This is a genomic window from Delftia sp. CH05 (assembly GCF_009827015.1).
Lineage (GTDB): Bacteria > Pseudomonadota > Gammaproteobacteria > Burkholderiales > Burkholderiaceae_C > Comamonas > Comamonas tsuruhatensis.
This window is the reverse complement of sequence record NZ_WUMG01000052.1, coordinates 1-42,708: the sequence shown is the minus strand read 5'-3', so window position 1 is coordinate 42,708 and position 42,708 is coordinate 1. Positions and strand designations below refer to the sequence as shown.

General features: G+C 66.1%; 42 protein-coding genes and 3 tRNA genes. 24 read left to right on the top strand and 21 right to left on the bottom strand.

Going from position 1 to position 42,708, the window contains the following annotated elements:
* Window positions 1-177 precede the first annotated feature (177 nt).
* The 4 genes from GRX31_RS26360 to GRX31_RS26345 all read left to right on the top strand — a co-directional run bounded on the left by GRX31_RS26360 (window position 178) and on the right by GRX31_RS26345 (window position 1,008).
* Window positions 178-597: a YbaN family protein gene (locus GRX31_RS26360; protein ID WP_016451371.1), complete on the top strand. Its 420-nt coding sequence runs from the start codon at window positions 178-180 to the stop codon at window positions 595-597.
* Window positions 598-683: 86 nt separating this feature from the next.
* Window positions 684-759 (top strand) — tRNA-Asn (locus GRX31_RS26355).
* Between the two features lie 52 nt (window positions 760-811).
* Window positions 812-887 (top strand) — tRNA-Asn (locus GRX31_RS26350).
* 45 nt (window positions 888-932) lie between these two features.
* A tRNA-Asn gene (locus tag GRX31_RS26345) sits at window positions 933-1,008 on the top strand.
* A gap of 44 nt (window positions 1,009-1,052) precedes the next feature.
* Here GRX31_RS26345 and GRX31_RS26340 read toward each other — a convergent pair.
* On the bottom strand, window positions 1,053-1,379 hold the full coding sequence (locus GRX31_RS26340; protein WP_016447407.1) for a hypothetical protein: 327 nt from the start codon (window positions 1,377-1,379) through the stop codon (window positions 1,053-1,055).
* A 237-nt stretch (window positions 1,380-1,616) separates the two neighbouring features.
* On the opposite strand from GRX31_RS26340, the gene aat reads away from it, so the two are divergent.
* The 3 genes from aat (at window position 1,617) to GRX31_RS26325 (ending at window position 4,100) form a co-directional block, all read left to right on the top strand.
* On the top strand, window positions 1,617-2,402 hold the full coding sequence (aat, locus tag GRX31_RS26335; RefSeq protein WP_160855585.1) for a leucyl/phenylalanyl-tRNA--protein transferase: 786 nt from the start codon (window positions 1,617-1,619) through the stop codon (window positions 2,400-2,402).
* Window positions 2,399-3,148 carry an arginyltransferase gene (locus GRX31_RS26330; protein WP_016451368.1) on the top strand — a complete coding sequence of 250 codons (750 nt, stop codon included), beginning with the start codon at window positions 2,399-2,401 and terminating at the stop codon, window positions 3,146-3,148. Before aat ends, GRX31_RS26330 begins: the two co-directional genes overlap by 4 nt.
* Before the next feature lie 127 nt (window positions 3,149-3,275).
* On the top strand, window positions 3,276-4,100 hold the full coding sequence (locus tag GRX31_RS26325; RefSeq protein ID WP_016447410.1) for an IclR family transcriptional regulator: 825 nt from the start codon (window positions 3,276-3,278) through the stop codon (window positions 4,098-4,100).
* Between the two features lie 89 nt (window positions 4,101-4,189).
* Here GRX31_RS26325 and GRX31_RS26320 read toward each other — a convergent pair whose 3' ends face one another.
* From GRX31_RS26320 to GRX31_RS26290, 7 genes are all read right to left on the bottom strand, one after another.
* On the bottom strand, window positions 4,190-5,287 hold the full coding sequence (locus tag GRX31_RS26320; RefSeq protein ID WP_016447411.1) for a serine hydrolase: 1,098 nt from the start codon (window positions 5,285-5,287) through the stop codon (window positions 4,190-4,192).
* 119 nt (window positions 5,288-5,406) lie between these two features.
* On the bottom strand, window positions 5,407-6,945 hold the full coding sequence (locus tag GRX31_RS26315) for a 2-isopropylmalate synthase (RefSeq protein WP_016447412.1): 1,539 nt from the start codon (window positions 6,943-6,945) through the stop codon (window positions 5,407-5,409).
* A gap of 98 nt (window positions 6,946-7,043) precedes the next feature.
* A complete protein-coding gene (leuA, locus tag GRX31_RS26310; protein ID WP_043790092.1) occupies window positions 7,044-8,729 on the bottom strand; it encodes a 2-isopropylmalate synthase in 1,686 nt (561 codons plus the stop codon).
* A gap of 226 nt (window positions 8,730-8,955) precedes the next feature.
* Window positions 8,956-9,789 (bottom strand): CDP-diacylglycerol--serine O-phosphatidyltransferase, encoded by an 834-nt coding sequence (gene pssA, locus GRX31_RS26305; RefSeq protein ID WP_012206663.1) that lies wholly within the window; start codon window positions 9,787-9,789, stop codon window positions 8,956-8,958.
* Between the two features lie 210 nt (window positions 9,790-9,999).
* Window positions 10,000-11,016: a ketol-acid reductoisomerase gene (gene ilvC / locus GRX31_RS26300; RefSeq protein ID WP_034365514.1), complete on the bottom strand. Its 1,017-nt coding sequence runs from the start codon at window positions 11,014-11,016 to the stop codon at window positions 10,000-10,002.
* Between the two features lie 71 nt (window positions 11,017-11,087).
* On the bottom strand, window positions 11,088-11,579 hold the full coding sequence (gene ilvN / locus GRX31_RS26295) for an acetolactate synthase small subunit (protein ID WP_012206665.1): 492 nt from the start codon (window positions 11,577-11,579) through the stop codon (window positions 11,088-11,090).
* Between the two features lie 154 nt (window positions 11,580-11,733).
* Entirely contained in the window at window positions 11,734-13,515 is a 1,782-nt protein-coding gene (locus GRX31_RS26290) for an acetolactate synthase 3 catalytic subunit (RefSeq protein ID WP_016447415.1), read from the bottom strand.
* Between the two features lie 277 nt (window positions 13,516-13,792).
* Between GRX31_RS26290 and GRX31_RS26285 the strand changes: the two genes are divergently transcribed.
* From GRX31_RS26285 to GRX31_RS26260, 6 genes are read left to right on the top strand one after another with little or no spacing between them, the layout of a single operon-like run.
* Entirely contained in the window at window positions 13,793-14,365 is a 573-nt protein-coding gene (locus GRX31_RS26285; protein WP_016447416.1) for an RNA polymerase sigma factor, read from the top strand.
* The gene (locus tag GRX31_RS26280; RefSeq protein WP_160855583.1) at window positions 14,362-14,820 is read left to right on the top strand and encodes a DUF3619 family protein; all 459 of its coding nucleotides are present in this window, start codon (window positions 14,362-14,364) and stop codon (window positions 14,818-14,820) included. Before GRX31_RS26285 ends, GRX31_RS26280 begins: the two co-directional genes overlap by 4 nt.
* A gap of 20 nt (window positions 14,821-14,840) precedes the next feature.
* The gene (locus GRX31_RS26275) at window positions 14,841-15,692 is read left to right on the top strand and encodes a DUF3106 domain-containing protein (protein WP_016451365.1); all 852 of its coding nucleotides are present in this window, start codon (window positions 14,841-14,843) and stop codon (window positions 15,690-15,692) included.
* Between the two features lie 22 nt (window positions 15,693-15,714).
* Entirely contained in the window at window positions 15,715-16,257 is a 543-nt protein-coding gene (locus tag GRX31_RS26270) for an RDD family protein (protein ID WP_016447419.1), read from the top strand.
* Window positions 16,258-16,295: 38 nt separating this feature from the next.
* Entirely contained in the window at window positions 16,296-16,709 is a 414-nt protein-coding gene (locus tag GRX31_RS26265; protein ID WP_016447420.1) for a diacylglycerol kinase, read from the top strand.
* A complete protein-coding gene (locus tag GRX31_RS26260) occupies window positions 16,706-17,299 on the top strand; it encodes a TIGR00730 family Rossman fold protein (RefSeq protein ID WP_016451364.1) in 594 nt (197 codons plus the stop codon). Before GRX31_RS26265 ends, GRX31_RS26260 begins: the two co-directional genes overlap by 4 nt.
* 88 nt (window positions 17,300-17,387) lie before the next feature.
* Here GRX31_RS26260 and GRX31_RS26255 read toward each other — a convergent pair whose 3' ends face one another.
* Window positions 17,388-17,726: a P-II family nitrogen regulator gene (locus GRX31_RS26255; protein ID WP_012206673.1), complete on the bottom strand. Its 339-nt coding sequence runs from the start codon at window positions 17,724-17,726 to the stop codon at window positions 17,388-17,390.
* Window positions 17,727-17,797: 71 nt separating this feature from the next.
* Entirely contained in the window at window positions 17,798-19,447 is a 1,650-nt protein-coding gene (locus tag GRX31_RS26250; RefSeq protein WP_074921395.1) for an NAD+ synthase, read from the bottom strand.
* 86 nt (window positions 19,448-19,533) lie between these two features.
* On the opposite strand from GRX31_RS26250, the gene GRX31_RS26245 reads away from it, so the two are divergent.
* Window positions 19,534-20,751 carry a GNAT family N-acetyltransferase gene (locus GRX31_RS26245; protein WP_016447423.1) on the top strand — a complete coding sequence of 406 codons (1,218 nt, stop codon included), beginning with the start codon at window positions 19,534-19,536 and terminating at the stop codon, window positions 20,749-20,751.
* 3 nt (window positions 20,752-20,754) lie between these two features.
* Here the strand turns inward: GRX31_RS26245 and GRX31_RS26240 are convergent, their stop codons facing one another.
* From GRX31_RS26240 to GRX31_RS26225, 4 genes are all read right to left on the bottom strand, one after another.
* A complete protein-coding gene (locus tag GRX31_RS26240) occupies window positions 20,755-22,581 on the bottom strand; it encodes a methyl-accepting chemotaxis protein (RefSeq protein WP_160855581.1) in 1,827 nt (608 codons plus the stop codon).
* A 500-nt stretch (window positions 22,582-23,081) separates the two neighbouring features.
* The gene (locus tag GRX31_RS26235) at window positions 23,082-24,851 is read right to left on the bottom strand and encodes a methyl-accepting chemotaxis protein (protein WP_160855579.1); all 1,770 of its coding nucleotides are present in this window, start codon (window positions 24,849-24,851) and stop codon (window positions 23,082-23,084) included.
* Between the two features lie 180 nt (window positions 24,852-25,031).
* The gene (gene ppa, locus GRX31_RS26230) at window positions 25,032-25,559 is read right to left on the bottom strand and encodes an inorganic diphosphatase (protein WP_013801496.1); all 528 of its coding nucleotides are present in this window, start codon (window positions 25,557-25,559) and stop codon (window positions 25,032-25,034) included.
* Between the two features lie 147 nt (window positions 25,560-25,706).
* Window positions 25,707-26,249: an Mpo1 family 2-hydroxy fatty acid dioxygenase gene (locus GRX31_RS26225; protein WP_016447426.1), complete on the bottom strand. Its 543-nt coding sequence runs from the start codon at window positions 26,247-26,249 to the stop codon at window positions 25,707-25,709.
* Between the two features lie 62 nt (window positions 26,250-26,311).
* Here GRX31_RS26225 and GRX31_RS26220 point away from each other — a divergent pair, with 62 nt between their 5' ends.
* From GRX31_RS26220 to GRX31_RS26180, 9 genes are all read left to right on the top strand, one after another.
* Window positions 26,312-27,151 (top strand): Crp/Fnr family transcriptional regulator, encoded by an 840-nt coding sequence (locus GRX31_RS26220; protein WP_160855577.1) that lies wholly within the window; start codon window positions 26,312-26,314, stop codon window positions 27,149-27,151.
* Window positions 27,152-27,212: 61 nt separating this feature from the next.
* Window positions 27,213-28,646: an aldehyde dehydrogenase family protein gene (locus GRX31_RS26215; RefSeq protein ID WP_016447428.1), complete on the top strand. Its 1,434-nt coding sequence runs from the start codon at window positions 27,213-27,215 to the stop codon at window positions 28,644-28,646.
* A 73-nt stretch (window positions 28,647-28,719) separates the two neighbouring features.
* A complete protein-coding gene (locus GRX31_RS26210) occupies window positions 28,720-29,319 on the top strand; it encodes a DUF2889 domain-containing protein (protein ID WP_017407387.1) in 600 nt (199 codons plus the stop codon).
* Window positions 29,320-29,343: 24 nt separating this feature from the next.
* Entirely contained in the window at window positions 29,344-30,129 is a 786-nt protein-coding gene (locus GRX31_RS26205) for an SDR family oxidoreductase (protein ID WP_016447430.1), read from the top strand.
* Window positions 30,130-30,194: 65 nt separating this feature from the next.
* Entirely contained in the window at window positions 30,195-31,331 is a 1,137-nt protein-coding gene (gene moaA, locus GRX31_RS26200; RefSeq protein WP_016447431.1) for a GTP 3',8-cyclase MoaA, read from the top strand.
* Window positions 31,332-31,393: 62 nt separating this feature from the next.
* Window positions 31,394-32,089, top strand: a complete 696-nt coding sequence (mobA, locus tag GRX31_RS26195) for a molybdenum cofactor guanylyltransferase MobA (RefSeq protein ID WP_016451355.1) — start codon at window positions 31,394-31,396, stop codon at window positions 32,087-32,089.
* Window positions 32,090-32,118: 29 nt separating this feature from the next.
* Window positions 32,119-33,456, top strand: a complete 1,338-nt coding sequence (gene moeA / locus GRX31_RS26190; RefSeq protein ID WP_160855575.1) for a molybdopterin molybdotransferase MoeA — start codon at window positions 32,119-32,121, stop codon at window positions 33,454-33,456.
* A gap of 14 nt (window positions 33,457-33,470) precedes the next feature.
* Entirely contained in the window at window positions 33,471-33,803 is a 333-nt protein-coding gene (locus tag GRX31_RS26185) for a thioredoxin family protein (protein WP_160855573.1), read from the top strand.
* A gap of 46 nt (window positions 33,804-33,849) precedes the next feature.
* The gene (locus GRX31_RS26180) at window positions 33,850-34,581 is read left to right on the top strand and encodes a TetR/AcrR family transcriptional regulator (protein ID WP_223275354.1); all 732 of its coding nucleotides are present in this window, start codon (window positions 33,850-33,852) and stop codon (window positions 34,579-34,581) included.
* A gap of 47 nt (window positions 34,582-34,628) precedes the next feature.
* On the opposite strand, the gene GRX31_RS26175 is transcribed toward GRX31_RS26180, so the two are convergent.
* The 7 genes from GRX31_RS26175 to GRX31_RS26145 form a co-directional block, all read right to left on the bottom strand.
* Entirely contained in the window at window positions 34,629-35,606 is a 978-nt protein-coding gene (locus tag GRX31_RS26175; RefSeq protein ID WP_202396724.1) for a Bug family tripartite tricarboxylate transporter substrate binding protein, read from the bottom strand.
* A 54-nt stretch (window positions 35,607-35,660) separates the two neighbouring features.
* Window positions 35,661-36,482, bottom strand: a complete 822-nt coding sequence (locus GRX31_RS26170; RefSeq protein ID WP_016451352.1) for a TauD/TfdA dioxygenase family protein — start codon at window positions 36,480-36,482, stop codon at window positions 35,661-35,663.
* A gap of 41 nt (window positions 36,483-36,523) precedes the next feature.
* Window positions 36,524-38,767: a xanthine dehydrogenase family protein molybdopterin-binding subunit gene (locus GRX31_RS26165; RefSeq protein ID WP_160855571.1), complete on the bottom strand. Its 2,244-nt coding sequence runs from the start codon at window positions 38,765-38,767 to the stop codon at window positions 36,524-36,526.
* Window positions 38,745-39,191, bottom strand: coding sequence for a (2Fe-2S)-binding protein (locus GRX31_RS26160; RefSeq protein ID WP_017404538.1), 447 nt, complete (start codon window positions 39,189-39,191; stop codon window positions 38,745-38,747). Before GRX31_RS26160 ends, GRX31_RS26165 begins: the two co-directional genes overlap by 23 nt.
* Window positions 39,192-39,242: 51 nt before the next feature.
* A complete protein-coding gene (locus GRX31_RS26155) occupies window positions 39,243-40,328 on the bottom strand; it encodes a porin (protein WP_034365538.1) in 1,086 nt (361 codons plus the stop codon).
* A 223-nt stretch (window positions 40,329-40,551) separates the two neighbouring features.
* Window positions 40,552-40,998 carry a ribonuclease HI gene (gene rnhA / locus GRX31_RS26150; RefSeq protein WP_016447441.1) on the bottom strand — a complete coding sequence of 149 codons (447 nt, stop codon included), beginning with the start codon at window positions 40,996-40,998 and terminating at the stop codon, window positions 40,552-40,554.
* Window positions 40,995-41,804 carry a class I SAM-dependent methyltransferase gene (locus tag GRX31_RS26145; RefSeq protein ID WP_160855587.1) on the bottom strand — a complete coding sequence of 270 codons (810 nt, stop codon included), beginning with the start codon at window positions 41,802-41,804 and terminating at the stop codon, window positions 40,995-40,997. Before GRX31_RS26145 ends, rnhA begins: the two co-directional genes overlap by 4 nt.
* Before the next feature lie 19 nt (window positions 41,805-41,823).
* Here GRX31_RS26145 and gloB point away from each other — a divergent pair, with 19 nt between their 5' ends.
* Entirely contained in the window at window positions 41,824-42,597 is a 774-nt protein-coding gene (gene gloB, locus GRX31_RS26140) for a hydroxyacylglutathione hydrolase (RefSeq protein ID WP_047326767.1), read from the top strand.
* Window positions 42,598-42,708 lie beyond the last annotated feature (111 nt).

The window sequence follows — 42,708 nt, the reverse complement described above, 5'->3', positions numbered from 1 at the left end:
CCCGATCCCCCCCTCTCGCCCCCCTTGGCCGCCATGGCTACACCGCGCTGGCACAATCGCAGCATGCCCAGCACCGCCAGAGAGTCATCCGCCGCGTCCTCAGAGGACCGTGACACAGGCGCGCAGCAAACACCCGCGGCACAGGCCAGGCAGCCGGATGCCACTGCGCAGGCAGGCATGGCGCAGGCGCAGGCCTTCAATGATGATGATCCCCCTCCCCTGCACCGCATGCCGGCCGCGCCGTTGCGCTGGGCGCTGCAGCTGTTTGCCTGCCTGAGCCTGGCGACGGGCATTGCCGGCATCTTCATTCCAGGATTGCCCACCACGGTGTTCGTGCTCATGGCCGGATGGGCCGCGGCGCGCAGCTCGCATCGCATGCACACCTGGCTGTGGCGCCATCGCCTGTTCGGGCCCATGCTGCGCAATTGGGCGCGAGGTGGCTGCGTGAGCCGGCGCGCCAAATGGAGCGCCAGCGCCATGATGAGCCTGTGCGCCGTCCTCCTGCTGTGGACACGCCCGCCCGCCTGGGTACAGGCCGTGGCGCTGACGTCCATGGGCTGCGTGCTGGTGTGGCTGTGGTTCAGGCCAGAGCCCTGAGAATGAAGGCCTGCGGCAGGCCTGCTGAAAAAAATTCCCCGAGTTTTCTGTGACGTGTTTTTTACGTCATATAATCTAGGTCTTGTTCCTCAATAGCTCAGTTGGTAGAGCGCCGGACTGTTAATCCGTAGGTCCCTGGTTCGAGCCCAGGTTGAGGAGCCAAAGAATTTCAAGACCCTGCAATCGCACAGGATCTTTGTCGACAGACACGTATTCCTCAATAGCTCAGTTGGTAGAGCGCCGGACTGTTAATCCGTAGGTCCCTGGTTCGAGCCCAGGTTGAGGAGCCAAATTTCAGCGGCCTTGCAATCGCACAGGGCCCAGCACCAACATATTCCTCAATAGCTCAGTTGGTAGAGCGCCGGACTGTTAATCCGTAGGTCCCTGGTTCGAGCCCAGGTTGAGGAGCCAGATGAAAAGCCCGCATGCCAGCGCATGCGGGCTTTTTTGTTTGCTCAGGCTGCGCGCACCATGCCGACAGTCGGCGTGCTCGGCGCTGCGGCAGGGGCGGCCGACTCCACGGTGACAGGCTTGCCGTGCTTGGCATGTGCGCGACGCGCACCGTGCGCAGCGCGCGCTTGCTCCACACCCTCTTCCCATGCACGCAGCTCTTCCTCCAGCCGCGCAGCCCGCTCCGCATACATGTCCGCAGAGGACTTGTAGTATTCGGCAGCAATGGTGTGCTCCAGCATCGCCATGCGTGCCTCCTGCAGGTAGGCCCGGGTGCGACGGATATAGCGCGGCTCGGCAAGGCTTGCGCCAAAGATTTTGCTGAAAAACATCGCTCATCCTCCTTCGATGTCTTCGCAGCGAAAGCCATGCATCCGCAAGAAGACAAGCCCAGGATAGCCAACCCGGCCTGGCGGCGCTGTCCCCCGGCGGGACAAGGCCGCGTAGGAGGTTCACTTACCCCGGCCAGGCGATGCTCTCGCATCCACGCAACCCTCTTCACCATGGTTTGTGCAAGACTGCGGCTGCAGAGAAGCACGAATCCATTATTTTTCAGTCCGCACCCGATCATGTCCCACCCCCTCCCATGGCTCATTCCCCACCAGGCCTTCCCTCCTGTGGAAACGGCATGGGGCCCCAACGACCCGATTCCGGGCCTGCTGGCCGCAGGCGGCACGCTGGATGCGGCGCACCTGCGCATCGCCTACAGCCAGGGCATTTTTCCCTGGTTCAGCGAAGGCCAGCCCACGCTATGGTGGTCGCCCGATCCACGCATGGTGCTGCAGACATCGCAGTTCCGGCTGCACCGCAGCCTGCGCAAGACATTGCAGCGCTTTCGCTCCACCGCCGGCTGCGAGATCCGCATCGACAGCGCTTTCGAGGCCGTGATGCAGCACTGCGCCCAAACGGTGCGCCGCGATCAGGATGGCACCTGGATCGTGCAGGAAATTCTCGACGCCTATACCGAACTGCACCGCCAGGGTGCAGCCCACAGCGTGGAAACCTGGATCGACGGGCGCCTGGTGGGCGGCCTGTACTGCGTGGCGCTGGGCCGCGCCGTATTCGGCGAGTCCATGTTCGCGCATGCCACAGACGCATCCAAGATCGCACTGTCGGCACTGGTGACGCTGTGCCGGCACCAAGGCGCCGCGCAAATCGATTGCCAGCAGGCCACGCAGCACCTGGCTTCGCTGGGCGCGCGCGAGATGCCCCGCTCCCAGTTCCTGCGCACCGTGGCAGAGCAAAGCCAGCTGCCGCCCATGCACTGGCAATTCGAAAACGTATACTGGAACGAGTTGCTGCCGCCGTCCGGTGACGCCGGCAGCACATCACCGGCTGCCGCCAGCACACCATGACGCACCCGAACGATCTTCCGCTGCAGGCCCTGCAGTTCTACGCCACAGCCGCCTATCCCTGCAGCTACCTGGATGGCCGGCTGGCGCGTTCGCAAGTGGCCACGCCCAGCCACCTGATCCAGAACAGCGCCTATTCGGAGCTGGTCTCCCTGGGGTTTCGCCGCAGCGGAATGTTCACCTACCGGCCGTATTGCGATGGTTGCCGGGCCTGCGTGCCCATGCGCATCCTGGTCCACGATTTCCGCCCGGACCGCAGCCAGCGCCGCGCAGCCGTGCGCCACGCCGATCTCACGGCATCGATCCAGCGCCTGCATTACTCGAACGAGCATTACCAGCTGTACCTGCGCTACCAGCAAAGCCGTCACAGCGGCGGCGGCATGGACCACGACAGCGTGGACCAGTACACGCAGTTCCTGCTGCAAAGCCGCGTCAACTCACGGCTTGTGGAGTTCCGCGCACCGGCGGCCGACGGCGCAGTCGGCAGGCTGAAGATGGTCTCCATCCTCGATGTGCTGGAAGACGGGCTGTCCGCCGTCTACACCTTCTACGAGCCCGATGACCAGGCCAGCTACGGCACGTTCAACGTGCTGTGGCAGATCGATCAGGCACGCTCCATGAGCCTGCCCTATGTCTATCTGGGCTACTGGATCGCCGACAGTCAGAAGATGAATTACAAGGCGCGCTTTCTTCCCCATGAAGTGCGCGTGGACGAGCGCTGGCAGCGCGTGGATCAGCTGCCACGCTGATATGGCGCCACCGCGCCCCTTTCAGCGACATTTCTTATGCACATGGCCGCTGTTTGCAGGCGGCACATATGCCGCCAAGCCATGCCCGCCGCTAGAATGACCGAATCCCGAAATCCCCTTGCGCCTCATGAAAAAAGACGATAACGCGGCCTCGCCCAAGCCCAGCGTCCAGGTCCTGGAACGCATGTTCACGTTGATCGACGTGTTGGCCTCGCGTGAGGAAGCGGTATCGCTCAAGGAGATCAGCGAGCGCACCGGCCTGCACCCCTCCACCACGCACCGCATTCTCAACGACCTGGCCATCGGCCGCTTCGTCGACCGCCCCGAATCCGGCAGCTACCGGCTGGGCATGCGTTTCCTGGAGCTGGGCAACCTGGTCAAGGCCCGCCTGAGCGTGCGGGAAGCAGCCCTGATTCCCATGCGCCAGCTGCACAAGCAGATCCAGCAGCCGGTCAGCCTCAGCGTGCGCCAGGGCGATGAAATCGTCTATGTGGAACGCGCCTACAGCGAGCGCTCGGGCATGCAGGTGGTGCGCGCCATCGGCGGCCATGCGCCGCTGCACCTCACATCCAATGGCAAGCTGTTTCTGGCGGCCGATGATGCGCAGCAGGTGCGCGCCTACGCCACACGCACCGGCCTTCCCGGCAAGACGCACTTCAGCATCACGCGGCTTGCCGACATGGAAAACGAGCTGGACAAGGTACGCCACCATGGCGTCGCCCGCGACAACGAGGAGTTGGAGCTGGGCGTGCGCTGCATGGCCGCCGGCATCTATGACGACCAGGGCAAGCTGGTGGCCGGCCTGTCCATCTCCGCTCCCGCCGACCGGCTGGACGAAAGCTGGTTGTCCAAGCTCCAGGCCACCGCGCAGGAGATCTCGGGCGCCCTGGGCTTCAATGCGGTCCGCCCTGCAGCCCCGCCCCCCAATCCCTACGCGCGCAGCAGCCACTGATCTGCAAGCGGCCATCCGCAAGCAGCAAGACCGGTCATCAAAAACAACAAAGGCGCCCAGGGCGCCTTTGTTGTTGCGGGGGAGGAAACTCAGCCCTTGACCTTGTGGATCATGGAATCGCCGGCCACCTGCCCCATGGATTCCACCCAGTGGCGTACGCGCTCGGCATCGCCCAGGCGGCTGAACTTTCCGGCGGAGTCCAGGAAGACCATGATGATCTTGCGGCCAGCCACCTGCGCCTGCATGACCAGGCAACGACCCGCTTCGGAGATGTAGCCGGTCTTTTGCAGGCCGATATCCCAGGTCGGGCTCAGCACCAGGCGGTTGGTGTTGTTGTACTGCAGCGTGCGGCGGCCCACGGCCACTTCATAGCCGGGCGAAGTGGTGTACTCACGCACCAGCGGATCACTGTGCGCCACATTCACGAGCACGGCCAGATCACGGGCGCTGGACTGGTTGCGGCTGGACAGCCCGGTGGGCTCCACGTAACGGGTATCGGTCATGCCCAGCAGGCGCGCCTTGGCATTCATCTGCTGGACGAAGGCATCCAGGCCACCTGGGAAGGTGCGACCCAGCGCATGGGCAGCACGGTTTTCGCTGGACATCAGGGCCAGGTGCAGCATTTCGGCACGGGTGAGCGTGGTGCCCACGGCCAGGCGCGAACTGCTGCCCTTTTCGGTATCCACATCATCCTGCGTGATGGTGATGGATTCATCCATGGGCAGATGGGCCTGGGAAATCAGCAGACCCGTCATCAGCTTGGTCAGCGAGGCGATGGGCAGCACGGCATGGTCGTTCTTGCTGAGCAGCACTTCGTGGGTGTCCTGGTCCATGACCAGGGCCACGCTGCTCTTGAGATCAAGAGGATCGGCCACTGCATGCAGCCCGGCCATCTGTCCGAACGACAGGCGTGGCTCGTAGGCAACGGCACGAATGGGGCTGGCAGCGCTGCGTGCGGCCACGCGGCTGGGCTGGCGCGCGCTCTTGGCAACGCGCTTGCCCTGGGGAGCCGCCGTGGCGCGCTCCTTCACGGCCTTCTTCTTGACAGGGGCCACGGCCACCTGTTTCTTGGCAACTTTCTTGGCCGGTGCGGCATGCGCGCCCGGGGCAGTGAGAGCACAACTCAGGGCCAGCAACGAGAGAACCTGAGCAAATCGACCGAGGCGGGCACGGCGTAGGGTGGGCATGAGAAATGCTCCAAGCAGCAAGAATTTGTGACTAGACCTTACATTAATCGAAAAAGTCGCACTGTGACAATAACTTGTGCGACTTTTCGATAATTTAAATGAAATTATAAGGCGAGTGCTTACCCCTGCGCAGCCACGACCTCTGCATTGCTGTGTAATTTGTTCAACGCGCTCAGATAGGCCTTGGCCGAGGCCACGACAATGTCCGGGTCCGCGCCCACGCCGTTGACCACGCGCCCGCTGCGCTGCAGGCGAACGGTCACTTCGCCCTGGCTCTCGGTGGAGCCGCTGATGGCGTTGACCGAGTACAGCAGCATCTCGGCACCGCTCTTCACCTCGGACTCGATGGCCTTGAACGAGGCATCGACCGGGCCATTGCCATCGGACTGGGCCTTGATCTCACGGCCATCGCGGCTGAACACCACCGACGCGTGTGGGCGCTCACCTGTTTCGCTTTGCTGGGCCAGCGAGATGAACTGGAAGGGATCGGCCTGCTGATGCGCATCCTGCTCGGTCACCAGGGCCAGGATGTCCTCGTCGAAGATTTCACTCTTGCGGTCGGCCAGTTCCTTGAAGGCCGCAAAGGCAGTGTTGATCGCGGCCTCGCTGTCGAGTTCCACGCCCAGCTCCTGCAGGCGCTGCTTGAAGGCATTGCGGCCGCTGAGCTTGCCCAGCACGATCTTGTTGGCGCTCCAGCCCACATCCTCGGCACGCATGATTTCGTAGGTGTCGCGCGCCTTGAGCACGCCATCCTGATGGATGCCCGAGGCGTGGGCGAAGGCGTTGGCGCCCACGACGGCCTTGTTGGGCTGCACCACGAAGCCCGTGGTCTGGCTGACCATGCGGCTGGCGGCCACGATGTGCTGGGCGTCGATGTTGACGTCAAGGCCGAAGTAGTCCTTGCGCGTCTTGATGGCCATCACCACCTCCTCGAGCGAGCAGTTGCCCGCGCGTTCGCCCAGGCCGTTGATGGTGCACTCGATCTGGCGCGCCCCGCCAAGCTTGACGCCGGCCAGCGAGTTGGCCACGGCCATGCCCAGGTCGTTGTGGCAATGCACGCTCCAGACGGCCTTGTCGCTGTTGGGCACGCGCTCGCGCAGGTTCTTGATGAAGGCGCCGTACAGCTCCGGAATGGCGTAGCCCACGGTGTCGGGCACGTTGATGGTGGTCGCACCTTCGGCAATCACCGTCTCGATGACGCGGCACAGAAAGTCCGGGTCGCTGCGGTAGCCGTCTTCGGGGCTGAACTCGATGTCGGCGATCAGGTTGCGCGCAAATCGCACCGACTGGCGCGCCTGCTCCAGCACCTGCTCGGGCGTCATGCGCAGCTTTTTCTCCATGTGCAGCGCACTGGTGGCGATGAAGGTGTGGATGCGCGCGCGGCTGGCGTCCTTCAGAGCCTCGGCCGCACGGGCGATGTCGCGGTCATTGGCACGGGCCAGCGAGCAGATGGTGGAGTCCTTGATGGCGCGCGCAATGGCCTGCACCGACTCGAAGTCGCCATTGGAACTCGCCGCAAAACCGGCCTCGATCACATCGACCTTCAGCCGCTCGAGCTGGCGCGCAATGCGCAGCTTTTCGTCGCGGGTCATGGAGGCACCGGGCGACTGCTCGCCGTCACGCAAGGTGGTGTCGAAAATGATCAATTGGTCGGTCATGGGAGTCTCGTCTTTCTTGTGGATGCGAATCTCCTGCCCACGGGCAGGTGATGAAAAAAGCCGGTGCGCTTGTGGCTGCACCGGCTAGGCAATGGAATTTAAGCGGCAACCGCCTCCTGCACCGTCACCTTCTCGGCAGAGGGCACGCGCTGCAAGCCCGACATGATGGCCCGGAACGAAGCGGAGACGATATTCGCATCAACCCCGACGCCGTAGCACACGTGCAACTCGTCCACGCGCAGTTCCACGTAGGCAATGGCCTTGGCATTGGCACCCTCGCCGATGGCATGCTCGTTGTAGTCCAGCACGCGCACGGCCCGGCCGCTGTGCTCGCTCAGCGCCTGCACGAAGGCATCGATGGGCCCCGTGCCTTGCGCCTCGACCGTGCGCTTGCCGCCGTCAACGGACAGATCGGCCGACAGGCTGACCACGCCGTCGTTCTCGCTGAGGCGGTAATGCGGGGCCTGCACGGATTGCAGGCCGTACTCGCGCTGGAACAGCGCCCACAGGTCGGCCGCGGCCAGCTCCTTGCCGCTGGCGTCCATCTCGCGCTGCACCACCTGGCTGAACTCGATCTGCAGGCGGCGCGGCAACTGGAGGCCATACTCGCTTTCAAGCAGATAGGCGATGCCGCCCTTGCCGGACTGGCTGTTGACGCGGATCACGGCCTCGTAGCTGCGGCCCAGGTCCTTGGGGTCGATGGGCAGATAGGGCATGTCCCAGATGTCGCCGTCCTTGCGATCGGCGAAGGCCTTCTTGATGGCATCCTGGTGCGAGCCCGAGAACGAGGTGTAGACCAGATCGCCCACATAGGGATGGCGCGGATGCACGGGCAGCTGGTTGCAATGCTCGACCGTGCTGCGGATGCCGTCGATATCGGAGAAATCCAGGCCAGGCGACACGCCCTGGATGTACATGTTCAACGCCACGTTGACCACATCGAGGTTGCCCGTGCGCTCGCCATTGCCGAACAGGCAGCCTTCAAGGCGGTCCGCACCGGCCATCAACGCCAGCTCGGCCGTGGCCGTGCCCGTGCCGCGGTCATTGTGCGGATGCACGGACAGCACGATGGAGTCGCGGCGCTGGATGTGGCGATGCGTCCACTCCACCATGTCGGCGAAGATGTTGGGCGTGGAGTGCTCCACGGTGGTGGGCAGGTTGATGATGCACTTGCGCTCGGGCGTGGGCTGCCATACATCGGTGACGGCATCGATGACGCGCTTGGAAAACTCCAGCTCGGTGTCCGAATACATCTCGGGCGAGTACTGGAAGGTCCACTGCGTCTGGGGATAGCCGGCAGCGATCTCGTTGAACATGCGGGCATTGGTGGTGGCCAGCTCGACGATCTCGTCCTCGCTCATGTTCAATACCACGCGGCGCATCACGGGCGCGGTGGCGTTGTAGAGGTGGACGATGGCCCGGGGCACGCCTTCGAGCGCCTCGAAGGTACGGCGGATGAGGTGCTCACGAGCCTGGGTCAGCACCTGGACGGTCACGTCATCGGGAATGCGGTTTTCCTCGATGAGCTTGCGCATGAAGTCGAACTCGACCTGGGACGCGGAAGGAAAGCCGACCTCGATTTCCTTGAAGCCGATCTTCACCAGCTGCTCGAACATGCGCATCTTGCGATCGATGTCCATGGGCTCGATCAGCGCCTGGTTGCCATCGCGCAGGTCCACGCTGCACCAGACCGGGGCCTGGGTGATCACCGCATCGGGCCAGCGGCGGTCTTGCAGGCGGACCGGAGCGAACGGACGGTACTTGGTCGAAGGGTTTTGCAACATGGCTGAAGTGCTTTCTATCGTCTAGGTAAAAACAAGACCCACCTGCTCCAGCGACCCCACAAACGCAAAACGGCCCGTCGCTGGTGCAAACGGGCCGTGAAAGTAGGAATGTACGCGCGCGCTACTGTCTCTGCCCGTGGGACATCAGTAGTAGAGCTAGCGACAGGTATTGCATGCGGGTCACTTTAGCACAGGTTCTCAGGCGCTGTGAAGATGCTGCGGCGCATCATTTGTGCAGGCCGCGCTCTTCAGGCTCATCGGTCGAGGTGCTGATGACGCTGGTGCGCTGGCCCTTGGCCTTGCGCCATGCATAGACGCCGTAGCCCGAGAAACCGTAGAGCAGGAACACGCCGAACAGCACGATGGGCGGATGGATATTGATGATGGCGATGCCCAGGGCGATCAGTACGATGGCCGCAAAGGGCACGCTCTTCTTGAAATGCACGTCCTTGAAGCTGTAGAAAGGCACGTTGGTGACCATGGTCAGGCCCGCGTACAGCGTCAGGAAGAACATGATCCAGGTGATCTGCGTCCAGCTCAGCCAGGCATCCTGGCCGCGCAGCAGGCCCGCCTCGTCCAGCAGCCAGATGAAGCCCGTGACCAGCGCCGCCGCCGCAGGCGAAGGCAGGCCCTGGAACCAGCGCTTGTCCACCGTGCCGGTATTCACGTTGAAACGCGCCAGCCGCAGGGCGGCGCAGGCGCAATAGACAAAGGCGGCAATCCAGCCCCAGCGACCAATGCCCTTAAGCGCCCACTCATAGGCGATCAAGGCGGGAGCGGCCCCGAAGGACACCATGTCCGACAGCGAGTCCATCTGTTCGCCAAAGGCGCTTTGCGTATTGGTCATGCGTGCCACGCGGCCGTCAAGACTGTCCAGCACCATGGCGCAGAACACGCCTGCGGCAGCCAGTTCAAAGCGGCCATTCATGGCCATCACGATGGCGTAGAAGCCACCGAACAGCGCAGCCAGCGTGAACAGGTTGGGCAGGATGTAGATACCCTTGCGGCGCTTGCGCACCACCACGCCTTCGATTTCGTTGGACTCATTGTGGTTTTGCATCAATCCGGCCTCCAGCACAGCGCACGCAAGCGTGAGCAGCTATTAAAACGATAGTATTCTAAGGGAGCGGACAGTGCCGCCCCGAAAGGGTCAGTGTACCTGCGCACCGCCCCCCTTCTCTGCACGAAAAAGGCCACCCGTCGGGGTGGCCTTGTCCTGCACCTTGCGTAGGCCGCATGCGCGACCCATGCAAGATGGAATGCAGCAATCTCAGTTGCGGCTCTGGTCAACCAGCTTGTTCTTGGAGATCCAGGGCATCATGGCGCGCAGCTGGCCGCCCACCTTTTCGATGGCGTGTTCGGCGTTCATGCGGCGGCGGGCCGTCATGCTCGGGTAGTTAGTGCGGCCTTCCTGGATGAACATCTTGGCGTATTCGCCGGTCTGGATGCGCTTGAGGGCAGCACGCATGGCTTCGCGCGACTTGTCGTTGATGACTTCTGTACCCGTCACGTACTCGCCGTATTCGGCGTTGTTCGAGATCGAGTAGTTCATGTTGGCGATGCCGCCTTCGTACATCAGGTCCACGATGAGCTTGAGCTCATGCAGGCACTCGAAGTAGGCCATTTCGGGAGCGTAGCCGGCTTCGGTCAGGGTCTCGAAGCCCATCTTCACCAGTTCCACCGCGCCGCCGCACAGAACGGCCTGCTCGCCGAACAGGTCGGTCTCGGTTTCTTCCTTGAAGTTGGTTTCGATGATGCCGCCCTTGCCGCCACCGTTGGCCATGGCATAGGACAGGGCCAGGTCACGGGCCTTGCCGGACTTGTCCTGGTATACGGCGATCAGCGAAGGCACGCCGCCGCCCTTGAGGTATTCGGAGCGCACGGTGTGGCCAGGGCCCTTGGGGGCGACCATGATCACGTCCAGATCGGCGCGCGGCACAACCTGGTTGTAGTGGATGTTGAAGCCGTGGGCAAAGGCCAGCGTGGCGCCTTGCTTGATGTTGGGGGCCACGTTGTTGTTGTAGACCTCGGGGATGTTCTCATCCGGCAGCAGGATCATGACCAGATCGGCGGCCTTCACGGCGTCGTCGACTTCAGCGACGGTCAGGCCAGCCTTGGCGACCTTGTCCCAGGAAGCGCCGCCCTTGCGCAGGCCGACCACGACCTTCACGCCGCTTTCGTTCAGGTTTTGAGCGTGTGCGTGGCCCTGGCTGCCGTAGCCGATGATGGCAACGGTCTTGCCCTTGATCAGGCTCAGGTCACAGTCCTTGTCGTAGAAAACTTTCATGTTGGCTCCAGGCTTCGTGTGTGTAGGGGTTGAAAGGGGAAGGGGACAGGTTTCAGGTGCGTTGCAGCGCATCAAACGCGCAGAATGCGTTCGCCGCGGCCGATGCCGCAGGAGCCGGTACGCACGGTTTCCAGAATGGCTGTGCGGTCCAGCGCCTGCAGGAAGGCGTCGTTCTTGGATTGGTCGCCGGTCAGCTCGACCGTGTAGCTCTTTTCGGTCACGTCGATGATGCGGCCGCGGAAGATGTCGGCCATGCGCTTCATCTCCTCGCGTTCCTTGCCCACGGCGCGGACCTTGACCATCATGAGCTCGCGCTCGGTATAGGAGCCTTCCGTCAGGTCCACGACCTTGACGACCTCGATCAGGCGGTTCAGGTGCTTGGTGATCTGCTCGATCACGTCTTCGGAGCCATTCGTCTGAATGGTCATGCGCGACAGCGATGCGTCTTCCGTGGGAGCCACGGTCAGCGATTCGATGTTGTAGCCGCGGGCCGAGAACAGGCCCACCACGCGCGACAAGGCTCCCGGCTCGTTTTCGAGCAGCACGGCAATGATGTGTTTCATGAAAGAAAGATTCCTCTTTTCGCTGCCCTCCCCCGGCGCCGGTAAACGTCGGGCTTGGCAGGCAATAGATTCGTCAAGGGGTTGCCGCCTTGAGGGCGGCTACTGAAGAAGATGCGGCAGGAACAGGCCCTGGCGAACCCGGCCAAGGGCTCGCTCAGAGGTCGTCAGCTCCCAGCAGCATCTCGGTGATCCCACGGCCAGCCTGCACCATGGGGAACACATTCTCGGTGGGATCGGTGCGGAAGTCCATGAACACCGTCCGATCCTTGAGCTTGCGGGCCTCGCGCAGGGCGGGCTCCACGTCCTCGGGGCGCTCGATCAGCATGCCCACGTGGCCATAGGCCTCGGCCAGCTTCACGAAGTTGGGCAGCGAGTCCATGTAGCTGCTGCTGTAGCGGCCCGAGTACTCGATCTCCTGCCACTGGCGCACCATGCCCAGGTAGCGGTTGTTCAGCGACACCACCTTGACCGGCGTGTTGTACTGCAGGCAGGTGGCCAGCTCCTGGATGTTCATCTGGATGGAGCCTTCGCCCGTGATGCAGAACACCTCGGATTCAGGCTTGGCCAGCTTGATGCCCATGGCGTAGGGCAGGCCCACACCCATGGTGCCCAAGCCGCCGGAGTTGATCCAGCGGCGCGGCTCGTCAAAGCGGTAGTACTGCGCGGCCCACATCTGGTGCTGGCCCACGTCGGACGTGATGTAGGCATCGGCGTCGCGGGTCATGTTCCACAGCGTCTCCACCACGTACTGGGGCTTGATGACCGAGCCGTCGCCACGGCTGTACTGCAGGCAGTCGCGGCTGCGCCAGCCTTCGATGGTCTCCCACCACTGGCCCAGGGCCGCAGCGTCGGGACGGGCGCTGGCCTCGCGGATCATGGAGATCAGCTCGGTCAGCACTTCCTTGACGTCGCCGACGATGGGCACGTCCACCTTCACGCGCTTGGAGATGGAGGAGGGATCGATGTCGATATGGATGATCTTGCGCTCCACCGACATGAAATGCTTGGGGTTGCCGATCACCCGGTCGTCGAAGCGCGCACCCACGGCCAGCAGCACATCGCAGTTCTGCATGGCGTTGTTGGCTTCGATGGTGCCGTGCATGCCCAGCATGCCCAGGAACTTGCGGTCGCTGGCCGGATAGGCACCCAGGCCCAGCAGCGTATGCGTGACCGGGTAGCCCAGCATGTCCACCAGGGTGCGCAGCTCGTTGCAGGCATTGCCCAGCAGCACGCCGCCACCCGTGTAGATATAGGGACGCTTGGCAGCCAGCAGCAACTGCAGCGCCTTGCGGATCTGGCCGGCATGGCCCTTGCGCACCGGGTTGTAGGAGCGCATCTCCACCTTTTCGGGGTAACCGGTGTAGAGAGCCTTCTTGAAGGACACATCCTTGGGGATGTCCACCACCACGGGGCCGGGGCGGCCGGTGCGCGCGATGTGGAAGGCCTTCTTCATGGTGTCCGCCAGCTCGCGCACATCCTTGACCAGGAAGTTGTGCTTGACGATGGGGCGGGTAATGCCGACGGTGTCGCACTCCTGGAATGCATCGGTGCCGATGTAGGCCGTCGAGGTCTGGCCGCTGATCACGACCAGGGGAATGGAATCGGTGTAGGCGGTGGCAATGCCGGTGACGGCGTTGGTCAGGCCGGGACCCGAGGTCACCAGTGCCACGCCGACTTCACCCGTGGCACGGGCAAAACCGTCTGCCGCATGCACAGCCGCCTGCTCGTGGCGCACCAGCACATGCTGAATGGTGTCTTGCTTGTAGAGGGCGTCGTAGATGTACAGGACCGCACCGCCCGGATAGCCCCAAAGCTGCTTGACGCCTTCGGCCTGCAGGGACTTGACGAGGATCTCGGAGCCCATGAGCTCCTGGGATGCATGGGACTGCGACGCCGCTGCTGCCGCGCTGGAGTACTCGGCTTTGGAAATTTCCATGATCAACCTTTGTGAATTTCTCTAACGAAAAACCTTGGGTGCCCCTTGCCTGAAGCCCTTGTGAGGCCGGTGCGGGACTTAGGACCAACAGACATGGGCGAGTGAGTAAACGCCGGACCGTGACCCGTTTGCCTTTTTGAATTGCAGCAGACATTATCGCACTGCAACAAGCCTGTGCGCCATCGTGCGAAAAAAATTGACACTGCGGTGCGATAATCGGGTCCCGCGTCCGTTCAGCCCCCCCTCAACGAGCCCCTCATCCGGGCCTGCGTTCCTTTTGGCAACCGAGCAAGAACTATCCGACTTCCTCAAAAGCGTAGAAAAGCGTGCCTTCAAGCGCAGCTTTTTCCACGTCCGGGACGAGGAGGCGGCGCTGGACATCGTGCAGGACAGCATGCTCAAGCTGGCGCAGCACTATGGCGACAAGCCCATCACCGAGCTGCCCATGCTCTTCCAGCGCATCCTGTCCAACAGCACACTGGACTGGTTTCGCAGGCAAAAGACGCAGAACGCCCTCTTCACCCGCATGAGCGATCTGGAGGCCTCGGCCGGCGACGATGCGGACTTCGACTGGCTCGAGACCTACGCCGACTCCGCACAGAACGGCGAAACCGCCCGCAGCGCCGAGGATCTGACCGAGCGGGCGCAGATTTTGCAAAGCATTGAAAAAGAGATACAGGAGCTGCCGGCGCGTCAACGCGAAGCATTCCTGATGCGTTATTGGGAAGAGATGGACGTTGCGGAGACCGCTGCCGCGATGGGGTGTTCCGAAGGAAGTGTAAAAACACATTGTTTCCGCGCCATCCAGACATTGAGCAAGGCACTGAAGGCCAAAGGAATCGAGCTATGAAGACTGCGCCCACTCTCACTCTCCACAGCGAAATGGCGGCCGACCGCATCGCACGCCGGATCACCGCGCGCCTGGGTGACGGCGAGGCGTTGCTGCCATACGACATCACCGAACGGCTGCGCGCTGGGCGCGAGCGCGCCCTGTCCGTTCGCCGGCGCGAACTGCGCGCTGCGCCCTTGCAGGTTGCCAGCGCAACCCAGGCTCAGGGTGGCACCATGACGCTGGGCTCTGGCGACGAAGGCGGCACCTGGTGGCGCGCGCTGATCTCGGCCGTGCCGGTGCTGGCCCTCATCATTGGCCTGGTGGTCGTCAACGTGCAGACCGATCAGATTGGCCTGACCGAGGTTGCCGAGGTCGATACGGCCCTGCTGACCGATGACCTGCCCCCTGCCGCCTATGCCGACCCCGGTTTCATCCAGTACCTGAAGACTTCGGCCACCAACACGGAACGCTGATACCCGCCTTGCCTGCCTGCATGCCCACTGATTCACGCGCCGCGTTCCACCGATCACCCGCCGCCATCCTGGCGGCGGTGCTGTTGATGGCGCTGGCCTGGACCGGCTGGCGCGTCGTGCAACAGGTGCGGCTGGCGCCCAGCACGGTGTCGCCGGCCACCATTGCGGCCTCCAAGACCCTGCATGGCGACGCAGCCACGCGCCAGCGCGCCACAGCCCTGGCCTCAGGCCCACGCTGGGCCGAGCTGACGCCTGCGCAAAGCAGGGTGCTCGAGCCCCTTTCCGAGCGCTGGTCCATGATGGACGCGCTGCAAAAGCGCCGCTGGATGGCATTGGCCGAAGGCTGGGACAAGCTCAGCGAAAAGGAGCAGGAAAAGCTGCGCGACCGCATGCAGACCTGGTCCAGCCTCAGCGCCCAGCAGCGCAGCCAGGCCCGCCTGAATTTCGCCCTGACCAACCGCCTTGCCACGGACAAGCGAGCCCAGTGGGAGGCCTACCAGGCGCTCAGCGACGAAGAAAAACGCCTTCTGGCTGCACGCGCCGCGCCCAAGGTCAAGGGCGCCGCCAACGCCATACAGCCCGTGGCGCCCAAGCGTCTGGCGCGGATTCCTGCGGCCTCGGTGGCACCGGCCACCATTCCGAATCCCCCCAAGATTCCACCAGCCACCATCTACAATCCGCCGCCTCCGGTTCCACCGGTCGCGCCGCCTTCGGCCGTGGAAACCCATCCCGTGCGCCCGCCTGCGCTGGTGGAGACAGCCCCGGTGGAAGTGCCTTCGGCCACACCCATGCCCTTGCCGCCCATGGAACTGCATGACGGCGCCGAGGCCACCCCACAGCCCTCGCACGGCGAAGCAGCCCCTTCGCATTGATGCAGCGCCCCGACACGCCCGCATGACGAACGCCACCTCCCCCGCCTCCACGGCAGCCGGCTCCGCCGCCGATCCACGGATGGCCCCGCGCCTGGCCCGGCGCATGGCCTGCTGGCTATATGAGGGCATGCTGCTGTTCGGCGTGGTCTTCATCGCCGGATATCTGTTTGGCACCTTGTCTCAGACGCGCAACGCCATGGACAACCGCCATGCGCTGCAGGCCTTCATGTTCGTGGTGCTGGGCATCTATTTCGTCTGGTTCTGGTCCAAGGGGCAGACATTGGCCATGAAGACCTGGCACATCCGCCTGGTGGATGCTGCAGGCCAGCCCGTCAGCCAGCTGCGCGCACTGCGGCGCTATGTGCTGAGCTGGATCTGGCTGCTGCCACCGCTGGCGGCCTACTCCACCGGCGTGCCGGCCTTGACCACCTTGGTGCTGCTGGTGCTGTGGGTGGCACTCTGGGCCCTGCTCAGTCGCCTTCATCCGCGCCGCCAGTTCTGGCATGACGCCTGGGCCGGCACACAGCTGATCCACCAGGCCCCGCCGCCCAGGAAAAAACGCTGAGCGGCAAAGGCAGCATCGCATCTCCTACACTCCCCAGCATGCCCGCCGCTTCACCCAAGTCCAACGACAGCACGCCTGTCAATCCCCAGAAAAGCCGCACGGGCCTGAACCGTGTCTGGCACGCTGCGGGTTATTCGCTGTCCGGCCTTCGTGCCGGATGGAATGAGAAAGCCTTCCGCCAGGAAGCGCTGGCCGCCATCGTGCTGATCCCTGCCGCCTTCTGGCTGGGACGCAGCTGGATCGAGGTCTCGCTGCTGGCGGGCACGGTCTTGCTGGTGCTGATCGTGGAATTGCTCAACAGCGGCATCGAGGCCGTGGTCGATCGCATAGGCCCCGAATGGCACGCCCTGTCCAAGCAAGCCAAGGACATGGGCAGCGCCGCCGTGCTGCTGGCGCTGCTGCTGTGCACGGGTGTCTGGCTGGCGGCTCTCTATCAACGGTTCATTGCATGACAAATCCCACGTTTTCCATTTGTGTGTATTGCGGCTCGCGCCCCGGCGACCAGCCCGGATTCATCGAGGCCGCCCGCGCCACCGGCCGCTGGATTGGCGAGCACGGCGGCCAGTTGGTCTACGGCGGCGGGCGCAGCGGCCTGATGGGCGAGGTGGCCGAGGCCACGCGGCAGGCCGGTGGCCGCGTCGTGGGAGTGATCCCGCAGGCGCTGGTGGACAAGGAGCTGGCCAACCATGCCTGCGACGAACTGCACATCGTCCAGACCATGCACGAGCGCAAGGCCATGATGGCCGAGCGCAGCGATGCCTTCGTCGCCCTGCCCGGCGGCATAGGCACCTTCGAGGAATTGTTCGAGGTCTGGACCTGGCGCCAGCTGCGCTACCACGACAAGCCCATCGGCCTGCTCAATGTGGACGGCTACTACGACAGCATGCTGCAGTTCCTGCAGACCTGCGTGGGCCATGGCTTCATGGGCGAGTGGCAGATGGGACTGATAGAAAGCGGCAGCGACATCCCCTCACTGCTGCAATCCCTGGTGCAGAACGCCGGCACGGGCCTGGAAACGGCCCCCTTGCGCGCCGTGATCTGAAACGGAAACGGCCACCCGTTCAGGGGTGGCCGCTGGAATCCGGATGTCGAGCCCAGGGCGCCGCGTGCGCCCTGCACTGCTGCCAGGTTCAGATGGCTCCGTCGTCGAGTTCGCCGGTACGGATGCGCACCACGCGCTCCACGGCGGTGACGAAGATCTTCCCGTCACCGATCTTGCCTGTGCGGGCCACGTTGACGATGGCATCCACGCAGCGGTCCACGTCTTCCGTGCGGACTACCACCTCGATCTTCACCTTGGGCAGGAAGTCCACCACGTACTCGGCGCCACGGTAGAGCTCGGTATGGCCCTTCTGGCGACCAAAGCCCTTGACCTCGGTGACGGTCAGGCCGTTGACGCCGCAGTCGGCCAGTGCCTCGCGGACCTCTTCCAGCTTGAACGGCTTGATGATGGCGGTGATCATTTTCATGGGGTGAACTCCTCAGTGCATGCAATACGGGGCAAGACGGCTGGCCAGGAAACCCCGCCGCCTCAGGTGCTTCAAGCGCGAAAGCGGTTGGTGATCGGGTAGCGCCAGTCCTTGCCGAAGCTGCGGCGCGTCAGCCGCGGCCCCACGGGCGCCTGGCGGCGTTTGTATTCGTTGATCTGGATGAGGCGCGTCACTCGCTCCACATCGGCGCCGGCATATCCGTCGGCCACGATGGAGGCGATGCTTTCGTTATTTTCCATGTATCGGCGCACGATGGCGTCGAGCACCTCATAAGCGGGCAGGCTGTCCTGGTCTTTCTGGTCCGGGCGCAGTTCGGCGCTGGGCGGGCGCGTGATGATGCGATCCGGAATGGGGTCCAGCCCCATGCCGAACGGATCGTTGGCATTGCGCCAGCGCGCCAGCGCAAAAACCTCGGTCTTGAGCACGTCCTTGATCACGGCAAAGCCGCCGGCCATGTCGCCATAGAGCGTGCAGTAGCCGGTGGACATCTCGCTCTTGTTGCCGGTGGTCAGCACCACGGAGCCGAACTTGTTGGACAGGCCCATCAGCAAGGTGCCGCGGATGCGGGCCTGCAGGTTCTCTTCGGTCGTGTCCTCGGCGCGGCCCGCGAAGGCCGGGGCCAGGGCGGCCTTGAAGGCCTCGAACTGGGGCGCGATGGAGATTTCGTCATAGCGCACGCCCACACGCTCGGCCATGTCGCGCGCATCGATCCAGCTGATGTCCGCCGTATAGGGCGAAGGCATCATCACCGTGTGCACCTTGTCCGCGCCCAGCGCATCGACCGCAATCGCCAGCACCAGGGCCGAGTCGATCCCGCCCGACAGGCCCAGCAGCGCGCCGGGGAAACGGTTCTTGCCCACGTAGTCGCGCACGGCCAGCACCAGGGCGGACCACAGCGCCGGCAGGTGCTCCACCGGTGGCTGCACATCGGCGGCCAGCGTCAGTTCCTGCGCGCCGGCACGCACTTCCACCAACGGCAGCGCCTCGGCAAAGGCCGCCGCGCGTGCGGCAATGCTGCCGTCGGCGTGCACGGCAAAAGAGCTGCCATCGAAGACAATTTCATCCTGGCCACCGACCAGATGTGCGTAGACCAGGGGCAGGCCGGTCTCACGCGCACGTGCAGCCAGCGTGGCTTCACGTTCGGCCTGCTTGCCCTCATGAAAGGGCGAAGCATTGATCACGGCCAGCAATTGCGCACCCGCCGCGGCAGCCGCGCTTGCCGGCCCGGGATGCCAGGCGTCCTCGCAGATCAGCAAGCCCACGCGAACTGCCTGGACCTCGACCACGCAAGGCGACTGGCCGGCCACAAAGTAGCGCTGCTCGTCGAACACGCCGTAGTTGGGCAGGCATTGCTTGGCGTAGCTGCATTCCACGCGCCCGTCGCGCAGCACGCTGGCTGCATTGCGCAACGCGCCACCAGCGCCGGGGTCGCGCCAGGGATGGCCCAGCACCAGCGCCAGGCCCGGCCATTGCGCGGTCTCCAGCGCCAGCTGCTGCACGGCCTGATCGCAGGCGTCCAGAAAGGCGGGACGCAGATAGAGATCTTCGGCCGCATAGCCGCACAGGGCAAGCTCGGGAGTCAGCAGCAAGCGCGCTCCCGTGGCATAAGCTTCACGGGCTGCGGCAATGATTTTCTGGACATTGCCGGGCAGATCGCCCACGACAAAGTTGAGCTGGGCAGTGCAGATGGAGAGCGTCATGGAATGCAATGGAGCCAACAGGGCCGACAAGGCCACCCCACAGCGCAAGGCGGCAGCGCGCGTCACACGGGCCTGCAAGGAATGGCATGGCTGAAACCGCAATTATCACCCGCGTGCTGGACAGCGTGCAGCAGCTCGATGCCCAGGCCTGGAATGCGCTGCTGGCATCGCAGGCTGCGCCCACCCCCTTCATGCGCCACGAGTACCTGAGCGCGCTGGAATCCAGCGGCAGCGCCGTGCCGCAAACCGGCTGGGCCGCCCGCGTGGTCACGCTCTGGCAGGGCGGCGAGCTGGTCGCCGCCTGCCCGGTCTACGCCAAGGCGCATTCCTATGGCGAGTACGTGTTCGACTTTGCCTGGGCGCGCGCCTACGCCCAGCATGGGCTGGATTACTACCCCAAGGGCGTGCTCGCCGTGCCTTTCACGCCTGTGCCGGGCAGCCGGCTGCTGGCACGCACGCCGCTGCTGCGTGCGGCCCTGGTGCGCGCCGTGCGCGAATGGGCCCAGGCGCAGCAGCTGTCTTCCCTGCATTTGCTGTTCAGCGATGCCGAGGATCTGGCAGCCTGCGACGCCGACGGCTGGATGCAGCGCAGCACCGTGCAGTTCCACTGGAGCAACCAGAACGCCGGGGGCGCGGGCCACCGGGACTTCGACCACTTTCTGTCCACGCTGAACCAGGAAAAGCGCAAGAAGATTCGCCAGGAACGGCGCAAGGTGCACGAGGCCGGCGTGCGCTTTCGAGCAGTGCACGGCCCCGACATGAGCGCCCAGGACTGGGCCTTCTTCTATCGCTGCCACGAACGCACCTATCTGGAACACGGCAACGCCCCGTACCTCCAGCCGGCCTTCTTCGAGGCCATGGCGCACCAGATGCCCGAGAACTGGCTGATGTTCGTCGCCGAGCGCGACGGCCAACCCATGGCCTGCAGCCTGATCGCACTCGATGCGGCAGCCGCACGGCTTTCGGCCGGCAGCTGCGACCGCGACACGCCGCAGATCCCGCAGGGCACGGCCTACGGCCGCTACTGGGGCGCGCTGGAGCGCGTGGACTGCCTGCATTTCGAGGCCTGCTACTACCAGCCTATCGCCTGGTGCATAGAACGCGGGATTGCGCACTTCGAGGGAGGCGCCCAGGGCGAGCACAAGATGGCGCGGGCGCTGCTGCCCGTGGTGACGCCCAGCGCCCACTGGATTGCCCACCCGTCCTTCGCCGACGCCATCTCGCGCTTTCTGGACCGCGAAGGCGAAGGCATGGCCGGCTACCTGCAGGAGCTGCAGGCGCACAGCCCGCTGCGCCAGGACTGAGGCTCAGAAGGTTTCCCAGTCGTCATCGCCCTGACCGGGCTGGCGCGGAGCCGGCTTGCCTGTTGCTGCGGGCCCAGGGCGTGGCTGGATGGGAGGCGTGGCATCGCGCTCAAGCCGGCGGGCCAGTGTCTCGCCACCCGCTGCAGCACCGCCGCCTCCCAAGGCCGCAGGCCGTGCGGGGCTGGCCGGCGGGTTCGGCCGGACAGGCTGCGCTGCGGCGCGTGGCGCGGCGCCGGCCTGCGCCACCATCCTGTTGGGCACATGCGCATGGCTGTCCATGGCACCGCGCGGCAGCTGGAACACGGCCACGGCCTCGACCAGGTCCTGCGCCTGCTTGCGCAGCGAGGCAGCGGCGGCCGCGCTTTCCTCGACCAGGGCAGCGTTTTGCTGCGTGGTCTGGTCCATTTGCGTGACGGCTTCGCTGACCTGGGCGACGCCGGAGCTCTGCTCGGTACTGGCCGCGCTGATCTCGCCCATGATGTCGGTGACCTGGCCGATGGCAGCCACCACTTCGGTCATGGTCGTGCCTGCGCGGTCCACCAGTTGCGAGCCCTGCTCCACACGCTCCACGCTGGCCGTGATCAGCGCCTTGATTTCCTTGGCCGCCTCGGCGCTGCGCTGCGCCAGCGAGCGCACCTCGCCCGCGACCACGGCAAAGCCCCGGCCCTGCTCACCGGCACGCGCAGCCTCCACCGCGGCATTGAGCGCGAGGATGTTGGTCTGAAAGGCAATGCCGTCGATCACGCCGATGATGTCGCCGATGCGCCGGCTGCTGTCATTGATGCCCTTCATGGTTTCCACGGCCTCGGCCACCACGTCGCCGCCGCGGCGCGCAACGCTCGATGCATTGAGCGCCAGCTGATTGGCCTGGCGTGCGTTGTCGGCGTTCTGGCGCACGGTGGAGCCCAGCTCTTCCATGGATGCCGCCGTCTGCTCCAGCGCGCTGGCCTGCTCTTCCGTGCGGCTGGACAGGTCGGCATTGCCGGAGGCAATCTGCGCGCTGGCCGAGGCCACGCCTTCGGCGTTCTGGCGCACGCTGCGCACGGTCTGCACCAGGCTCGATTGCATGCGCTGCAGCGCGCCCAGCAGCAGGCCGGTTTCGTCATGGCGGTCGATGTGAATGGTCCCGCCCAGATCGCCATTGGCCACGCGGTCTGCGGCATCGACCGCATGGGCCAGCGGCGTGCGGATGGAGCGCGTCAGCCACAGCCCGGCCAGCACGGCCAGCAGCACGGCGGCCAGCGCCGCCACGCTGAGGACGACGACCGAGCGCCCATAGACAGCCTCGGCATTGCGGCTTTCCTGCACGGCCGCATCGCTATTGAGCTTGACCAGCAGATCCAGCGTGTTCGACGAATCGTTGTAGAGCTTCAGCGACTCGCCGCCCAGCACGGCCTGGGCCTTTTCCTTTTCGCCCTGGCGTGACAGCGCCAGCACCTGCTGGCTCAGTTGCTGGTAGCGCTCGCGTTCCTGGAGCAGTTGGGCGTAGAGCCTTCGCTCTTCGTCGGAGGACAGCAGCGGCTCATAGACCTTCTTGCGCTCTGCCAGGCGGCGCTGCAGTTGCTCCAGCTGCTTTTCCGAATCGGTCTTGTAGGCAGCATCATCATTGTTGACGTGGCGCACCTCCAGCAAACGGGCACGCACGACATCGGTGCCTATCTGGTTGATCACTTCCACGCTGGGCACGACATTGCCGGCAATGACTTCCATGCTGGTGCGCATGGAGCGCAGTTGCACCAGGGCCGCGGCCACCACGGCCAGCAGCAGCAGCACCAGCAGGCCGAAGGTGCCCAGCATGCGCGTTGAAATCTTGAGGTTTTTCACATTCATCTCTCTTGTAGAGGTCCCGTCATCTTGTTGCGTCTTGCTCTGTCTCGCGCCATGGGCAGGCTATCAGCCAGGCCCGGCGCGAACCTTGCAGAAACAGGCCAGCCGCACCGGCCGATGGCAGCTGGCAGGCAAGGCTTGGAGAGGGGGAGGACGGGACCCCGCGGGAGCGCGGTCTGCTGGATGGCCGATGGCCGCCAGGCCAGGCGGCCATGAGAACAAGGTAATCATGGGATATCCCTTCGTTCCGAGCGAACGAGGCCAGGAGCGGCCGTTCCTCAATCTGTAAGAATAGGACTACATCTATTTACATTCTGCCAGTATCCAAGCATTGTTCAGGACAAGTTCAGGTACTTGCAGTAGGCAGAAACCTTCACTGGAGGATTTGCGCCACAGCCTCCTGCCACCCGGCGTGCGCAAGCTCAACGCAGCACGCAAAAAGAAAGCGGCCCCATGCAGGGCATGGGGCCGCCAGAGGATGGGGCGCAGCTGCGGGCAAGGCCTCAGAACGCGGCCCACTCCTCGTCGTCGGCGGTCGCGGTCCTGCTGACCTGGGCTGGCGTGGCATGTTTCGCTGGCCGGGCTGCGATGGGCGCCAGGACCGGCGGTGATGCCAAAGGGGCGGCCGCCGTTGCGCGCGGCGCCGCCACGGCCGCCTTGGCGGCCTCAGCCACCTCGGGGACCGCTGTCGAGTCTCCCGGCGCCGTGCGAAACACCGATACCGATGCCACCATGGCCCGCGCCTGCTGCTGCAGCGACTGGGCAGCGGCCGCACTTTGCTCGACCAGGGCGGCGTTCTGCTGGGTGGCCTGGTCCATTTGCGTGATGGCATCGCCCACCTGGGCCACGCCCGCGCTCTGCTCGCTGCTGGCGGCGCTGATCTCGCCCATGATGTCGGTCACGCGCCGGATGGCGGCGACGATTTCGAACATGGTCTCGCCGGCCTTGTCCACCAGCTGCGTGCCCTGCTCCACACGCTGCTCGCTGGCCTGGATCAAGGCCTTGATCTCCTTGGCCGCCTCGGCACTGCGCTGGGCCAGCGTGCGCACCTCGCCGGCCACCACGGCAAAGCCCCGGCCCTGCTCGCCAGCGCGGGCCGCCTCCACGGCGGCGTTCAGCGCCAGGATATTGGTCTGGAAGGCAATGCCGTCGATCACGCCGATGATGTCGGCGATCTGGCGGCTGCTGTCGTTGATGCCCTTCATGGTGTCCACCACCTGGGCCACAACCTCGCCGCCACGCGCGGCAATGCCCGAGGCGGAGGCGGCCATCTGGTTGGCCTGGCGCGCGTTGTCCGCGTTCTGGCGCACGGTGGCGCCCAGCTGCTCCATGGAGGCTGCGGTTTCTTCCAGAGCACTGGCCTGGCTTTCGGTGCGCGCCGACAGGTCCGCATTGCCCTGGGCGATCTCGCCAGCGGCCAGCGCCACGCCGTGCGCATTGCCGCGCACATCGCCCACCAGCTCGGCGAGCTTGCGGCGCATGTCCTCCTGTGCGTTGATGAGCTGGCCCATTTCATCCCGGCGCCGGCTGGTGACCGGCTTTTCCAGATGGCCGGCCGCCACATTGCGCGCCACGGCCACGGCCTGGGCCACCGGGCCGGTGACAGCACGCGTGATGGCCCAGCCCACCAGGGCCGCAATCGCCACCACCGCGGCCAGCGTGCCCAGCACCCAGATGCGGGCGAGGTCAAAGCCTGCCTGCGCCTGCTGCCGCGCCTGCTCGCCCGCCTCGCGCTGCAGGGTCAGCAGGCGGCCGGCGCTTTCGGCCAGCTTGCCGAACTGCGCCTCGGACTCGCCGGCGAACATCAACCCCATCTCGTCGGCCATGAAGGCCTGCTCCTCGGTGGTGGAATAGTTGCCGGCGCGCGCACGCTCCAGCAATCGCGCATGCATGGCCAGGAACTGCTGCTTGAAGCCGAGGTAGTCGTCGAAGGCCGCGCGCAGGGCCTGCTGGTCGATCAGCGAACGCAGGGCCGTCTCATGCTCGCCAATGGTCTGCAGCCGGTCCTGCACCTGCTTGGCAAAGCCATCGACCTCGGCCAGGCTGCGCGCGGAGGCAATGCCGGCCTCGTGGCGGCGCAGGCGGTTGTATTCGGATCGCATGGCGCCCGCATGGAACATGCTGGGCAGGGCCACATCCGACAAATGCAATGCGTTGCGGTGCATCTGCGCCAGTTGCAACCAGGCTACCGCCCCCAGAACCGCCGAGAACAGGACCATGATGAGGAATCCCATGCCCAGCTTCGTGCCCATGCGCCAATCTGCCACCTTCATTTGCTCGCTCCCGGGCCGATGTCCCCATCAGCGCCTGATTGATCTGTCCAAACCCTGATCCATGACAAAACAAAAAACGCACCCGGCGCCTAGGCACCGGGTGCGTTTCAAATTGTATCAACTGCGAAGCGGGCATTTACCTCAGCGCAGTTGAGACTCCCTCGACGGGAGTGAAAGGGATCAGCCCTTGTAGTTGGCGATGCCGTCCACGACTTCCTTCTTGGCCTCGTCCACGCCCTTCCAGCCCAGAACCTTGACCCACTTGCCCTTTTCCAGGTCCTTGTAGTGCTCGAAGAAATGCTGGATCTGCTTGAGGGTGATCTCGTGGATGTCTTCCAGCGTGTTGATCTTGTCGTAGGCGGGCAGCAGCTTTTGCGTGGGCACGGCCAGGACCTTGCCATCCACGCCGGACTCGTCTTCCATGAGCAGGATGCCGATGGGGCGGCAGGCCACGACCACGCCCGGGGGCAGCGGGAAGGGCGTCATCACCAGCACGTCCACCGGATCGCCGTCGCCGGACAGCGTCTGGGGCACATAGCCGTAGTTGGCCGGGTAGTGCATGGCCGTGCCCATGAAGCGGTCCACGAAGACGGCGCCGCTTTCCTTGTCCACTTCGTACTTGATGGGATCGGAGTTGGCCGAGATCTCGATCACGACGTTGAAGGATTCAGGAGCGTTCTTGCCCGGTGTGACTTTGTCGAAAGACATGATGGATAAGCAGAGTTGAAACGAAAGAGCCCCCGCAGGGGATAGCAGCGTGATTTTAGGCGCAGGCACACGCCCCCACGGATGGCTCCGCAGGAACGCCCGCCATGCTAAGGGCGCAAGCCTGCGCCAAGCTTGCAGCGCCCGGTCTCAGGCGTGTGCCCCGCCCGCGCGCCGGCGCACGGGGCCGCTGCGCTGCTCCACCGCATGCTGCACTTCGCGGCGCAGGCCCAGTACAAAGCCCAGCTCGGCCAGCACGAACAGGGGTCCGATGACCAGGCCCAGGATGTCGTCCAGGAAGGCTGGCTTGCGGCCCTCGTAGTAGTGACCCACGAACTGGATCACCCAGCCCACGGCAAAGATGCCCAGCCCCCATCCCAGCCAAGCCCCCAACGGCAGCATGGCGATGGGCTGTGCCAAGGCCAGCATCAGGGCAAGCACCACAGCCATGGCAATGCCGTAGCGCAGGTCCAGCAAACAGTAGTAGATGCCTGCCGCCAGCGCCGCCAGCAAGGCCAGGCTCAGCGGCAGGGCAGGCAGGCCGTCGCCCAATGGCATCGCCCATTGCAGACGTGCCAGCAGGATCACCACGGCCCACATGATCAGCGGCACGCCAAAGAAGTGCGTGAGGATGTTGCGTGGATCACGGTGATAGTCCGCGTACTGGGACAGTTGGTCGATGAGGGTTTTCATAGGCTGCACCGGCAGTGGATGTTGCGCAACCATGGTGGTGTCATCAAGGATTGGCGTCTGTCATGGATCCGACACAAGCCTCATCGCACACCTCGGGCTTACCCGCACCGGCAGCTCCGGCAGCCACGGCAACTGTCGCCGCCACGCGCGGCGTACGGCGCCGCGCAGTGGCCGGTCCACCGGGCATGGCCGATCTCTGGGCCACCGTCGAGGCAGGCCGCTGGTTCCACGCCCTGCCGCCAGAGCTGGCCGCGCAGCTCAAGGCACTGGCCCAGCCCCGCACGCTGGCAGCAGGCGACTGGCTGTTTCGCCGGGGCGACCCGCCCTGCGGGCTGTACGCGGTGGCGCGTGGCGCCCTCAGCATCTCGGGCACGGCCGCCTGCGGCGAGCAGGCCCGCACGGCGCTGCTGGCCCTGGTGGAGCCGCCGATGTGGCTGGGAGAGATTGCCCTGTTCGATGGCGCACAACGCACGCACGACGCCCAGGCCGCCACGGCCTGCATCGTGCTTCACGTGCCCCAGGCACCGCTGATGGAGTGGCTGGCCGCCCACCCCGGACACTGGCAAGCGCTGGCGTTGCTGCTGACGGACAAGCTGCGCGTGTGCCTGGTGGCGCTGGAAGAGCACACGCTGCTGCCGGCCCCCCAGCGCCTGGCGCGGCGCCTGGTGCGCATGGCCGAAGGCTTTGACCAGTGGCAGCCCGACGGTCAAGGCCGCCAGCGCTGGCGGCGCGAGTTGGATGTGTCCCAGGAGCAGCTGGCGCGCATGCTGGGCCTGTCACGCCAGACCACCAACCAGATCCTGCAAGAGCTGCAACTGGCCGGCTGCCTGCAGTTGCGGCGCGGCAAGATGGAGGTGCTGGACCGCCAAGGCCTGCGCGACGCGGGCTGGCCTGCGCAGTAGGCAGGCGCGCTGCAACGCCCGGGACTGGACAAGCGTCCCGGGCGCCCCACAATCGGGCTCCATGCAATACCACCACATCGGCAATGCGTCCGTGCCTACGGAATCGGGACGCACGATCCCCGTGCTGGACCCGTCGGACGGGCAGGCTTTCGACGAGCTCCAACGCGGCTCGCCCCAGGACATCGACCTGGCCGTGCGCTCTGCGCGCGAATGCCAGGACAGCGTCTGGAGCAAGCTCTCGGCCGCCGAACGCGGGCGCCTGCTGATGCGCCTGTCGGGCAGCGTGCTGCAGCATGCCGATGAACTCACGGCCATCGAGCAGCGCGACTGCGGCAAGCCCACGCGCCAGGCCCGCGCCGATGCGCTGGCGCTGGCGCGCTACTTCGAGTTCTATGCAGGCGCCTGCGACAAGCTGCACGGCGAGACCCTGCCCTACCAGCAAGGCTACAGCGCCCTGACCTGGCGCGAACCCCACGGAGTGACCGGCCATATCGTCCCCTGGAACTATCCCATGCAGATCCTGGGCCGCAGCGTGGGCGCGGCGCTGGCCGCGGGCAATACCTGCGTGGTCAAGCCCTCGGAAGACGCCTGCCTGTCCGTGCTGCGCGTGGCGCGGCTGGCCACCGAGGTCGGCTTTCCGGCAGGCGCCTTCAACGTGGTCACCGGCCTGGGGCACGAGGTGGGCGAGGCCCTGGCGCGCCATCCAGGAGTGGACCACCTGAGCTTCACGGGCAGCCCCGGCGTGGGCACGCTGATCCAGCAGGCTGCGGCCGAACGGCACTGCCCCGTCACGCTGGAGCTGGGCGGCAAGAGTCCGCAGATCGTGTTCGCGGATGCGGACCTGGACGCCGCCGTGCCGGCCATCGTCAACGCCATCGTGCAGAACGCCGGCCAGACCTGCTCGGCAGGCTCGCGCGTGCTGATCGACTCGCTGATCTACGAGCCGCTGCTCGAACGCCTGGGCCAGGCCTTCGAGGCGCTGCGCGTGGGTCCGGCCGCCATGGACCTGGACCTGGGTCCGCTGATCCGCGCCAGCCAGCAGCAGCGTGTCTGGGATTTCCTGTCCGACGCCCAGGTGGCAGGCATTGCCGTGGTGGCGCAGGGCCAGATCGTGGAGCATGCGCCCGACAGCGGCTTCTACCAGGCGCCCACCCTGCTGCGCGACGTGCCACCCGAGCACCGGCTGGCGCAGGAAGAGATCTTCGGCCCCGTGCTCTGCGCCATGCCCTTCCATGACGAGGACCATGCCGTGCAACTGGCCAACGGCACGGCCTACGGCCTGGTGGCCGGCCTGTGGACCCGTGACGGCGCGCGCCAGCTGCGCCTGGCGCGGCGCCTGCGCTGCGGCCAGGTCTTCGTCAACAACTACGGGGCGGGTGGCGGCGTGGAGCTGCCCTTCGGCGGCGTCAAGTCCAGCGGCCATGGCCGCGAAAAGGGCTTCGAGGCGCTCTATGGCTTCACCACGCTGAAGACCGTCGCCATACGGCATGGCTGATCCTGGCGCATGACGGAAAATCGCAAGGTGCCCGGCGCCAGCCGGCCGCACGCGACAGAAAGAAGAATTCCCCATGCCCTTGTCTCCCGTTCCCGACCGCACGCCCCAGCATGAACGCGACGTGCGCTACCGCAGCTACGCCCGCGCCGATGGCCTCTGGGACATCGAAGGCGAGCTGCGCGACAGCAAGACCCATGACATCGAACTGAGCGGCGGCCGCCACATGCCGGCCGGCACGGCCATACACCACATGTGGATACGCACCACGGTCGATGCCCGCCTGGCGGTGCAGGCCATCGAGGTCGTCATGGACTCCCATCCGCTGGGCCACTGCCCCGAGGCCACGCGGGCCCTGCAGAAAATGGTCGGCTGCAGCATGGCGCGCGGATGGCGCAAGGCCATCAACGAGAACCTGGGCGGCGTGGCCAGCTGCACGCATCTGCGCGAGCTGCTGTTCAACATGGCCACGGCCGCCTTCCAGTCCGTGCCCGGCGTCTTTGGCGATGCCGACCCCAACCAGCCGCCACGCCACCTGGGCCAATGCCTGGGCTGGGACTTCAATGGCCCCGGCGTGGCGCGCTACTACCCGCAGTTCGTGGGCTGGCAGCCTGGCACAGGCGGCGTGGCCCCGACCCCGGCGACCACAGCAACCACCGAAACCCAGGGGGCCTGACCCCCGACCGAGGAGCAAAGCCCGATGCGTGTCCAGGACAAATCCATCATCGTCACAGGCGCCGGCAGCGGCATAGGAGCCGGCATCGCCATGCGGCTGGCCGCCGAAGGCGCGCATATCGTCGTCAACGACATCGACCGCGAGGCCGGCACGCGCGTGGCACAGGCCATCAACGCCGTGGGCGGCCGCGCGCTCTATGTGCAGGCGGACATGACGCAGGGCGAACAGGTCAAGGCCCTGGTGGCCGCCACGCTGCAGGCCCACGGCCGGCTCGATGTCTTCGTCAACAACGCGGGCTGGACGCACCGCAACCGTCCCATGCTCGAAGTCAGCGAGGCCGAGTTCGACCGGGTCTATGCCATCAACGTCAAGAGCATTTATCTCTCGGCCATCCACGGCGTGCCGGCCATGCGCGCCAATCCGCCGATGGCCGATGGCCGCCCCGGCGGCGGCAGCTTCATCAACATCGCCTCCACGGCAGGCCTGCGCCCGCGCCCGGGGCTGACCTGGTACAACGGCTCCAAGGGCGCCGTCATCGTGACCAGCAAGTCCATGGCCGCGGAACTGGGCCCGGAGAACATCCGCGTCAACTGCATCAACCCCGTCTTCAACCCCGACACAGGCCTGGCCGCCGAGTTTGCCGGCGGCCCCGTGGACGAGGAGCGCCGCGCGCGCTTTCGCGCGACGATTCCGCTGGGCCGCTTTTCCACGGCGCTGGACGTGGCCAATGCCGCGCTGTATCTGGCCAGCGACGAGGCGGCCTTCATCAGCGGCACCTGCATCGAGGTGGACGGAGCGCGCTGCGTCTAGACGCAGATCAAGATCTGCAGGCTTGCGCAGAGCCTGGACATAGGCATTCGGGCAAAATCGCGGGCATGGCAGAACGAGTGATCCCCCTGGTCGACGAGCGCGCCCCCACGCGCCCGGCCACCGTGCCAAGACTGCTGCAGGCGCCCACCGGCGATCTGCGTGACAGGCTTGGCCGGCCGCTGCGCGACCTGCGCATCAGCATCACCGACCGCTGCAACTTCCGCTGCAGCTACTGCATGCCCAAGGAAGTCTTCGACAAGAACTACCGCTACCTGCCGCACGGCTCGCTGCTGAGCTTCGAGGAGATCACGCGCACGGCCCGCCTGTTCGTGCAGCATGGCGTGCGCAAGATCCGCCTGACCGGCGGCGAGCCGCTGCTGCGCAAGAACGTGGAAACGCTGGTGGAGCAGCTGTCTGCCCTGCGCACGCCCGACGGCCATCCGCTGGACCTGACGCTGACCACCAACGGCTCGCTGCTGGCGCGCAAGGCCCGGGCGCTCAAGGCGGCCGGCCTGAACCGCGTCACCGTCAGCCTGGACGGGCTGGACGACGCGGTGTTCCGCAGCATGAACGACGTGGACTTCCCGGTCTCCGACGTGCTGGCCGGCATCGAGGCGGCCCAGGCGGCAGGCCTGGGCAACATCAAGGTCAACATGGTGGTCAAGCGCGGCACCAACGAGGACCAGATCCTGCCCATGGCGCGCCACTTCCAGGGCACGGGCGTGACCTTGCGCTTCATCGAATACATGGACGTGGGCGCGACCAACGGCTGGCGCATGAACGAGGTCCTGCCCTCCGACGAAGTCATCGCCCGGCTGCGCGCCGAGCTGCCCCTGGTGCCGCTGCAGGCCAGCAGCCTGGGCGAGACCGCCGTGCGCTGGGGATATGCCGATGCGCAGGGCCTGCACGATCCCTCGCTGGGCGAGGTCGGCGTGATCAGCAGCGTCACCCACGCCTTTTGCGGCGACTGCAACCGTGCGCGCCTGTCCACCGAGGGCCGGCTGTACCTGTGCCTGTTCGCCTCCGAAGGCTGGGACCTGCGCAGCCTGCTGCGCAGCGGCGCCAGCGACGAGGAAGTGGCAGCCGCGCTGGCCCCCATCTGGCAGCAGCGCACCGACCGCTATTCCGAACTGCGCGCCAGCCTGCCGTCCAGCACGGACACGCAGCGCAGGCGCATAGAGATGAGCTACATCGGCGGCTGAGCCCGCGCGTCGCGCGCGGCTCCCTTTCCCTTTCCCCTCGGTTTCTCCATCACAAGCCACACATGCCCGTTTCCTCCCTGCCCGACACCCTGCCCTTGAGCGACATCACGGGCTGCGTGCTGGCAGGCGGGCGCGGCATGCGCATGGGCGGCATCGACAAGGGCCTGCAGCCCTTTCTGGGCCAGCCGCTGGCAGCCCATGCGCTGGACCGCCTTGCGCCCCAGGTCGGGCATCTGATGCTCAACGCCAATCGCCATGCCGAGGCCTATGCGCAACTGGGCGCCCCCTATGGCGCCCCGGTCTGGCCCGATGCCGAACCCGACTACCCCGGCCCGCTGGCCGGCTTTCTGAGCGGCCTCACCCATTGCCAGACACCCTGGCTGGTCTGCGTGCCCTGCGACACGCCGCTGTTCCCCCAGGACCTTGTACAGCGGCTCGCGCAGGCTGCGCTGGCGCAGCAGCCTGCGGCCGACATCGTCGTCGCCCATGGCTGGGAACGCTCGCTTGATACAGATCAATCCAGGCTGCGGGCCCAGCCCGTGTTCTGCCTGATGCGGTCATCGCTGCGTGATAGCCTGCAGTCCTTCATACGTTCGGGCGGCCGCAAGATCGATGCCTGGACGGGCCAGCACCGCTGCGCCACCGCCCTCTTCGATCGCGCGGACGACAGCCCGCTGGCCTTTGCCAACGCCAACACGCAGCAGGAGCTGCAGGCCCTGGCGCAGGCCGCGGCCTGTGTGCCCGTGACGCCGCCGTGACCGGCCTTGCCCCACCGGATTCCGTTCTGATGACCGCCACCTTCCAGCCCGCCTCCGCCCCCATCGCCTCCGCCCAGGACCTGAGCGTTGATCAGGCACTGTCCCAGCTGGCCAGCCTGCTGCAGCCCCTGGGCCCGGTGGCGGATGTGGAAACACTGGCGCTGGCCGACGCGCTGGACCGCATGCTGGCCGAAGACATCGTCTCCCCCATCGACGTGCCCGCACATGACAACGCCGCCATGGATGGCTATGCCTTCGACGGCAGCCAGCTGCAGGCCGGCGCCCAGCTGGTGCTGCGCGTGGTCGGCCAAGCCCTGGCCGGCAAGCCCTGGCATGGCACGGTGCGGGCGGGCGAGTGCATCAAGATCATGACGGGCGCCGTGCTGCCGCCCGGTCTGGACACGGTGATCGCGCACGAACGCACCGAGCCCGCCGATGCGGCCTCGCCCGACCATGTACGCATCCCCGCCGGCAGCGTGCGCACCGGAGACAACCGCCGCAGGCGCGGCGAGGATCTGAGCCAGGGCTGCGTGGCGCTGGCGGCGGGCCAGCGCCTGCATCCGGCAGCCCTGGGCCTGATCGCCAGCCTGGGCCAGTCTCAGGTGCATGTTCGCAGGCGGCTGCGCGTGGCCTATTTCTCCACGGGCGATGAAATCCTGCACCCCGGCACGGCGCTGCGCGAAGGGGCGGTCTACGACAGCAACCGCTTCAGCCTCATCGGCCTGCTGCAGCGCATGGGCGTCAAGGTGTTGGACCTGGGCGTGGTGGCCGACCAGCCCGAAGCCTTGCAGGAGCGCCTGCGCGAAGCCGCCTCCCTGGCCGACGTGGTGCTGACCAGCGGCGGCATCAGCGCGGGCGAGGCCGACCATACGCGCGCCATGCTGCAACGCATGGGCAGCGTTCATTTCTGGCGCCTGGCCATGCGGCCGGGCCGGCCGCTGGCCGTGGGCCTGTTGCAGCCCGATGCGGGCACGCCATTTGCCGCCAGCCGGCCACCGGCACGCACCACGGTACTGATCGGCCTGCCCGGCAATCCCGTGGCTGCCATGGTGAGCTTTCTGGTCTTTGTACGACCGGCGCTGCTGCAGCTCATGGGCACCGCCGCCGTGGACGGTGAACCGACCGCCCTGCCCCAGGCTGTGGCTGCGCAGGCCCTGTCCAAGCGGCCCGGCCGCACCGAGTACCAGCGCGGGATTCTGTCCAAGGGCGCCGATGGCCGCTGCATGGTGCGCACCACGGGGCCGCAGGGCTCGGGCGTACTCAGTTCCATGGCCGAGGCCGACTGCCTCATCGTGCTCGAACATGAGCGCGCTGCCGTGCAAGCCGGCGAAACCGTGTCCATCCTGCCGCTGCAGGCCTTTCCCTGACAGGAGATTGCCCCATGCCCTTCCAGTCCAAGCACCTGACCGACGCCCCCGATCGCAGCACCGTCGATACGCGGCCCGGCGCTACCTTGCTGGAGTTCGGCACCGCCTGGTGCGGCCACTGCCAGCGCGCGCAACCGCTGATTGCCCAGGCGCTGGATGCCGCCCCGCAGGTGGCCCACATCAAGGTGGAAGACGGCCCCGGCAGGGCCCTGGGACGCAGCTACCGCGTCAAGCTCTGGCCCACCCTGGTCTTTCTGCGTGACGGGCAGGAGGTGCAAAGGCTGGTGCGGCCCCAGCAGGCCCGCGAGATCGAGGACGCGCTGGCCCGCATCACCGCCCAACCCTGACACTTGCGGCGCAGCCGCTGCCTGTGTATCGCCGACAATGGCCCGCATGCCGTCCCAAAAGAAGCCTGCCGATTCCGCGCCCAAGAAGCCCCGCCGCAACAGCGGCCGCCCGCTGGCTGACGATGCCGTCGGCCGGGACATCATCCTGCAGACCACGGTCAACCTGCTCAAGACCCGCACGCCGGAGCAACTGAGCATTCTGGAAATCGCGGCGGCGGCCGGCGTCACGCGGGCGCTGGTGCGCTACTACTTCAGCAGCCTCAAGGGACTGCTGCAGGAAGTGACGGAGTCCCTGATGCGCGAGTTGCAAAACCGCATGGAAGTGGCGCTCAGGACGCAGGGCACGGTGGAAGAGCGCGTCTACCAGCGCCTGCTGCTGCGGCTGGATTTCATGCGCGAGCACCCGCAGTTCGAGCGGCTGGCGCTGTCCGAGATCTACCACTATGAAAGCGAAGAAGAGCCTCCGCCCTCGGGCACGCCGCTGCAGCGCATCACGCGGCGCGGGCTGGAGCTGACCTCGACCATGCTGATGGACGGAGCGCAGGCCAGCCACCCGGCACAGGTGGACCCGCGCTTCATCCACCTGGCCATCCTCAGCATTTCGGCCTTCCTGCCCACGGCACGGCCGCTGCTGGCCGAACTGTTCGGGGAAGGGCCGCAGGCAGACCAGCAGGTCGAGCACTATCTGCGCTTCATGTCCCACCTGCTGGCCGAGCGCATCAGGCAGGATGCGCCGGCGCAAGACCACCCACCACACCCGGGCCACCACCCGGATTGACTTGCGCCGGCGCCCGCTGCTCCCTCCTTTCGTCCGGTGCGCCGCCCTCAGTCGGACTGTATGCCCAGCTCCTTGACCAGCCGCCCGAAGCGCTCGAAGTCGCTGGCATTGGTCTTGCCCAGGCGATGCGGCGGGCCGCCCACAGGGACGGTTCCCAGCGTGGCCATGCGTGCCACCACGTCGGGCATCTTGAGGACCTCGTTCAGGTGCGTATTCAGCAGCCTGACCACGTCGGCAGGCATGTTCCGGGGGCCGAACAGGCCGTACCAGGCCGTCAGCTCCACGTCCTTGTAGCCCAGCTCGGCCAGCGTGGGCACGTCAGGCGCAAGCGGCGAGCGCTGGGCGTCGGCCACGGCCAGCGCCACGAGCTTGCCGCCGGGCAGGTAGGGCGCGATGGAGCCCAGCGTGCTGTAGGTGAAGGGCACATGGCCGCCCACCACGTCCGTGACCGCAGGCGCCACGCCCTTGTAGGGGATGGACTCGAAGCGGGCGCCCGTGGCGCGCCGGACCATCTCGCCCAGAAAGTGCATGGGCGAGCCATTGCCCGGGGTGGCGTAGCCCAGCGAACGGCCCTGGCTCGCGGACACGGCCTCCTTGAGCGTGCGCACGCCCGCGCCGGGTCCGGCGACAAGGAACAGCGATGTGGAGCCGACCTCGATCACGGGCGTGAATCCGTTGAGCACGTCATATCCGTGGCCTGCGCCCAGCTTGAGCACCAGCTGGGCCATCGCAAAGGTATTGGGCGCCAGCAGCAGCGTATAGCCATCGGCCGGCGCCTTGGCCACATAGCTGCTGCCGATGGTGCCGCTGGCGCCTGCGCGGTTGTCCACAAGCACCGACTGTCCGATGCGGGCCGACAGCTTCTCGCCCAGCAGGCGCGCCAGCGCATCGGTGTCACCGCCTGCGGGATAGGCCACGACGATGGTGACGGGCTTGTGGGGATAGGCCTGCGCCTGGGCAGGACCGGCCAGCAGGGCCATGGCCAGGGCCATGCCTAGGGCAAGCGTTTTGCGTTTCGCTTTCATGGGATGGGCTTTCATCGTGGGTTTTGTCATTTTCAGCAAAGGCCGGGGCCGGGCTCACGCCTGGCGTATCGCCACGCGGTGCATGCGCCGCGCTGCGGGGTGGTAGTCGTTGACCGCGTAGTGCTGCGTGGCCAGGTTGTCCCAGATGGCCACCGAGCCCTTGCGCCAGCGAAAGCGCACCTGCCACTCAGGCACCTTGGCCAGGCCGCTGAGCATGGCGATCAGCGCCGCGCTCTCGTCGCTGGTCACGCCCTCGATGTGCGTGGTGTAGAGCGAGTTCACAAAGGCCACGGGCAGGCAGGTCACCGGGTGCACCAGGACCACGGGCTGCTCCAGCGGCGGATGCTTGAGGCGCGTGGCCCGATAGGCCTCGCCCGAGGGATCGCGGCGCATCAGGCTTTGCCTCAGGGCCGGCGCCTCCCAGTTGTGGGTGGCGCGCAGCGTGCGCAGATAGGCCTGCAGCTCGGGCGCCAGCGAAGCAAAGGCCGTGGTCATGCTGGCCCACATGGTGTCGCCGCCCGTGGGCGGCACGTCCACGGCGTAGAGGCAGGCACCGGCGGGCGGCTTGGTCTGCCAGGTCAGGTCGGCATGCCAGATGTCGGTGCCGGTGCGCGTGCCCTGGCTGATCAGCAGCTCGACATGGGGATCGTCCGGGTGCGAGGGAAAGGTGGAGGACACGGGCTCGACCTTGCCGAACACCTGGGCCACGCGCACCTGCTGCGCAGGGTCCAGCGTCTGGTCGCGGAAGAAGATGACCTGGCGCTCGGCCAGCAGCTTGCGCAGCGCGTCCGCATGGTCATGCACCTGCGCCGGGTCCGAGAGATCGATGCCGTATATCTCCGATCCTATGCACGGGGTGATGTGTTCGACTTGCATGAAATTCCTTTTCTCAAAAAAAGCCGGGGTTGGGGTGGTGATCAGGTGGACGCGATGTCCTGCGGCAGCGGCATGGAGCGGAACCGGCGGCCCGTGGCATGGAACATGGCCGTGGCCACGGCAGGCGCCGTGGGGCCCAGGGCCACTTCGCCGCAGCCCTGGGGCGGCCGGTCGCTTTCGACCAGGACCACCTCCACGCGGGGCATTTCGGACAGTTGCAGCAGCGGGTAGTCGTGGAAGTTGCTTTGCTGTACCGCGCCCTTGTCGAAGTCCAGCCGGCTCTTGAAGGTGTTGGTCAGCGCAAAGCCGATGCCGCCTTCCACATTGGCCTTGACCAGGCCCGGATTGACCACGCGGCCTGCATCAATGGCGCAGATGGCACGCTCCAGCCGCACGCGGCCTTGCACAACACGCAATTCCATGACCAGTGCGACGAAGGTCTGGAAGCTCTCGCCCCGCCCCGTGTAGACGTTGAAGGTCATGGCGCGGTGCAGGCCTGCCGGCGCGGGCTGCTCCCAGCGCGCGGCGCGCGCCGCCGCATCCAGCACGCCCAGCGCCAGCGGCTGGCCGGCCAGCAGGCGGCGCCGGTACTGGTAGTCGTCCACGCCTGCGGTGTGGGCGAGTTCGCTGATGAAGCTCTCCAGGAAGAACACGCTGGACGTGGTGCCCACGCTGCGCAGGTAGCTCAGCGGTATGGGCTGCTGCACGTCCACGGCATCCACCAGCAGGTTGGGCACGCCGTAGATCAGGTCGTAGATGGACTCGACCATGGTCTCGTCCCAGCCGCCGGCATCGGCCATCTTCTTGGGGTTGATGGCCCCGTACAGCGACTGGCCCGAGATGCGCGCATGCAGAGCGGCCGGCATGCCGTCGGCGCCGAGCACGGCGCTCAAGCGCCCCGATGCGCCGGGCCGGTAGTAGGAATGCCGTATGTCGTCCTCGCGCGAGCGGATGACCTTGACGGGCCGGCCCACGGCCTTGGACGCCGCCGCCGCATGCAGGGCGAAGTCGGGCATGTACTTGCGCCCGAAGCTGCCGCCCAGGAACGTGGTGTGCACGATCACCTTGTCTGCAGGCACGCCGCAGGCCTTGCCGAGTTCGCCACGCAGGAAGTCCTGGCCCTGGTACGGCCCCCAGGTCTCGACCTCGCCGTCGCGCACATGCACGGTGGCGGCCAGCGGCTCCATGGTGGCGTGCGTGATGTAGGGCGAGTGGTAGTCGGCCGTGATGGTCTTGCCGGCCGCCAGCACTTCACGCGGCTTGCCCAGGCTGCGGGCCACGACAGCCTTGTCGTTCGACAAGCCTGCGACGAACTGCGCATGGATGCGCTCGCTGTCCACGGCTGCCGCCGCGCCGGCGTCGAATTCGATGTCCAGCGCATCGGCAGCCTGCTTGGCAATCCAGTACGAATCGGCCACCACGACCACGGTGCTGGGCTCGGGGTCGGGCCACTGCGTGGTGCGCACGACGGCATGCACGCCGGGGCGCGCGCGCACCTCTGCCTCGTTGCGGATGCGCACGATGCGCCCCGTCACGCTGGGCGCCATGCGCACGGCGCCGATCAGCATGCCGGGCACCTCGACATCGATGCCGAACACCGCGCTGCCGTCGACCTTGGAAGGCGTATCTACACGGCGCAGGTTGCGGCCGATCAGGCCCTGCTCGGAAGCCGACTTCATGCGCGGCCGCGCGGCCAGGGGCAGCCTGGAGGCATCAGCCACGATCTCGCCATACCCCACGCTGCGGCCCGTCGCGGGGTGCAGCACGCGGCCGGCACGCGTCATGCACTGGGAGGCACGCACACCCAGGCGGCTTGCGCCGGCGCGCAGCAGCACATCGCGCGCCTGGGCGCCGGCCAGGCGCATGCGTTCATAGAAATAGTTCATCGACATCGACGCACCCACGAACTGCTGGAACGGCATCTCGCCCGCATCGTTGCGGTAGGCGTCGCGCCCCGTGACGAAGCGCACGGTCACGCTGGCCCAGTCGGCATCCAGTTCATCGGCCAGCACCTGGGGCAGGCCTGTGTAGATACCCTGGCCGACCTCGCACTGCGAAACGCCGATCACCACCTGGCCCGAAGGCTCGATCCAGACCCAGTCGCCGATGGCTGCTGCCGCCGCCGCACCGGCTGCCGGCGGCGCGGCCTGCGCCAGCGGAATCAGCAGGCTGCCTGCAGCAGGCGCCACCAGCAGCGCAGCGGCGCTCTGGAGCAGGTGCCTGCGCCGCAGCGAGATGGCCGAATCGGCCACGCGGCCCCGTTCATTGCTTGGACGCTGCGGCATGGATGGCCTCCCGGATGCGGTGGTAGGTGGCGCAGCGGCACAGATTGGTCATGGCCTCGTCGATCTGCGCATCGGTGGGCTGCGGATGGGCCTTGAGCAGTGCGGCAGCGGCCATGACCATGCCGGACTGGCAGTAGCCGCACTGCGGCACGTCCTTGTCCATCCAGGCCTTCTGGATGGGGTGGGAGCGGTTGCTGGACAGTCCTTCGATGGTCGTTACCGCCTTGCCGCCCACCGTCGAGACGGGCAGCACGCAGGAACGCACGGGCTCGCCATCGACATGGACCGTGCAGGCCCCGCACATGCTGATGCCGCAGCCGAACTTGGTGCCCGGCAGCTTGAAGTGGTCACGCAGCACCCACAGCAAGGGGGTCTGCCCGTCGCCGTCAAAGGCCACGCTTCGGGAATTGAGGGTGAATTTCATCGTGGGGTCTCCAATGCGCCCGCATCGACCGGGCTGCATGTCTCATGCCTCTCAGAACGAGTGGTGTATGCCTGCCGCAATCACGGTCTGCGTGCGCCCGCTGGCAACGCCCACGGAATTCATCGCCGCCACGCCATCGGAGGCGCGCTGGTGCGTGACCGAGGCATGCAACTGCGTGCGCTTGGAGAAGGCGTAGCGCGCGCCCAGGTGGACCTGGTTCCACTTCGTCTGCTCGAAACGGCTGAAGGAGTAGCCGGTGTTGATGGTCACCGCCTGGCTGGTCTGCCAGGCAAGGCCCAGGTCGAGCGCGCTCATGTGGCTGGAGGCTGCGCCGTACTTGAGCGTGGAGCGCGTCAGCAGCGCGTTGAGCCGGACCGGAAGCGCATCGAGCTGGTAGCCGCCGCCGATGCCCAGCACCTGGAAGGTATCGAGCACCAGCGGCCGGCCCGCCACCAGGTCCTGGCCCAGCGCGTTCGCCAGGCCCGTGCGCCCGGCGATATCGAAGGCACGGCCACGCGCATCGGTGTAGGCCACGGCCAGATTGAGCTTGGCACTGGAATAGCTGCCCATGACGCTGTAGGTACGGTTGGCCTGCGAGCGGCCCGGCACCTCGCCAAATCCATACTGCGCGCCGAACTGCATACCGCCCATGCGCGGCGTCAGGTAGACCACGGAGTTGTCCACGGGGAACTGGCTGGACAGGCCGTCCAGGTTGCCCGGGTGGTACAGATAGAAGTTGTAGAGCTGGTAGCCATTGCCCCATTGGCTCAGCGTGCCGGCCGTGAAATCGACCTGGCGCCCCAGCCGCAGCGTGCCCAGCGAAGCGCTGTCCAGGCCCACCCAGGAAGCCCGGTTGAAGTAGCTGGTGGGCGAGATCGGCGAGCCGATGTCCGTGAGGAATCCGTTTTCCAGCTGGAACGAGGCCTTCAGGCCGCCCCCCAGGTCCTCGGAGCCGCGCAGGCCCCAAAGGTCAGGCTGGGAGATGGCCGAATCCATGCGCGTGAGCCGGCTCCCTCGCACATCGCTGATCCAGGGCATGGTCAGGTCCATGCTGCCGTACAGCGTCACCGAACTCTGGGCCAGCGCCGCTCCCGCGCCGCCCAGCATCGCCAATGCGGCAATTGCTTTGTATTTCATCGCAAGGCTCTTTCATCGTGAGATGGTTTAAAAATTCCACAAGTGGCAATTTCAAACACCACGCCACGGAAGATGCCTGGCAGGGCGCACATTAATTTCCACTTATGGAAATATTAGCCGCACCCATCGAGTCCTGTGTCTGGGGTTTTCATCTACCGCGTTTGAGGTAGTCCTCGGGAAGAGGAGCAAGGGACAGGCATTGCACCTGTCCCGCACAAGGCGTTCAGCGTCCCAGCGCCTGATCCACGCCCATGTTGGCCAGCGCGTCGGCGCGCTCGTTGCCGGGATCGCCCGCATGGCCCTTGACCCAGCGCCAGTCGATGCGGTGCCCGCCACCCTGCACCAGGGCGTCCAGCCGCTGCCACAGCTCCACGTTCTTGACGGGCTCCTTGGAGGCCGTCTTCCAGCCCTTGGCCTTCCAGCCGTGGATCCACTCGGTGATGCCCTTGAGCACGTACTGGCTGTCGATGTAGAGCACCACGTCGCAGGGCCGCCTGAGCGCAGACAGCGCCTCGATCACGGCCATCATCTCCATGCGATTGTTGGTGGTGTTCAGCTCGCCGCCGAACAGCTCCTTCCTGGCGCTGCCAGCCTCCAGCACCACGCCCCAGCCACCAGGACCCGGATTGCCCTTGCAGGCACCGTCCGTATAGATAACAACTTGATTCAAAAAAAATCCTTGATATGAATGGCCCGGCCGCCAGGCCGGTTGGAATGCAGATCACCGTCGGGCGCGGCCTGTGCCTGCATGCGACGGGCGACCGGCACCGTGGCGCCCGACACGACCGCGCGGCCGCGCCAGGCAGGCTCCAGCATGCGCGCACCCGGCACACGCTTGACGGCCACCACGCAGTACACACCGCCCAGCATGGGCCAGCCCAGCCGTCCCACGCGGTCCATGAACTGCCAACGGCGCAGCCAGCGATCCGTCTGCACGGCGGGACGATAACAGCCGAATTGCACGGCCTCGATCTCGAAGGCCAGCAATCGCAGCCAGTCGCGCAGCCGCCAGTAACCCACGCCCCAGCCCACATCGGGCAGGTACACGCCACGCTCGGCACGCCGCTGCACGCCCAGCAAACTGGCAGGATTGAGTCCGCACACCACGATGCGGCCTTCAGGCATCAGCACCCTGGCCGCCTCGCGCAGCACGGCATGCGGGTCCGGCGAGGTCTCCAGCGTGTGGGGCATCACGACCAGGTCGAGGCTGGCCTCGGGAAATGGCAGCGCGGCGGGATCGGCCAGCAGCGCCACGGGAACCTCCAGCGGGGCAGCGCCGTCCGCTGGCGCCGCATCCTGCGTGGAATCCAGCGCCAGCCAGCGGTGCGGCATGCGGTTGGCACGCAGCCCCTGGAGCATGGGCATGCCCAGCTGCAGGCTGTGATAGCCGAAAATATCGGCCACCGCCTCGTCGCAGCGCTGCTGCTCCCATTCCAGCAGGTAGTGGCCGAGGGCAGATTGCGTCCAGTGATGCATCCCTATAATTTTGCTGCTCATGAACCTGTTGCCCATTCCTGCTTTTTCCGACAACTACATCTGGCTGCTGCATGACGCCGGGCAGGCCCTGGTCGTCGATCCCGGCGATGCAGCGCCCGTGCTCGCCACGTTGCACCGGCTGGGCCTGCAGCTGCAGGGCATTTTAGTCACCCACCACCATGCCGATCATGTCGGTGGCGTGGCCCAGCTGCACCAGACCACGGGCGCCCAGGTCTGGGGTCCTGCCTACGAGCAGTTGCCCGAACCCGTTCAGCGCGTGCAGGGAGGCGATGCCGTGCAGGCACTGGGCGGCCCCTGGCAGGTCATCGATGTACCAGGCCATACCAGCGGCCACATTGCCTTCTACAGCACGGCGGCACAGGCACAGCCCGTGCTGTTTTGCGGCGACACGCTGTTTTCCGGGGGATGCGGCCGCCTGTTCGAGGGCACTGCGCAGCAGATGCAGCAATCGCTGGACGATCTGGCCTCGCTGCCGGGCAATACACTGGTGTGCTGCGCACATGAGTACACAATGTCCAACCTGCGCTTTGCCCAGGCCGTGGAACCAAACAACGAAACCCTGGCTCACTACCAGCGGCATTGTCAGGCGTTGCGCGAGGCCGGTCGGCCCACGCTGCCATCCCTGATGGAGACCGAGCGCTCCATCAATCCCTTTCTGAGAACGCGCGAATCCGCGGTGGCCGCGGCCGCCGCAGGCTTCGACGCACAGGTGAGACAGCAGGACCCTGCCAGCGTGCTGGCCGGCCTGCGCCAATGGAAAAACGTCTTCTGATGAAACTGCTACACACCCTGCTGCTGGGCAGCCTGCTGGTTCTTGCCGGCTGCGCCACCACCAGCGGCCCGGACTTGGCCGGCACGACGGATACCTCCCCCAGCCCCGCAC

Bases quoted from the DNA above. Each gene is read 5' to 3' on its own strand.
- GRX31_RS26235 (WP_160855579.1), bottom strand. From the start codon at position 24,851: ATGAAGGTGGCAGATTGGCGCATGGGCACGAAGCTGGGCATGGGATTC.
- GRX31_RS26255 (WP_012206673.1), bottom strand. From the start codon at position 17,726: ATGAAAATGATCACCGCCATCATCAAGCCGTTCAAGCTGGAAGAGGTC.
- ppa (WP_013801496.1), bottom strand. From the start codon at position 25,559: ATGTCTTTCGACAAAGTCACACCGGGCAAGAACGCTCCTGAATCCTTC.
- pssA (WP_012206663.1), bottom strand. From the start codon at position 9,789: ATGCAAAACCACAATGAGTCCAACGAAATCGAAGGCGTGGTGGTGCGC.
- GRX31_RS26340 (WP_016447407.1), bottom strand. From the start codon at position 1,379: ATGTTTTTCAGCAAAATCTTTGGCGCAAGCCTTGCCGAGCCGCGCTAT.
- mobA (WP_016451355.1), top strand. From the start codon at position 31,394: ATGCCCGTTTCCTCCCTGCCCGACACCCTGCCCTTGAGCGACATCACG.
- GRX31_RS26185 (WP_160855573.1), top strand. From the start codon at position 33,471: ATGCCCTTCCAGTCCAAGCACCTGACCGACGCCCCCGATCGCAGCACC.
- GRX31_RS26175 (WP_202396724.1), bottom strand. From the start codon at position 35,606: ATGAAAGCGAAACGCAAAACGCTTGCCCTAGGCATGGCCCTGGCCATG.
- GRX31_RS26240 (WP_160855581.1), bottom strand. From the start codon at position 22,581: ATGAATGTGAAAAACCTCAAGATTTCAACGCGCATGCTGGGCACCTTC.
- GRX31_RS26215 (WP_016447428.1), top strand. From the start codon at position 27,213: ATGCAATACCACCACATCGGCAATGCGTCCGTGCCTACGGAATCGGGA.
- GRX31_RS26165 (WP_160855571.1), bottom strand. From the start codon at position 38,767: ATGCCGCAGCGTCCAAGCAATGAACGGGGCCGCGTGGCCGATTCGGCC.
- GRX31_RS26245 (WP_016447423.1), top strand. From the start codon at position 19,534: ATGGCTGAAACCGCAATTATCACCCGCGTGCTGGACAGCGTGCAGCAG.
- moeA (WP_160855575.1), top strand. From the start codon at position 32,119: ATGACCGCCACCTTCCAGCCCGCCTCCGCCCCCATCGCCTCCGCCCAG.
- ilvN (WP_012206665.1), bottom strand. From the start codon at position 11,579: ATGAAACACATCATTGCCGTGCTGCTCGAAAACGAGCCGGGAGCCTTG.
- GRX31_RS26280 (WP_160855583.1), top strand. From the start codon at position 14,362: ATGAAGACTGCGCCCACTCTCACTCTCCACAGCGAAATGGCGGCCGAC.
- GRX31_RS26160 (WP_017404538.1), bottom strand. From the start codon at position 39,191: ATGAAATTCACCCTCAATTCCCGAAGCGTGGCCTTTGACGGCGACGGG.
- GRX31_RS26315 (WP_016447412.1), bottom strand. From the start codon at position 6,945: ATGACCGACCAATTGATCATTTTCGACACCACCTTGCGTGACGGCGAG.
- GRX31_RS26205 (WP_016447430.1), top strand. From the start codon at position 29,344: ATGCGTGTCCAGGACAAATCCATCATCGTCACAGGCGCCGGCAGCGGC.
- GRX31_RS26330 (WP_016451368.1), top strand. From the start codon at position 2,399: ATGACGCACCCGAACGATCTTCCGCTGCAGGCCCTGCAGTTCTACGCC.
- GRX31_RS26250 (WP_074921395.1), bottom strand. From the start codon at position 19,447: ATGACGCTCTCCATCTGCACTGCCCAGCTCAACTTTGTCGTGGGCGAT.
- GRX31_RS26155 (WP_034365538.1), bottom strand. From the start codon at position 40,328: ATGAAATACAAAGCAATTGCCGCATTGGCGATGCTGGGCGGCGCGGGA.
- gloB (WP_047326767.1), top strand. From the start codon at position 41,824: ATGAACCTGTTGCCCATTCCTGCTTTTTCCGACAACTACATCTGGCTG.
- GRX31_RS26180 (WP_223275354.1), top strand. From the start codon at position 33,850: ATGCCGTCCCAAAAGAAGCCTGCCGATTCCGCGCCCAAGAAGCCCCGC.
- GRX31_RS26270 (WP_016447419.1), top strand. From the start codon at position 15,715: ATGACGAACGCCACCTCCCCCGCCTCCACGGCAGCCGGCTCCGCCGCC.
- GRX31_RS26360 (WP_016451371.1), top strand. From the start codon at position 178: ATGGCGCAGGCGCAGGCCTTCAATGATGATGATCCCCCTCCCCTGCAC.
- GRX31_RS26210 (WP_017407387.1), top strand. From the start codon at position 28,720: ATGCCCTTGTCTCCCGTTCCCGACCGCACGCCCCAGCATGAACGCGAC.
- moaA (WP_016447431.1), top strand. From the start codon at position 30,195: ATGGCAGAACGAGTGATCCCCCTGGTCGACGAGCGCGCCCCCACGCGC.
- aat (WP_160855585.1), top strand. From the start codon at position 1,617: ATGTCCCACCCCCTCCCATGGCTCATTCCCCACCAGGCCTTCCCTCCT.
- leuA (WP_043790092.1), bottom strand. From the start codon at position 8,729: ATGTTGCAAAACCCTTCGACCAAGTACCGTCCGTTCGCTCCGGTCCGC.
- GRX31_RS26220 (WP_160855577.1), top strand. From the start codon at position 26,312: ATGGATCCGACACAAGCCTCATCGCACACCTCGGGCTTACCCGCACCG.
- GRX31_RS26170 (WP_016451352.1), bottom strand. From the start codon at position 36,482: ATGCAAGTCGAACACATCACCCCGTGCATAGGATCGGAGATATACGGC.
- GRX31_RS26275 (WP_016451365.1), top strand. From the start codon at position 14,841: ATGCCCACTGATTCACGCGCCGCGTTCCACCGATCACCCGCCGCCATC.
- ilvC (WP_034365514.1), bottom strand. From the start codon at position 11,016: ATGAAAGTTTTCTACGACAAGGACTGTGACCTGAGCCTGATCAAGGGC.
- GRX31_RS26325 (WP_016447410.1), top strand. From the start codon at position 3,276: ATGAAAAAAGACGATAACGCGGCCTCGCCCAAGCCCAGCGTCCAGGTC.
- GRX31_RS26320 (WP_016447411.1), bottom strand. From the start codon at position 5,287: ATGCCCACCCTACGCCGTGCCCGCCTCGGTCGATTTGCTCAGGTTCTC.
- GRX31_RS26260 (WP_016451364.1), top strand. From the start codon at position 16,706: ATGACAAATCCCACGTTTTCCATTTGTGTGTATTGCGGCTCGCGCCCC.
- GRX31_RS26265 (WP_016447420.1), top strand. From the start codon at position 16,296: ATGCCCGCCGCTTCACCCAAGTCCAACGACAGCACGCCTGTCAATCCC.
- GRX31_RS26225 (WP_016447426.1), bottom strand. From the start codon at position 26,249: ATGAAAACCCTCATCGACCAACTGTCCCAGTACGCGGACTATCACCGT.
- GRX31_RS26145 (WP_160855587.1), bottom strand. From the start codon at position 41,804: ATGCATCACTGGACGCAATCTGCCCTCGGCCACTACCTGCTGGAATGG.
- GRX31_RS26290 (WP_016447415.1), bottom strand. From the start codon at position 13,515: ATGGAAATTTCCAAAGCCGAGTACTCCAGCGCGGCAGCAGCGGCGTCG.